45 protein-coding genes and 1 pseudogene (1 of these 46 running past the window's edge) are annotated in these 57,671 nt (G+C 68.7%); 26 read left to right on the top strand and 20 right to left on the bottom strand.

All coding sequences use genetic code 11. The features are described 5' to 3' along the window. Positions 1-196: 196 nt before the first annotated feature. Entirely contained in the window at positions 197-646 is a 450-nt protein-coding gene (locus tag ACAM49_RS07135) for a hypothetical protein (RefSeq protein ID WP_369634645.1), read from the bottom strand. A gap of 256 nt (positions 647-902) precedes the next feature. Here ACAM49_RS07135 and ACAM49_RS07140 point away from each other — a divergent pair, with 256 nt between their 5' ends. The 3 genes and pseudogenes from ACAM49_RS07140 to ACAM49_RS07150 all read left to right on the top strand — a co-directional run. Continuing rightward, positions 903-2,264 carry an XRE family transcriptional regulator gene (locus ACAM49_RS07140; protein ID WP_369634646.1) on the top strand — a complete coding sequence of 454 codons (1,362 nt, stop codon included), beginning with the start codon at positions 903-905 and terminating at the stop codon, positions 2,262-2,264. Positions 2,265-2,310: 46 nt separating this feature from the next. After that, positions 2,311-3,570, top strand: a complete 1,260-nt coding sequence (locus ACAM49_RS07145; RefSeq protein WP_369634699.1) for a pyridoxal phosphate-dependent aminotransferase — start codon at positions 2,311-2,313, stop codon at positions 3,568-3,570. A gap of 429 nt (positions 3,571-3,999) precedes the next feature. Further along, positions 4,000-5,244, top strand: a pseudogene (locus tag ACAM49_RS07150) (YibE/F family protein); the annotation flags it as partial. A gap of 633 nt (positions 5,245-5,877) precedes the next feature. On the opposite strand, the gene ACAM49_RS07155 reads toward ACAM49_RS07150, so the two are convergent. From ACAM49_RS07155 to ACAM49_RS07165, 3 genes are all read right to left on the bottom strand, one after another. Then, the gene (locus tag ACAM49_RS07155; protein WP_369634647.1) at positions 5,878-6,693 is read right to left on the bottom strand and encodes a lytic polysaccharide monooxygenase; all 816 of its coding nucleotides are present in this window, start codon (positions 6,691-6,693) and stop codon (positions 5,878-5,880) included. A gap of 285 nt (positions 6,694-6,978) precedes the next feature. After that, positions 6,979-7,740, bottom strand: a complete 762-nt coding sequence (locus ACAM49_RS07160; RefSeq protein ID WP_369634648.1) for a copper homeostasis protein CutC — start codon at positions 7,738-7,740, stop codon at positions 6,979-6,981. 202 nt (positions 7,741-7,942) lie between these two features. Continuing rightward, positions 7,943-11,155, bottom strand: coding sequence for a heterodisulfide reductase-related iron-sulfur binding cluster (locus tag ACAM49_RS07165; protein ID WP_369634649.1), 3,213 nt, complete (start codon positions 11,153-11,155; stop codon positions 7,943-7,945). A 375-nt stretch (positions 11,156-11,530) separates the two neighbouring features. Here ACAM49_RS07165 and ACAM49_RS07170 point away from each other — a divergent pair, with 375 nt between their 5' ends. Next, the gene (locus tag ACAM49_RS07170; protein ID WP_369634650.1) at positions 11,531-12,325 is read left to right on the top strand and encodes a hypothetical protein; all 795 of its coding nucleotides are present in this window, start codon (positions 11,531-11,533) and stop codon (positions 12,323-12,325) included. A 79-nt stretch (positions 12,326-12,404) separates the two neighbouring features. Here ACAM49_RS07170 and ACAM49_RS07175 read toward each other — a convergent pair whose 3' ends face one another. The 6 genes from ACAM49_RS07175 to ACAM49_RS07200 all read right to left on the bottom strand — a co-directional run bounded on the left by ACAM49_RS07175 (position 12,405) and on the right by ACAM49_RS07200 (position 22,122). Next, positions 12,405-13,241 (bottom strand): NRDE family protein, encoded by an 837-nt coding sequence (locus tag ACAM49_RS07175; RefSeq protein WP_369634651.1) that lies wholly within the window; start codon positions 13,239-13,241, stop codon positions 12,405-12,407. Between the two features lie 160 nt (positions 13,242-13,401). Continuing rightward, positions 13,402-14,742 carry a S1 family peptidase gene (locus tag ACAM49_RS07180; RefSeq protein WP_369634652.1) on the bottom strand — a complete coding sequence of 447 codons (1,341 nt, stop codon included), beginning with the start codon at positions 14,740-14,742 and terminating at the stop codon, positions 13,402-13,404. A gap of 118 nt (positions 14,743-14,860) precedes the next feature. Beyond that, positions 14,861-16,207 carry a S1 family peptidase gene (locus ACAM49_RS07185; protein WP_369634653.1) on the bottom strand — a complete coding sequence of 449 codons (1,347 nt, stop codon included), beginning with the start codon at positions 16,205-16,207 and terminating at the stop codon, positions 14,861-14,863. 117 nt (positions 16,208-16,324) lie between these two features. Continuing rightward, on the bottom strand, positions 16,325-17,446 hold the full coding sequence (locus ACAM49_RS07190; RefSeq protein ID WP_369634654.1) for a hypothetical protein: 1,122 nt from the start codon (positions 17,444-17,446) through the stop codon (positions 16,325-16,327). Positions 17,447-17,489: 43 nt separating this feature from the next. Further along, positions 17,490-20,312 (bottom strand): LuxR C-terminal-related transcriptional regulator, encoded by a 2,823-nt coding sequence (locus ACAM49_RS07195; RefSeq protein WP_369634655.1) that lies wholly within the window; start codon positions 20,310-20,312, stop codon positions 17,490-17,492. Positions 20,313-20,334: 22 nt separating this feature from the next. Next, entirely contained in the window at positions 20,335-22,122 is a 1,788-nt protein-coding gene (locus ACAM49_RS07200; RefSeq protein ID WP_369634656.1) for an Hsp70 family protein, read from the bottom strand. Positions 22,123-22,438: 316 nt separating this feature from the next. Here ACAM49_RS07200 and ACAM49_RS07205 point away from each other — a divergent pair, with 316 nt between their 5' ends. The 3 genes from ACAM49_RS07205 to ACAM49_RS07215 all read left to right on the top strand — a co-directional run bounded on the left by ACAM49_RS07205 (position 22,439) and on the right by ACAM49_RS07215 (position 27,272). Continuing rightward, complete coding sequence (locus ACAM49_RS07205; RefSeq protein WP_369634657.1) at positions 22,439-23,653, top strand: IniB N-terminal domain-containing protein; 1,215 nt, start codon at positions 22,439-22,441, stop codon at positions 23,651-23,653. 123 nt (positions 23,654-23,776) lie between these two features. After that, positions 23,777-25,588: a dynamin family protein gene (locus tag ACAM49_RS07210; protein ID WP_369634700.1), complete on the top strand. Its 1,812-nt coding sequence runs from the start codon at positions 23,777-23,779 to the stop codon at positions 25,586-25,588. Between the two features lie 142 nt (positions 25,589-25,730). Then, the gene (locus ACAM49_RS07215; RefSeq protein ID WP_369634701.1) at positions 25,731-27,272 is read left to right on the top strand and encodes a dynamin family protein; all 1,542 of its coding nucleotides are present in this window, start codon (positions 25,731-25,733) and stop codon (positions 27,270-27,272) included. A gap of 1 nt (position 27,273) precedes the next feature. Here ACAM49_RS07215 and ACAM49_RS07220 read toward each other — a convergent pair whose 3' ends face one another. Together ACAM49_RS07220 and ACAM49_RS07225 are read right to left on the bottom strand one after the other, a co-directional pair. Continuing rightward, positions 27,274-28,434, bottom strand: coding sequence for a zinc-binding dehydrogenase (locus ACAM49_RS07220; protein ID WP_369634658.1), 1,161 nt, complete (start codon positions 28,432-28,434; stop codon positions 27,274-27,276). Positions 28,435-28,539: 105 nt separating this feature from the next. After that, positions 28,540-30,228, bottom strand: coding sequence for an MFS transporter (locus tag ACAM49_RS07225; RefSeq protein WP_369634659.1), 1,689 nt, complete (start codon positions 30,226-30,228; stop codon positions 28,540-28,542). Positions 30,229-30,347: 119 nt separating this feature from the next. Here ACAM49_RS07225 and ACAM49_RS07230 point away from each other — a divergent pair, with 119 nt between their 5' ends. The 3 genes from ACAM49_RS07230 to ACAM49_RS07240 all read left to right on the top strand — a co-directional run bounded on the left by ACAM49_RS07230 (position 30,348) and on the right by ACAM49_RS07240 (position 32,694). Further along, positions 30,348-30,863, top strand: a complete 516-nt coding sequence (locus ACAM49_RS07230) for a MarR family winged helix-turn-helix transcriptional regulator (RefSeq protein WP_369634660.1) — start codon at positions 30,348-30,350, stop codon at positions 30,861-30,863. A gap of 69 nt (positions 30,864-30,932) precedes the next feature. Then, positions 30,933-31,805 carry a haloalkane dehalogenase gene (locus ACAM49_RS07235; protein ID WP_369634661.1) on the top strand — a complete coding sequence of 291 codons (873 nt, stop codon included), beginning with the start codon at positions 30,933-30,935 and terminating at the stop codon, positions 31,803-31,805. 43 nt (positions 31,806-31,848) lie between these two features. After that, the gene (locus ACAM49_RS07240; protein ID WP_369634662.1) at positions 31,849-32,694 is read left to right on the top strand and encodes an RNA polymerase sigma factor; all 846 of its coding nucleotides are present in this window, start codon (positions 31,849-31,851) and stop codon (positions 32,692-32,694) included. Here ACAM49_RS07240 and ACAM49_RS07245 read toward each other — a convergent pair. After that, entirely contained in the window at positions 32,683-33,156 is a 474-nt protein-coding gene (locus ACAM49_RS07245; RefSeq protein WP_369634663.1) for a winged helix-turn-helix transcriptional regulator, read from the bottom strand. The two genes, ACAM49_RS07240 and ACAM49_RS07245, sit on opposite strands and share 12 nt — an antisense overlap. A gap of 120 nt (positions 33,157-33,276) precedes the next feature. On the opposite strand from ACAM49_RS07245, the gene ACAM49_RS07250 reads away from it, so the two are divergent. Beyond that, positions 33,277-33,756 (top strand): SRPBCC domain-containing protein, encoded by a 480-nt coding sequence (locus tag ACAM49_RS07250; RefSeq protein WP_369634664.1) that lies wholly within the window; start codon positions 33,277-33,279, stop codon positions 33,754-33,756. Between the two features lie 4 nt (positions 33,757-33,760). Here ACAM49_RS07250 and ACAM49_RS07255 read toward each other — a convergent pair whose 3' ends face one another. After that, entirely contained in the window at positions 33,761-34,654 is an 894-nt protein-coding gene (locus tag ACAM49_RS07255) for an LLM class flavin-dependent oxidoreductase (protein ID WP_369634665.1), read from the bottom strand. Positions 34,655-34,836: 182 nt separating this feature from the next. On the opposite strand from ACAM49_RS07255, the gene ACAM49_RS07260 reads away from it, so the two are divergent. The 8 genes from ACAM49_RS07260 to ACAM49_RS07295 all read left to right on the top strand — a co-directional run bounded on the left by ACAM49_RS07260 (position 34,837) and on the right by ACAM49_RS07295 (position 43,405). Then, positions 34,837-35,493 carry an endonuclease gene (locus ACAM49_RS07260; protein ID WP_369634666.1) on the top strand — a complete coding sequence of 219 codons (657 nt, stop codon included), beginning with the start codon at positions 34,837-34,839 and terminating at the stop codon, positions 35,491-35,493. Positions 35,494-35,569: 76 nt separating this feature from the next. After that, positions 35,570-36,640: a DUF1707 domain-containing protein gene (locus tag ACAM49_RS07265; RefSeq protein WP_369634667.1), complete on the top strand. Its 1,071-nt coding sequence runs from the start codon at positions 35,570-35,572 to the stop codon at positions 36,638-36,640. 5 nt (positions 36,641-36,645) lie between these two features. After that, on the top strand, positions 36,646-37,416 hold the full coding sequence (locus tag ACAM49_RS07270; protein ID WP_369634668.1) for a DUF1707 domain-containing protein: 771 nt from the start codon (positions 36,646-36,648) through the stop codon (positions 37,414-37,416). Positions 37,417-37,627: 211 nt separating this feature from the next. Beyond that, complete coding sequence (gene dnaK, locus ACAM49_RS07275; protein WP_369634669.1) at positions 37,628-39,466, top strand: molecular chaperone DnaK; 1,839 nt, start codon at positions 37,628-37,630, stop codon at positions 39,464-39,466. After that, positions 39,463-40,095: a nucleotide exchange factor GrpE gene (gene grpE / locus ACAM49_RS07280; protein WP_369634670.1), complete on the top strand. Its 633-nt coding sequence runs from the start codon at positions 39,463-39,465 to the stop codon at positions 40,093-40,095. Before dnaK ends, grpE begins: the two co-directional genes overlap by 4 nt. A gap of 54 nt (positions 40,096-40,149) precedes the next feature. After that, on the top strand, positions 40,150-41,328 hold the full coding sequence (gene dnaJ / locus ACAM49_RS07285) for a molecular chaperone DnaJ (protein ID WP_369634671.1): 1,179 nt from the start codon (positions 40,150-40,152) through the stop codon (positions 41,326-41,328). After that, entirely contained in the window at positions 41,328-41,726 is a 399-nt protein-coding gene (locus ACAM49_RS07290) for a helix-turn-helix transcriptional regulator (protein WP_369634672.1), read from the top strand. The genes dnaJ and ACAM49_RS07290 overlap by 1 nt, the downstream gene beginning before the upstream one ends. Positions 41,727-42,235: 509 nt before the next feature. Continuing rightward, complete coding sequence (locus ACAM49_RS07295) at positions 42,236-43,405, top strand: globin domain-containing protein (protein WP_369634673.1); 1,170 nt, start codon at positions 42,236-42,238, stop codon at positions 43,403-43,405. 3 nt (positions 43,406-43,408) lie between these two features. Here the strand turns inward: ACAM49_RS07295 and ACAM49_RS07300 are convergent, their stop codons facing one another. The 3 genes from ACAM49_RS07300 to ACAM49_RS07310 form a co-directional block, all read right to left on the bottom strand. After that, a complete protein-coding gene (locus ACAM49_RS07300) occupies positions 43,409-44,203 on the bottom strand; it encodes an FAD-binding oxidoreductase (protein ID WP_369634674.1) in 795 nt (264 codons plus the stop codon). 37 nt (positions 44,204-44,240) lie between these two features. Beyond that, positions 44,241-45,401, bottom strand: coding sequence for an FAD-binding oxidoreductase (locus tag ACAM49_RS07305; RefSeq protein WP_040814018.1), 1,161 nt, complete (start codon positions 45,399-45,401; stop codon positions 44,241-44,243). Between the two features lie 157 nt (positions 45,402-45,558). Further along, positions 45,559-46,536 carry an NADP-dependent oxidoreductase gene (locus ACAM49_RS07310; protein WP_369634675.1) on the bottom strand — a complete coding sequence of 326 codons (978 nt, stop codon included), beginning with the start codon at positions 46,534-46,536 and terminating at the stop codon, positions 45,559-45,561. A gap of 192 nt (positions 46,537-46,728) precedes the next feature. On the opposite strand from ACAM49_RS07310, the gene clpB reads away from it, so the two are divergent. The 7 genes from clpB to ACAM49_RS07345 all read left to right on the top strand — a co-directional run bounded on the left by clpB (position 46,729) and on the right by ACAM49_RS07345 (position 54,823). Continuing rightward, complete coding sequence (gene clpB / locus ACAM49_RS07315; protein WP_369634676.1) at positions 46,729-49,284, top strand: ATP-dependent chaperone ClpB; 2,556 nt, start codon at positions 46,729-46,731, stop codon at positions 49,282-49,284. 133 nt (positions 49,285-49,417) lie between these two features. Next, positions 49,418-50,278, top strand: coding sequence for a DUF5666 domain-containing protein (locus ACAM49_RS07320; protein ID WP_369634677.1), 861 nt, complete (start codon positions 49,418-49,420; stop codon positions 50,276-50,278). Between the two features lie 59 nt (positions 50,279-50,337). Continuing rightward, positions 50,338-51,432: a hypothetical protein gene (locus ACAM49_RS07325; protein WP_369634678.1), complete on the top strand. Its 1,095-nt coding sequence runs from the start codon at positions 50,338-50,340 to the stop codon at positions 51,430-51,432. 133 nt (positions 51,433-51,565) lie between these two features. Then, positions 51,566-52,378 (top strand): SDR family NAD(P)-dependent oxidoreductase, encoded by an 813-nt coding sequence (locus ACAM49_RS07330; protein ID WP_369634679.1) that lies wholly within the window; start codon positions 51,566-51,568, stop codon positions 52,376-52,378. Between the two features lie 8 nt (positions 52,379-52,386). Next, positions 52,387-52,932 (top strand): orotate phosphoribosyltransferase, encoded by a 546-nt coding sequence (gene pyrE / locus ACAM49_RS07335; protein WP_369634680.1) that lies wholly within the window; start codon positions 52,387-52,389, stop codon positions 52,930-52,932. A 146-nt stretch (positions 52,933-53,078) separates the two neighbouring features. Continuing rightward, entirely contained in the window at positions 53,079-54,137 is a 1,059-nt protein-coding gene (locus ACAM49_RS07340; protein WP_369634681.1) for a beta-ketoacyl-ACP synthase 3, read from the top strand. Then, a complete protein-coding gene (locus tag ACAM49_RS07345) occupies positions 54,137-54,823 on the top strand; it encodes a lysoplasmalogenase (protein WP_369634682.1) in 687 nt (228 codons plus the stop codon). The genes ACAM49_RS07340 and ACAM49_RS07345 overlap by 1 nt, the downstream gene beginning before the upstream one ends. 132 nt (positions 54,824-54,955) lie before the next feature. Here ACAM49_RS07345 and ACAM49_RS07350 read toward each other — a convergent pair whose 3' ends face one another. From ACAM49_RS07350 to ACAM49_RS07360, 3 genes are all read right to left on the bottom strand, one after another. Then, positions 54,956-55,450, bottom strand: coding sequence for a hypothetical protein (locus ACAM49_RS07350; RefSeq protein WP_369634683.1), 495 nt, complete (start codon positions 55,448-55,450; stop codon positions 54,956-54,958). A 109-nt stretch (positions 55,451-55,559) separates the two neighbouring features. After that, on the bottom strand, positions 55,560-56,651 hold the full coding sequence (locus tag ACAM49_RS07355) for a phosphotransferase enzyme family protein (RefSeq protein WP_369634684.1): 1,092 nt from the start codon (positions 56,649-56,651) through the stop codon (positions 55,560-55,562). After that, positions 56,648-57,671, bottom strand: partial view of a cytosine permease gene (locus tag ACAM49_RS07360; protein ID WP_369634685.1) — the 3' portion only. Its footprint extends 299 nt past the window's final position; 1,024 of the gene's 1,323 nt are visible here — the last part of the coding sequence; the start codon falls outside the window, past its right edge — the gene reads right to left on this strand; the stop codon is at positions 56,648-56,650. The genes ACAM49_RS07355 and ACAM49_RS07360 overlap by 4 nt, the downstream gene beginning before the upstream one ends.

Here is a 57,671-nt window from a genome sequence, read left to right on the forward strand (position 1 = left end):
AGAGCACTGACGCAAGGCAATTGGGATTCGGCCCCGGGGGTCCGGGGGCTTGCCCCCGAGAGTTTCTGGGGGTTCGGGGGCGAAGCCCCTGAGAGTTTCGAGAGTTGAACCAACCGAGTCCGCCCCGTCGACTGCCAAGAGGGGGCGGACTCGGTGGGGCCGGCGCGCTCGGCGCCGGTGCGAGGACCGGCTGCGTTCAGTCCTCGCTTCCGGTTCCCACCGCCAGAGCTGTCGTGATGATCGCCGACAGGGGTGGGAGTTTGGTGTCGCGCGCGGGCGGTGTCACCCAGTGACACCCCTCGCGGGTCCAGCGACCCAGGCCGGTGGGCAGCATGACCGCGCTGCCGACCGCCGGAATGCCGATGTCGAGGGTGTCGAGCACCTCCATGATCTGTGCGCCGGGGCGCGAATCCGGTTCGGCCAGCAGGCTCCAGCGGATCTGCCGGGCCAGCATGGGCGCGCCCTTGTGTCGCTGTTGCAGTGCGCTGCGGACCTTTTCGGCTCGAGCGACCGGCAGGTGCACCACCGCGATCTGCGCGGTGACGGGAAGCATGACGAATCCGCCGCGTTCGGTGACCGGCAGCCCGAACTCGTGCCGGTAGTAGGAAACCCAGTCTTCGACTGTTCTGAGCTTGTCCGCGTTCACATCCCCGCCTCCTTCCCCTGACCACAAGGGTCGCCTGCCGGTGGCCGTTGTGAACACGCCCGCACACCCGCCTTCCACTGCCTTTCCGCCGCCACTATTACCGATACGTATAACGCCTGGTACCTAAAAGGTTTCGGATGTGGTCGCGGCCTGTTTCCGCTCGTACCCTGGGTATCGGAGTTCGTTCGGAAGGGATGGCACCGTGGTCCGGCACTGGTCAGGCAAAGAGGCCCGGGCCCTCCGCGATGCCAAGCGCATGAGTATCCGGGAGTTCGCCGCACACCTGGGTGTGCACGAGCGACTGGTCTCGAAATGGGAGGCCGGGGGCGATCGGGTGCATCCCCGTCCCATCAATCAGGCCGCTCTCGATACTTCCCTTGCCCGGTCCGACGATGTTGTGCGGGCACGGTTCGCGGCCTTGATCGACCAGCCCTCGAGCGACCGCCCCGCCGTTCCCGGTTTCGATGTGCGCCAAGGCGGTTCCGAGCTATGGAGCGGGATGCCCGCGCAGGCCAGTTATTCCAGCGACGCGGAACTGCTGGCACTCGTCGATACGGGTGCGATGAGGGGCGATGCGTTAGCGGCGATTTCGGAGAGGGATCTGATCATGGCGGCTGCCCATGAAGCAAGCGAGCACGCCGGCAGGGCGGAGAGCACCAATGTGGGTGCGACCATGTTGGAACAGCTCGACGCCGACGTCACTCGGATTGCCAACGAGTACGTCCACATGCCGCCGGTGCCGATGATGGTGGAGATGCTGCGGGTGCGCCGGCGGGTGTACCGGTTGCTCGAAGGCCATCAGCGTCCCGCCGATACGTCGCATCTGTACCTTTTGGCGGGCACTTTGTCCGGTCTGCTGGCGAATGCCAGCACCGATCTCGGCTATTTCGACGCCGCCGGCGAACAGGCCAGGGCCGCTTGGGCTTACGCCGAACTGTGCGAGCACAATCCGCTGCGCGCCTGGACCCGCGGCATGCAGGCCCTCATCGAATACCGCGCCGAGCGGCCCCGCCGCGCGGTGCTGCTGGCCCAGAGCGGGCACCGCTACGCCGAATCCGCGACCTCGCGGGTGCGGCTGCTGAACATCGAGGCCCGCATCTGGTCGCGGCTGGGCAGCACCCACGACACCGAACGCTGCATCCGCGCCGCCGACGACGCCCGCGACGGCGAATCCAGCGACACCCTGCACGACGAGGTCGGCGGCGTGTTCGGGTTCAACCAGCCCAAGAGCCACTACTACGCCGGCGCGACCTACATCCACCTCGGACAGGCCGAGCCCGCGCTGGAGGCCACCAACCGCGCCATCGACCTCTACGTGAACGGGCCGACCGACAAGCGCTCCTACGGCGCGGAATCGCTGGCCCGCGTGGACAACGCCGCCGCGCACCTGATCAACGGCAGCCTCGACGGGGCCGCCGCCGCGCTCGAGCCGGTGCTCGAACTCGACGAGGACAAGCGCATCGCCCAACTCGAGGAGCGCCTGTCCGCCGTGCGGCAGCGACTGGCCAGCCCGGAGTTCCGGGACGCGGGCGAGGCGCAGGACCTGGACGAAAGGATCGAGGAGTTCTGCGGCAGCACCGCGGCCAGGAGTGTGCTGCCCCCGGATACCGCTCGGTAGCTCCCGTGTCGGACGCAAAAAAAGCTGGTTGCGTCCGAATGGCACCATTGTTCGGGTGAGCCCACAGAGTCACCTACCGCATCGGTCCCCGCGCGTCCTGGAGCAGTCCACCAAACTCCAGAACGTTCTCTATGAGATCCGGGGGCCGGTACACGCACACGCGGCGCGGTTGGAGTCCGAGGGGCACCGGATCCTGAAGCTGAACATCGGCAATCCCGCGCCGTTCGGGTTCGACGCGCCCGACGTCATCATGCGCGACATGATCGCGGCGCTGCCGTACGCGCAGGGGTACAGCGAGTCGAAGGGCATCCTCCCGGCGCGGCGGGCCATCTTCACCCGCTACGAATTGGTGCCGGGCTTCCCGGAATTCGATGTGGACGACGTCTACCTGGGCAACGGCGTCTCCGAGCTGATCACCATCACCATGCAGGCGCTGCTCGACAACGGCGACGAGGTGCTGATTCCGGCGCCGGACTATCCGCTGTGGACGGCCATGACCTCGCTCGCTGGCGGCACCCCGGTGCACTACCTGTGCGACGAGTCCAACGGCTGGCAGCCGGACATCGCCGATATGGAATCCAAGATCACCGACAAGACCAAGGCGATTGTCGTGATCAACCCCAACAACCCCACCGGCGCGGTGTACTCGGCCGAGGTGCTGCAGCAGGTGGTGGATCTGGCCCGCAAGCATCAGCTGCTGCTGCTGGCCGACGAGATCTACGACAAGATCCTCTACGACGACGCCAAGCACATCTCGCTGGCCACGCTCGCGCCGGATCTGCTGTGCCTGACCTTCAACGGCCTGTCCAAGGCCTACCGGGTCGCGGGCTACCGCTCGGGCTGGCTGGTCATCACCGGGCCCAAGGAACACGCGGGCGGCTTCCTCGAGGGCATCGATCTGCTCGCCTCCACCCGGCTGTGCCCGAATGTGCCCGCGCAGCACGCGATTCAGGTCGCGCTCGGCGGGCATCAGAGCATCGACGATCTGGTGCTGCCCGGCGGGCGGCTGCTGGAGCAGCGGGATGTGGCCTGGGAGAAGCTCAATACGATTCCGGGCGTCTCGTGCGTGAAGCCGACCGGCGCGCTGTACGCGTTCCCGCGGCTGGATCCGGAAGTCCATGAGATCCACGATGATTCGAAGCTGGTGCTGGATCTGCTGCTGCAGGAGAAGATCCTGATGGTGCAGGGGACCGGGTTCAACTGGCCGCATCACGATCATCTGCGCATCGTCACGCTGCCCTGGGCGCGCGACTTGTCGGTCGCCATCGAGCGATTCGGCAACTTCCTCGCCAGCTATCGGCAGTAGTTCCGGCTGAAAATACTCGATCGCGGGGTACATGCGGGGTACGCTGGAGTACCGGCGCGCGCTCCGATGTACCCCGTTTGACCTGCGCGAATCCGCTTCTGTCCGTTACTGGACACCTCCTAATGATGCCCATGGCGCAGGTGGGACCCTGGCTAAAACAGACCGCAGGTACGAAAAAGTTCGGTTTTTAGAGACTTAGCTAGCGCAAAGAACCGTCTTTTGTGTACAGTGGTCCTCGGCACCTAGAGTGCCCCGGCCGGACCGCCTACCCCCCCTGGGCCGTCCGGCCCTGCATTGGCTGGCCTACCCCCCCTGGGCCACCTATGCCGGGCGGCGGAGACATCCCCCTGCTCTCCGCCGCCCCTCCCGCAAAATTCAGCGGAACAACCTCTCAGCATGTCAGAAATGATTTTCGTTTAGGCTCGCTGCGTGAGCGATCACCACCATCACCATCACGACCATTCCGGACCCATTGCGATCGGAACGAATGCCGCCCGAGTCGTCGTCGGGTTACTTGCCGTAATCGGAATTGCCGTGATTGCGGGGCTGGTCTGGTTGTGGCCGAGTGCGCAGCATGTGGATATTCCATTGCCAATGCAGAACGGCGGCGGCGGGGCTGTCAGCTCCGAGGCCGGGACTGTCGTCAAGCAGGATCTCGGGCCTTGTGGGGATGCGTCCAATGGCAAGGTGTTCGTGGTCGAGCCGGAGTTGTTGCCGGCGGCGCAGCAGCAGTGCGCGCGCAGTGTGGTGGCGATCAATTCCGGTGCGGACAAGGGGAGTTGGACGCTCTTCGTGAATTCGCCTACGCCGGATCAGCCGAAATTGAGTGTGGGGGACAAGATTCGGATCGTGCCGCAGAAGGCGCCGAAGACCGCGCAGGATCCGAATCCGGCGACCATCTACTCGTTCGACGATTACGCGCGCGGGCTGCCGCTGACCATCATCGTGATCGTCTTCGCGGTGGTGATCATCGCGGTGGCGCGGTGGCGCGGACTGCGGGCATTGATCGGGCTCGTCATCGCGTTCGGGGTGCTGGTGATGTTCCTGCTGCCCGCGCTGCTGGACGGCAAGCCCGCCATTCCGGTGGCGCTGGTCGCGGGCGCGGTGATCCTCTACTCGGTGCTGTATCTGGCACACGGGGTGAACCTGCGCACCAGTTCCGCTCTGCTGGGCACCCTGACCTCGATGGTGGTGGCGGCGGTGCTGTCCTGGGTGTCGCTGAAGATCACCCACCTGACCGGGCTGTCCGAAGAACAGAACACGAATGTCGCCGCCTACATCCAGCATGTGAGCATCACCGGACTGCTGCTGGCCGGATTCATCATCGGCTCGCTTGGTGTGCTCAACGACGTCACCATCACGCAGGCCTCGGCGGCCTTCGAACTGGCGGCCCTGGACGAAAAGGCCACCCGGCGCGGCATTTTCGCCGCCGCCATGCGGGTCGGCCGCGACCACATCGCCAGCACCGTCTACACCCTGGTGCTCGCCTACGCCGGTGGCGCGCTGCCGCTGCTGCTGCTGTTCAGCGTGGCCGGGCGGCCGATCAGCGATGTGCTGACCGGCGACGCGGTCGGCATCGAGATCGCGCGATCCGCGGTCGGCGGTATCGCGCTGGCGCTGTCGGTGCCGCTGACCACCGCCATCGCGGTGCTGCTGGCCCGGCCGCTGGGCGCCAAACCGGCCGCCGCGCCCGCGGGTGCGGGCGCCAAGCGGACGCGAAGTGGTGCGGCACAGCGGAATACGCCGCGTCGCGCGGGGCAGGCGGCCGGATCGCGCACCGGCTCGCAGCCACTGGCGACCCGGACGGGATCGCAACCCGCGGTGCGACGCACCGGAACCCCGCGCACCGGTGAGCAATCGGCAGTGCCCCGCACCGGATCTCAGCCGGTCGTCCGGCGCGGAGACGAGGGTGGTCCCCGCACCGGCGAATATCCGGCGGCGCCGCGCGTCGGCGGTGGTGAACCGCCGACCGTGCCGAGAACCAGTGTGGTGCAGTCGAATCCGGAGCCCGGGCATACGACCTCCTCCTGGTTCAACCGCGATGAGCCGTGGAGTGAGCCGGAGCGGCCGGAGCCGCGGAATCTGGGATGGCCGGAAGGCGCGGGCCAGAACTGGCCGGAATCGCCGGACGAGGGGTGGCCGGAACCGCCGCGCGGCGGGCGGCACTCGCGGCCCTAGCGCGAAAGCCGTTGCGAGGGGCGTGTTCCCGGGGGAACACGCCCCTCTCCGTCAGGTGCGGGGCGTCGCAGCCCGATTCGGCGGTTTCGGGTTCGCTGCCCGCACCTGACGGGTCTCGGTGGCAGACGGTCAGTGGATCATCTGCCAGAGTGCCGGGGCGGCAACGGGCGTCCAGCCGGGGTCGTAGACCGTGTGCGCCTGCAGGCAGCGGTAGCGCATGCCGTCGTAGGTGACGATGTCACCGATGTCGTAGTGCGCGCCCACCTTCCACGCATCGGCGGCGGGCTGGCCGGGCGTGGTTGTCGGATGCTGGTGACCGGTGGTGGTCGGCGGCGTGGTCGTTGCGGGCGGTGTCGTCGTGACCGGTGGCGTGGTGGTCGGCGGCTTTGTCGTGGTGGGCGCGGCTGTCGTGGTGCTGGGCGGCGTTGTGGTGGTTGTGGTTCCGCCGCCACCACCGATCTGCAGGTCGATACAGGAGTAGAAGGCGTTGACGGTGTCGCCGATGTTCCAGACGGCCAGCAGCTTCTGGCGGCCGCTGAAGCGGCTGAGATCGACTGTGTGACTGACGCCTTCGGCCGGGGCGGGATTATTGCCGCCGTCGAAGGTCGCGACCTTGGTGTCGCCGATGTAATACTCCCAGTTCTGGGTGCGGTGCAGGGCGGAGAAGGTCCACGTGAAAGTCACCGAGCTGCCTACGGATTGGACCTTCCAGGGCTTGGAGTCGTCGTCGAGTTCCGGGAAGCGTGCGTTGCCGCCGCTGCATTTGTTCGAGCCCTTCGGCGCTTCCACGCTCTGTGGCTCGTATTTGATATCGCCGCAGGATAGGAGTCCCTGGGCGCATTGCGCCTGTCTGCTCAAGGGTGCTGATACGTAGCCGTGGGCTTGGGCCTGGGTCGCGGGCAGGATTGCGACGATAACCGGTGCGATGCCGATGGCCCCGAGCATGGACAGACTTCTTCTTACGAGCACGTGAAACCCCTTGGGAGAGTGGGGCAGCGGGGGCCGGCATGCTGTCCCATGACGGATCTAGGATGTGATCCAGACCACTTTGTTGCAGAACTGTGCTCTAAAAAATATGACTCGGTAACGCTTCGGTCAAGGGCCCTGGCCTAGTTGGCCGAATTGTGTCATCGCCCAGCAAACTTGATCATGGGCACGGCAAACTTAACTCAGCGGTAGCGGGAAAATTGAAGGGACAGCACCGCATTTGCGGAAAAAGTCCGGGAGGGTTCAGAGCGCCGTCCGCGCCGCATCGCACAATGCGGCCACGCCGTCGGCGTCGGTGGCGAAATGGTCGAAGCCGCTGGGCACTCCGAATTCGGCGAACGAGACGTCGGAATCGGGCTGCGGGCGGCCCGGCACCGGAATGCGCACGGCCGCATGCAGATCCCGCGTCCCGGTCAACTCGATCACCCGGCGGGCATTGTCGGCGCGCAGACCGCCGCATGCCATCACGTCGATGCGGCCGTCGGCGAGGTTGACCAGCCGCGCGATCAGGGACGCGCCGTCCAGCACCGACAGCTGCCGTCCCGAGGTGAGCAGCCGGGTGAAGCCCAGCTCCAGTAATTGGTCGAAACCCGCGTAGGGGTCGGCGCAGACATCAAAGGCGCGGTGGAAGGTGACCTCGAGATCGTCGGCCGCGGCCAGCAGTTCGGTATTCGCCGCCGGATCGATGTGCCCGTCCTCGTCGAGCACGCCGATCACCACGCCATGCGCCCCGGCCGCGCGCGCCCGCTCGATATCGGTGCGCATGAGCGCCACCTCCTCGGCCGAATAGCGGAAGTCGCCCGGCCGCGGGCGGATCAGCACGTGAACCTGGGTGTGCCCCGCCGCCTCCACCGCCGCCTCGATCAGCGCCGGACCCGGCGTGAGACCCCCGACCGTGAGGCCCGAACACAATTCCACCCGGGTGGCCCCCGCCTGTTCGGCGATCCGGACCCCGCCCAGAGACTCCACCCCGATCTCGACCCGAACCGCCCGCGCAACCGTCATACCCTGCAGTATGGCGAACTCCCGCCGGGATTGTTGCCCGAGGTTAACCGCTACGGCCGCGACGGCGGCCGCAACGCTCGGGGAATCGCCAGGTCGGAGGGGGTAATCCGGCCCGCTCGAGAATTCGAAAAGGGCGGCGCCACCCGCAGGTGGCACCGCCCTTTTCAATCCGGTTCGGCTGCCCGAGGTTTCGGGCCCGGACCTAGTTCTTCTTGCCCGGCGCCTTCATGCCCGACTTGAAGCCGAGCCCACCCGGCTTGGCGGCGGGCGGCTTGGCCGCACCATTGCCTTCGGAGGTGCCGTTGGCCTCAGACGCACCGGCGCTCTCCGAGGCGGCCGGTTCGGCCGGAGCCGCGGCGGGCTCGGCCGGAGCCGGTGCGGCCGGAGTCTCCGGAGCTGAATCGGCCGGAGCGGCAGGCGCTTCCGGAGCCGGAGCGGCGGCGGGGGCGGCCGCACCCGGAGCCTTCGGGCCGGGGCGCTTCAGGCCGGACTTCATGGCCAGACCCTTGGCCGCGATGGTCGGCTTGGCCTCGGTGGCCGGAGCCGATGCGGCCGGAGCCTCGGTCGCGGGAGCCTCGGCGGCCGCCGGAGCGGCAGCCTCGGCCGGAGCGGCCTCGGCGGCGGGCTTGGCGCCCGGAGCCTTGGCGGCGCCCTTCATCTGGAGGCCCTTGCCGCCGGGAGCCTTGAGGCCGCCCTTCATGCCCAGCCCGCCCGGCTTGGCGACCGGGGTCGCGGGCTCTGCGGCGGATGCGGCCTCGGCCGGTGCGGCTGCGGCGGGAGCCGCGGCGGCGGAAGCGGATTCGTCGGCCTTGGCACCGGGAGCCTTGGCGGCGCCCTTCATCTGCAGGCCCTTGCCGCCGGGAGCCTTGAGGCCGCCCTTCATGCCGAGCCCGCCCGGCTTGGCGGCCGGGGTCGCGGGAGCCTCGGCGGCGGGCGCCTCGGCGGCCGGGGCAGCCTCGGCCGGAGCCGCGGCCTTCGCGCCCGGCGGCTTGAGCCCGCCCTTCATGCCCAGGCCCTTACCGCCGGGAGCCTTGGCGGCACCCTTCATCCCCAGACCGCCACCGGCAGGAGCCGCCTTCGGGGCTTGGGCGGGCGCCTCGGCCACGGCGGCTTCGGCCTTGACCGGTTCGGGTTCGGAAACCGGTTCGGGCTCTTCGACCTTCGGGGTCTGGATGACCTTCAGGTTCTCGGTCAGGGTCGCGGCATCCACGCGGTCGATGGACTGCAGCATCAGCTGCGCGACATCGACGACCTCGACGCCCTGGCCGACCTCGCCGCCGTCCTTACGGGCGGTGACACCGTCGGTGAGCATGACCCGGCAGAACGGGCAACCGGTCGCGATCATCGACGGCTCGTTGCCGCCCTTGAGGGTGTCGAGGGCTTCGTCGACGCGGTCGATGTTGATGCGCTTGCCGAGCTGCTCTTCCATCCACATGCGCGCGCCACCGGCACCACAGCACATGGAACGCTCACCGTGACGCGGCATCTCGACCAGCGTCGAGCCCGACGCCTCCATCAGTTCCCGGGGCGCGTTGTAGATCTTGTTGTGGCGGCCCAGGTAGCAGGGGTCGTGGTAGGTGACGTTCTGCGCCACCGGCGACACCGGCACCAACTGCTTACCGCGCACGAGGCGGTTGAGCAGCTGGGTGTGGTGGACCACCTCGTAGGTGCCGCCGACCTGCGGGTATTCGTTGTTCAACGCGTTGAAGCAGTGCGCGCAGGTGACGACGATCTTTTTCTTCGCCTGCTCGACACCCTCGAACACGTTGTTGAGGACTTCGATGTTCTGCATGGCCAGCTGCTGGAACAGGAATTCGTTGCCCGCGCGGCGGGCCGAGTCGCCGGTGCAGGTTTCTTCCTGACCCAGCACCATGAACTTCACCCCGGCGGTGGCGAGGAGTTCGGCGACGGCCTTGGTGGTCTTCTTGGCGCGGTCTTCGTACGCACCGGCGCAACCGACCCAGAACAGGTACTCATACCCGTCGAAGCTGTCGGCGTCGCGGCCGTAGACGGGGACCTCGAAGTCGACCTCGGAGATCCAGTTGAGGCGGTCTTTGGCGTTCTGGCCCCAGGGGTTTCCCTTGTTCTCCAGGTTCTTGAACAGTCCGGCGAGTTCGGAGGGGAACTCCGACTCGATCAAGACTTGGTAGCGGCGCATGTCGATGATGTGGTCGACGTGCTCGATATCGACCGGGCACTGCTCCACACACGCACCACACGTGGTGCACGACCACAGGACCTCGGGGTCGATGATGCCGTTGACATCCTCACCACCGACCAGCGGACGCTCCGCCTCGGCCCGCGCGGCCTCCGAGATCTTCGCCAGCGCACGCTCGTTCGGCTTGCCCTCGGCATCGACGAGACCGATCTCGTCGCCGCCCATATCCTTACGCCCACCGGCCAGCAGGTACGGCGCCTTCGCGTACCCGTGGTCGCGCAGCGACATGATCAGCAGCTTCGGCGACAGCGGCTTACCGGTGTTCCAGGCCGGGCACTGCGACTGGCAGCGACCACATTCGGTGCAGGTGGTGACGTCGAGGATGTCCTTCCAGGAGAAGTCCTCGAACTTGCCCACACCGAAGGTGTCGTTGTCCGGATCGGCGGTCTCCATCTCGATCGGCTTGCCGCCCGACATCATCGGCTTGGCCGCACCGAGGGCGACGGTGCCGTCGTCCTCACGCTTGAAGTAGATGTTCGGGAACGCCGCGAACCGGTGCCAGGCCACACCCCAGGTGACATTGCGGCCGACCAGGAGCAGGAACAGCGCGCCGGAGCACAGCTTGATGAACGCGAAGATCGACACCATGGCGATCGACTCGGGCAGCAGCTTGGCGACCTGCTCGGTGAAGAAGTCGCTCCAGGTGTGGGATTCGCCGTAGGTGGCGATCTTGCCGGCCTTCACCATGACCATGCCCAGGCCCTCGACGAGGACGATGGATTCGATCACATACGCGGGCGCGAACCTGGAGCCGCTGAACCGGGACAGCCGCGCGGGCACGCGCGGGTGGTTCAGCTGGCGGATGGCGATCAGCACCAGGATGCCGACCACCGTTCCGATGCCCAGGATTTCGTCGACCAGGTGGTAGATGCCCCAGGAACCGATGATGGGCCAATGGAATTCGGGGTCGAAGATCTGGCCGTACGCCTCGAACCACAGGATGAACCCGAGCAGGAAGCCGATCATGACGAGCCAGTGCGCCCAGCCGACCGTGCGGAATTTGTTCATGCGCGTGTGCGCGAGGAACTCCACCATCATGGTCTTGAAGCGGGGGAAGAACGGCCGCCAGCGATCGGGCGCGGACTGCCCGACCATGACGGTGCGCGCGATGTTCCGCACGCCTCCGATGAACGATGCCCAACAGAAGACTGTGAACACCGCCCCAATCGTGCCCAGCGTCACTGTCAGGGCATTCATGTCGCGACCTCTCTTACGGTTCTACGAGCCAGTGGCGAGGCAGCCTGGTTCCGCCTCGGGTTGCACGTATCCTAATGGACGGTAAGTTACTCGCCGGTAACTTAGCTGTCCAGGGTTTCCCACACCGTAAATCCCGGCAATTCGCGGCTGTAACCAAGGGCAGGCTTACTTCGAAACGCCTTGTCCTGCCAAAAGAAACGAATCTCGCAAATCGTAGATCGATCGACTAGGCTCACGCTGTCCGACAGCTGTGTGCGTATTCACATGCTCGGGGAGGACAAGTCCTAGCGCGTGGCTGGCCCGAGGGAAGCCGGGTCTCGCGTGGCGAAGAGGCACACAGCGGATTACCTGATGACGGATTGGAACCAACCGAATATGAAGCTTCGCAGCACCACTGCGGCGGCTGCCCTGGTCATCGGCGCAATGACCGTGGGGATGACGACCGCTCACGCCGACGACGCGGCCGTGCCCGCGCCGGCCAAGCCGGCGGGGATCGACTACTCCAGCAAGCTGGTCGATGCCAAGTTCGTCGACGGCAAGATGGTGCAGGACAAGACCATCGTGTCGACCCTGAAGAACGGCGTCTTCGAGCTCAGTGAGAAGGACGGTGCTACTCCGGAAGATCCGAAGCAGACCATCGTCAACGTCAAGGATCTGCAGGGCGCAACCGTCGTCTCCTTCCCGCTCAACTACTCCGTGGCCGGAACCAAGATTCCGGTCAAGGCCGAGCTGAAGGCCGACAACACCGTTCTCAATGTGGTGCCGGAGAAGCCCGCCGACTTCGACGCCGCCAAGCTGGGCACCTTCAACAACCCGGTGATGGTGCTCAAGGATGTCGCGTCGCCGGTCGAGGACCAGCGCGCGATGAACAACTTCACCACCGAGTTCGGCCTCGCCACCGCCATCGGCGGTTTCGTGGGCACCGCGGTCGGCGTCGTTGTCGGTGGCGCGATCGGCATCGCGCTCGGCGCGATCGAGTGCCTGACCGTCGTGGGCTGCCTCGCCTCCATCCCGACCTTCGTCGCGCTGGCCGGCATCGGCGGCATCCTCGGCACGATCGCGTTCGGCGCGCCCGCGCTGGGTGTCGCCGGCATGGACCTGATCAACACGCTGCAGGCGGCTCCGGGCACCAGCAAGTGGAGCGACGCGAACATGAACGGCCCCAAGTAGTTCCGAATGATCGCCGGGAGTGATTCCGGCGAACATCGCGGCGGACCCGCCCTGGAAACAGGGCGGGTCCGTTCGCGTTTCAGGCCGCGAGGTCGAGGCGTCCGGTGAAGGTCTCGGTGCCCTGCGCCCGGCCGAGACGGCCGTAGGTGCGTTCGGTCATCGTGTAGCCGCCGTCCTCGCGCACCAGTAGCACGGTGCTGCAGCGGGTTCCGTGGATCGGATGGCGGACGAAGCGCGCCGAGGCGGCGCGCTCGGTGAGCCGGTCCAGGCCGGTGGCGGGTAGTTCGGAGTCGGCAGCGCGGGTGCGGTCGGCCAGCACCCGCAGGTAGCCCGCGACATCGCCGGGATTCGCGGTGGCCACCGCGTGCAGGGCGCGCACGCCCTCGCGCACCTTCGGCCAGACCGCGTCGGTGGAATCGGCGGAGACGGTCCCGTCCGGATCGAGGGAGCCGACGAGCGCGTTGTTGGACAGGCCGTGGAAGCCCGGCGGCAGTTCGCGCGGGGCCCGATCGCTCCGATTGCTGTGCCACCACAGCGTTTCCAGGTCCGAGACCAGCATGTTGTAGCCGTTGTAGTCGTCGGCCGCCGCGGCCACCCCGCGCGCGAACTTCTCCGGAACCGTATCGCCGCTCAGGAAATCCAGCATGAGCGCGCCGCGCGAGCGGACGTCGGTGCGGAACTCGTCCGGCAGGCGCACATTGGTGACCGTCGCGAATCTGCGGCGATCGGGCAGGAATCCGAGCCAGGTCCCGGGCACCGGACCGGCCGCGCCGCGATCCCGGCCCGCCAGCAATCCGGGCACCTCGTCCCAGCGGCGCAGCGATTCCGTTGGGCGGGTGAAGAACTCCTCGCGATTGGCGGCCACGATCAATCGGTACTCCGGATGCGTCCGCCAGCCGAGCAACACCAAACACATGTCTCCAGCATGCCGGAGAGCAGGCGGTCCGGCCTATGCCCGATCACTCCCGTCCCATGCCTCCCTGCCGCCACATCGCTGCCACAAGGGGTCCCGGGTACCCCAACATGCGAAAAGGCCGGTAGCTGTTGAGCTACCGGCCTTTTCGAGGATGCTGGGACTAGCTGGTGCGGACCCGCAGACCCGGGTTGTCGGAGAGCACGGTGCTCACCGGCTGCGCGAACAGCTGCGGGGTGTTGCCGGTGATGAGGCCGATCAGGTTGGGGATCTCGCAGATCGGGTAGTCGGCGACCGATGACGCGCTGGAGATGCCCAGGGCCAGGGTGCCGGTCACCAGCGGGCCGCCCGAATCACCGGGCAGGGCGCAGATATTGGCGGAGAAGGACTGGGTGAGCAGGCGGTCGCCGACCTGGACGGTCTGGTCGACGGCGTTCACCACGCCGCAGCTGAAGCCGGTGCGCGCACCGGACTTGCAGACCGGGGCGCCGACCACGGGCACGGCCACGCCGGTGATGCTGATCGGGCCCGCGCCGGGGACGCTTACCAGCGGGTTGGAGAAGGCGTCGCGGAACTGGTCGTTGATGCCGACGATCGAGTAGTCCTGGTTGCCGAGGATCGACTTCTGGAACTGGCCGACCTCCGGGCCGCGGCTGTCGCCGACGAGCTGGTACACGCTCGGCGAGTTGGCGCCGCCGGTGGCCGCGATGTTCGGGTTGCAGTGTCCCGCCGTGATGTTCACGACGTTGCCGTTGCCGTCGGTGCCGTTGAAGCCGAGCGAGCAGCGCAGCGACATGCGGCCCGCCACCGAGGCGTAGGCCTCACCGGCGGCGATCGCGCGCGGCCCGGAGCCGGCGATCGGGGTGGCCTGCGGGACGTCCTGGCCCTCGCCGCCGACCGGCGGTGCGGCCATCACGATCACGCGGGCCGGGTCCACGAAGCCCGGCAGCGGCAGATCGGGCTTGTCCACCCGCACCGCGATGCTGTTGTTCAGGGTGTCGATGGCCACGCCCCGAATGGCCTTCGACACGGACTCCGGCTGATCCTTGAGCCACTGCTGGAAGGCGTTCTTCTCACCGCGCAGCGTGGTCTCGCTCTTGCTCACGTCCTTGGCGGTGAAGCCCGCGTCCTGCACGGCCTTGCGGGCCTGGTCGACACCCTCGCCGGGGGCCAGCGCCACGATCGCCTTGCCGGTCTCGTCCAGCCACGCGCCGCCGAAGACCTGCGGGAACTGCCGCTGCGCGGTGGTGGCGAAGGTGGCCACCTTCTGCGCGACGTCGGCGCGGTTCAGGTAGTCCTGCGGGGAGATCTTGAGATCGCGGGTGATGGCGGTGATCAGCGCGGCCGGAAGATCCGGGGTGGGGTTGGCGGGCTCCGCGTGCGCACTCGCTGCCAGGGGTCCGGCGACGAGCACAGTGGTGGCCGCGATCGCCGCAGTACGGACAAGGGACCGCGGGTTTCGACCCGCGGCAGGCATGGAGAAGCGCATACGTGGCAGGAGCATGGCCCCGACTATATGGTGTCGCGACCGTTATGCCTACTTATTGCGAGGTGACGTTTCGGTATTCGCGGGGCAAACAGCGAGCGTGTCGGATTATGGCGCAATGAGAAGGATGTCCGTTTTACGCGATGGAGCGCGTCCGCACCTGAATTCCGCTGCCGATACCGCCGCCGGAATTGGCGTCGATCTCGCTCAGAATCGCGCGCACCGGGATGCCCAGCGACGCCGTTCCACCGTACTGCGCCAACTGGGTATTGGCCTCGTTGCAGTTCGGCGCGTCGGCCGCGTTCGAACCGCTGGTGATGCCCAGCGCCAGCGTGCCGGTCACGATCGCGCCGCCGCTGTCACCGCCCAGGGTGCAGGCGCTGGAGGCGAAGCCGCGCACCGTCTTCGACACGCCCTCGGCGGTGTAGAGCTGGGTCTCGACCCGGTCGGCCACCACGAAACCGCAAGTGAAGGTGGAGGATTGGCCCGACTTGCAGACCGGCGCGCCGGTGATCGGATCGGCCACCCCGGTGATGGCGAGCGTGGTGCCGTTGGCGCCGCGCACCACCGGCTGATCCATGCCCGCGCGCACCGCGTCGTCGTTCAGCTTGATGACCGAGTAATCGAGTCCACTGCGGCCGCCCAGGTTCGAGGAGACGAAGCTGCCCGCCTTCGGGCTCGACACCAGGTTTTTCACATTCGGAATGTAGACATCGGCGCCGATGCCCTTGTCGACATTCGGATTGCAATGCCCGGCACTGATGTTCAGCGGGTTACCGGCGGAATCCACGCTGTTGAAACCGAACGAGCAGACATCCACGCTGTGCAGCGCGGCATCGCTGAGCGGAGTCGGCGCGGTGATGTAGGTGTCGCCGCCCATCGGACGCCGTTCCACCGGGCCGCCGGAATCCGGCGACAGCATCACCTTGATATTGGCGATCAGCGTCGGCAGGTTGAGCAAATGGCCCGCCGGGGTGTTCGCGACGCTGAGCACCAGCTGGCTGTTGAGGAAGTCGATGGCGACCGAGTTGATGGCGCTGGACAGATCCCGCGGCAGCGCGGTGATCCACATGTTCAGCTGATCGGCCGAGTTCTCCAGATTGTCGGCGCTGATCGGGGCCAGCCGGGTCTGGTAGCCGTCGGCGGCGGCGATCTTGGCGGCGTCGAGCGAGGTGACGGCCATGACCGGCTTGCCGTCGGTGCCCAGCCAGGCGCCCGCGAAGTCGTCGGGGCGCTGGGAGCGGAATCCGGTGGCGTAGTCCCGCAATTGCTGGGCCTTCTCGGAGCGCTCCAGGTATTCGGCGGGCGTCATCTTCAGATCGCGCTGGATGGCCGTGACGAGCTCGGCCGGAAGTTTCTCGGCGGCAAGCTGATCCGGGGTGTCCGCGGTGGCGGTGCTGAGCAAGGGACCGATCAGGACGGTCGAGGCGAATGCGACGGTGGCAGCTCGAACCGTGGCGCGGCGCGCCATGAACTTGCGCATGGAGTCCCTTCGTAGTGCACCAGCAGACCGACAGTTCCGGGGCCGGATCCGGTTACCTTCCGGAAGGTCGGTCAGCGCACCACTTTAGGGCACAAACCACGGATGGTCGCTACGAAATCAGCGCGGAAGCTGTCCCCAGGGATCCTGCACCACCGGAGGTTGCGGGATTTCGAACGTCGGCACCGGCGGGTACTGGTAGATCGGCGGGTACGGGCGTGTCGTGGTGGGCGGCGTGGTGCGCGGGGTGGTCGTCGGCGCCTCGGTGGTGGTGGGCGGCGGCGTGGTGGTGGGCGGGGCCTCGGTGGTCGCCGGGGCGTCCACCACATCGGCGGGCGGCGCGGCCGCGGTCGGATGCTCCGATCCGGTGGGCGGCAGCAGCGGCGGGGCCACACCCGCGGTGGCGTTCGGCTCGGAACGCACCTCGCCGCGCGGCGGGCCGGGCGTGGAATCGTCCTGGCGCAACACCGCGGCGACCCCGATGCCACCCAGCAGCAAACCGATCACGGCGGCGACGGCGGCGATGATGTAGGGACCCCGGTTCGCCTTCGGCGGGTGCGCCGCGGGCACCGCGGGAATGCCGCGGGTGACGGGCGGCTCGGCGGTGGTGACGGCCGGGACCGCCTCCGAATAGGCCTGGGCCAGTTCCGAACCCTTGAGGGCGGGCAGCACGTCGGTGACGTCGGCGGCATTGGCGGCGGACGCGGTGGCATCGGGCGGGGTCAGCCCGGCCGGAGTGGACAGCACCGCCGCCAGCGCCGCGCGGGCGGCTTGATAGGCGAGGGTCTTGCCGGTGTCCGCGTCCGCCGGGGGTAGGTCGCGCTCGGCGACCAGCACCACCGACTTCAGGCCCAGATAGTCGAGGGCCTCGCGCAGCGAGCGGACATGGGTCTCGGGCCAGCCGGTCGGATGGGTCAGGTAGAACTCGGCCGGGCCGTTGAGGTGCTCGGCGGCCTGGCCGATGAGGCAGAAGACGGCGGTGGCCATCAGATCCTCGGCGCGGTACGCCTCGCCGTCGTCCACCGGCAGCCCGGCCGGATCGCCCACCGCGGCCACGAAGCCGCGGATCGAGTGCGTATAGCCCTCGGGCGCTTCGCCGCCCAGCACGGCGTCGCCGTCCTCCGACATGTGCAGCACGGACTCGCGCACCGTGTAGTGCACCGGGAGTGTGGCGTCGTCGCCGGTCACCACGGCGACGACGGATTCGTCGTCCGCGATGCGCAGGCCCACCCCAGTGGCCATCCTCGTTACCTCACTCGGTGCGTCAGGGATCTCTCGCGCCGGGTCAGACGAGGAGTGATCCGTGACCCATGGCGCGAAGCATTGACAATAACTCCGAACGCGAGCCCGCACCGATTCGACGTCTCATCCGGGCCACGTGATGTTCCACGGTTTTGGCCGAGATATAGAGCCGGGCCCCGATCTCGCGATACGTCAAGCCCAGCAGCACCAGTTCGGCGACCTCGCGCTCGCGTTCGCTGAGCACCGTATCGGTGATCGGCTCCGGACGCGGTTGCGGGGCCGACGGCGCCGGGGCGCGCACCGGCGACTCGTGCGGCCGGGCCTGGGCGCGCAGCGTGCGGGCCAGCTTGAGCAGGGCCGTCGCGGTGGCCGAATCCCCGGCCGCCAGCGCGGCCTCACTGGCCAGCCGGGCCGCGTCCCAGCGCAGGCCGAGCCCGGACAGCCGGGCCACCGCGCCCTCCACCCGCTCCCGCGTCACCTGACCGCGCAGCACCAGCACCCAGGTGCGGCCCGCGTCGGCCAGCGCCGCGGCCTGCGGATCGCCCGCCGCCGCGGCCGTCTTGAGCCGAAGGGCATGCGGCAGCAGCGCTTCCGGGCTCTCCTGCGCGATGGCGGCCTGGATCGCGTACCAGTGGAAGGCATTCGACCAGGCGGGCGGCTGGCCGAGGCGGCGCAGCAGCTCGTCGGCGGCGGTCACCAGCGCGGTCAGCCGGGCCTCGTCGCGCAGCCGGATGCCGGCCAGCCACAGCTCGCCGATGGGCAACAGGGTCAGCAGATCCGCGCCGACCTCGTCGAACAGGGGCGCGGCCTGCTGCCAGGCCAGCGCCAGGGCCGCGTGGTCGCCGCCGCGCCGGGCCAGCCCGACCAGCACGCCGTGCGCGAGCAGGCGATCGCGCGGATCCAGTTGCGCGAGCGGGACATCCGCCATCAGCGTTGCCGCCGAATGCTCGTCGCCGCCCAGCATGGCCACCCACGCGCCCAGCACCAGGCGCTGGGGATCGCGGGCGGGTCCGCGCAGGGCGTCGGCCGCCCGGCGCGGATCACCCATGCTCAGGCACAGCAGCACCGCGATGGACACCGCCGAGCACGGCAGGAACCGGTCGCCGCCGTCATCGGCGGGGGCCGGGCCGGAGTGCGCGGCCTGGATCAGGGCCGACGCCGCCGCGACCGCCGCACCGCGATGCGCCAGTGCGGGACTCGCGAAACGCCGCGCCGCCAGTGTCGTCGGCGGGCGCGGGACGGCCTGCAGCTCCGCGGTGAATCCCGTTGTCGCCGAGGGAGATTTGAAGGCCCGGGCGTTCCCCGCCGAGGGTTGCGTCGGTGCGCCGATCGGGCGCCCGGGACCGCCCTGGACTGGGTCGGCGCCGCCCTGGCGGACCTGGCCGATACCGTCCTGACGGACTCGATCGGAACCCACGCGCGGGTCGCCGCCGCGGCCCGCGCCGTACCGGGCGGGGGTTTCGCCGGATCCGATGGAGTCGAGGATGGCGTTGGCGATCAGGGCGGCGCGCGAGGTGGCCTCGGTGGGCGGCCATTGCGCGGAGTTCACCGAGAGTGTCTGCGCGCCTTGGACATCGCCGGAGAGATAGAGGACGGTGGCGGCGACGGCCCAGTCCGGGCCCACGCGGGTGGGACCCAGCCAGGTGTAGAGCTGCGCGGCGCGATCGGCGAGACCGCGGCGGGTCCAGACGCCCGCGCAGATGCGCACCGCGGCGGCCAGGTCGGCCAGCGGGATGTCCGGATCGGCCAGGGTGGGTTCGGCCAGGCGCAGCGCGGTGTCGCCGTCCCCGGCCCGCGCCGCGGCATCGGCCCAGCGCACCGCCAGGGCGTCCGGATCGGCGCCGGCGGCGGCCGCGGCCGCGTAGTGACGGACGGCCTCCTCGCCCGCCTTCTCCGCTGCGGCGCACAGGAATTCGGCCAGCCGCTCGTCGCGGACGCCGGATTCGGCGAGCAGCAGCGCGGTGTGGGCGCGCAGCAGCCCGGCGTCCAGGCGCGCGTGCAGCAGGCGGCGGGCCACGCTCAGGAAGCGGCGGTCCCCGACCAGGGTGCGCAGCGGCGGGACGGCCGGGGCGAGCAGCAGATCGGCGTCGGTGACCAGGGCGCTGCCGCGGGCCCGGTCCACCAGATCCTGGGCGGCCGCGGGCGCGAGATCCAGGACCTCGGCGAGCTCGCCGGTGTCCAGGCCCGCGCCGATGGCCGCCACCACCAGCGCGTCCAGCAGGTCCGGGTCGGCGTCGTCGAGGCGGGCGCGCGCCCACGCCGTGACCGCCTGATCGACCGCGGAAACGCCCGCGTCCAGACGGGTCGCGCAGGCCGCGGTCAGGGCCGCCACCACGCCGCCGTGGATGCCGCCGGTCTGGCGGTGGATGTGCTGGGCCAGGCCGCGCGGCACCATCATGCCCAATTCCCGTGCGAACGGGGCGATCTCGGTCGCGCCCAGGGCGCGCAGATCGATGACGCGGCCGCGGCGTGCCACCAGATCGGTGAGCCCCCGCAGTCGCATGTCGTGCGGGCGCGGGCGCAGCGCGATCACCACCGGGAATTCCCCGGAATCCACCGCCGCGCAAAGCATGTCGAACTCGGCCGGGCCGAGCGCGTGGGCATCGTCCACGACCAGCGCCATGCGGCCGCGCTGCGGATGACCGTCGGCGCGCGGCGCGGCGGGCGGCCGCAGCGCGTGCACCGGGCTGTCGGTGTGTGCGATGCCGCGGGCCCGCAGCCGGGCCCGGACGGCGCCCAGGAGGGTGGACTTACCGGTGCCGGAACGGCCCCGGATGAGATACAGCGCGGCGGCCGCATCGTCGGAATCGAGTTCCCGGAATATCTCTCGCGCGCCCGGGAGCGAATCGAGCGCGACTGGGGTCATGCCTGTCACGAAGAACCAACTCTCAGCCGCCGGTGTGCGGAACGATCTGCGGCGCCGGAATGGCGTTGCCGAGACCATCGACGGCGTTGTTCAGGGCTCCGGGGAGCGAGGGGGCAGCGGGCGCCGGCACCTGCGTCGGTGGCTGCGGCGGCTGGGGAGCCGGGGTCTGCGGCTGGGGAGCCGGGGCGGGCGGCTGGGTCTGCGGTGACTGCGGTGTCGCCGGATTCTGCTGTGGCGCCGGGGCTTCGGCCTGGCCGCCGGACTGATCGGCGGCCGCCGGGGCGGGGGCGGCGACGGTGCCGGCCGTATTGCCGGGCCGATCCGCGCCCGGCTGCGCGGGCTTGGTGGCGACGATCGGGCTGCCCGCCACGGGTGTCGGCTGGCCGGGGGCGGCGCCGTCACCGTTCGGGGCGGGTGCGTTCAACGCCGCCGCGGAGGTCGAAGGGGATTGCGGGCCGGCCGGATTCGCGGGCGTCGTGGACTGGCCGCCGGTGCCCATGGCCAGGGTTCCGGTGGCGATGGCGGCCACCGCGATGGCGGCCGCGCCGATCACCGCGACGCGCTTCCAATGACGGAAGCCGCCGGACTCCTCGACCGGTAGCTCCGGCAGGGATGGGATATGTCGGGGCGCAATGGATTCCGCCGTGGTCCCCGGAGTGCCGGACGGCGTTGCCGCCGCGGTGTCGAGCGATCCGGCGGGGGTGTCGGCCGGAATCCGTTGCGGGAGACCGGCGGCCGTGCGTGGCGTCGGCAGCGCCGGACCGCCGCCGGCCTCGGCGTGGGCGACGCCGCCGATCGCGATGGCCGGATGCGCCTCGGTGTCGAGGGTGTCGGCGAGCAGGTCGGCGGCCAGCAGGGCCGCGCCGTGCGCGCTCAGGTGGGCCGGATCGGCGGCGGCCGCGACCGGGACGCCGAATTCGGTGGACAGCATTTCGGTTACCAGCGGTATGCTCGCGCCGCCGCCGGTGAGCAGGAAGCCGTCCAGATCGGCGGCGGCCACGCCCGCGCGGCGCAGGGCCTCGCGAATCAGGTCGATGGAGCCGAGCAAGGGTCCGCGCAGCAGATCCTCGATATCGTCACGAACAAGTCGAACGTCCATTTGGCTGAATCCGGGCAAACGCACGGGGACCACCGTGGCGGTATTTGTGGAGAGCGTTTCCTTCGCAATTTTGCAGCGCTGGCGGAGCGCCGCCAATTCTTGTTCCACCAATGGGTCGAAAGGATCGAAATCCTTATCGCCGACCGCATGGGCCAGCACGTAACGCATTGTCAGCAGATCGAATTCGGAGCCCGCCACGGCGGTGGTACGTACCGGTTCGCCGAGCAGTCCCGACATGGCTCCGGTGCGCGCCACCGAAACGGTCAGACCGGTCGCGCCCAGGTCGTACACCGCCATCGCGCCGTCGTGGCTGGACTCGTGCACCTCCTGCAGCCAGCGCATGGCGGCCGTGGGCTCCGGAACCAGGGCCACGGCGTCCAGCCCGGCCTCGGCCAGCGCCGTGCGTTGCGTCTCGACGGTGTGCTGTGACCACCACGCCGGATAGCAGGCGACCGCGGCCTGCGCCGGTCCCGCCTGATCCATCGCCCGGCCGATGGCCGCGGCCACCAGATCCGCGGCGCGAACAGCGGTTCCGTCGCCGGTGCGAATGTCCACGGGATCCCCGACCCGGGACAGGAAACTATCCGGAACCTCCGGCTCCGCGCCCATCATGCTGGGCCCCGTATGCGCTCTGTGCTGTCCCCCCGAAGTCGTCACGGCAACGGTATTCGACGACCCGACGGTGATGCCGAGCGCCAGCCCCTGACTCATTCGAGTTCCCCTGTCATTACCAAACACGCGGTGGGTGAAGCGCGTGCTGCCCGAAAGCTCTTGTGTCCGATATGTGCGAAAACCTCGGTTCGGGCCTGCCTGCCCACCGAGCCTGTCGGTAGCTGGGGGACTGTCGTTACCGATTCCCCGAGAGGTATGGGGAAATTCCCCTAATGTCCACCTTCCCCCGTAACTGAGAGTTGCCGGAGTTGGGGGAGTTCACCCCGTTATGCGTAACGCGTCGGCTTCCTAACGTGAAAGGCACATCGAGCAGTGCGGGTCAACGGGGCCCGCCCATCCAGGGAGTTGATTCGCCATGAGCCCCAACGCAATTCTCGAGTTCATCCTCAACCTGCTGCGCGACCACGAGGCCGCCGTCAGCTATTGCACCAATCCCGGTGCGGCGCTGGTCGCCGCCGGACTGGACAACGTGACCCCGGAGGACATCGCGGCCGTCGCGCCCATGGTGGCCGAGTCCGCGCTGGTTGCGGGAGGTTCGCAGCTTTCCGCCATCATCGCGGCGGGCGGGGCGGGCCTCGGCGCCGACGCCGGGCTGGGCGGCTCCGCCGGGCTGGCAGCCGACACCGGCCTCGGGGTCGGCGCCGGGGTGAACGGCGGGGTCGGCGCCAACGGATCGGTCGCACTCGGCGACACCGTGGGCGTCAACCTCGGCACCACCGCCGCCACCGGAGTGGTCCTCAACGGCGGCACCGGCCTGGACCTGGGCCTGTCCACCGGCCTCGGCGCGGCCGTCGACCTGGGCGCGGGCCTGACCACCGGCCTGGAGACCGGCCTGGAGGGCGCGATCGGCGCGGCCACCCAGGGCGGCGCGGACATCACCACCGGCCTGACCGCCGCCCTCGCTCCGACCGGAAACATCGAAACCGGCCTCGGCGCAAACCTTTCCGCCGCGGTCGATGCCGCCAACGCGGTGGGCGCGGACCTGCAGACCGGAATCAACGGTGGCGCGCACGTCGGTACCGATCTCGGCGCGCAGCTCGGAAACGGGCTGGAGACAGGCATTTCGGGCGTGGGGAATGTCGCGACCCAGATCGGGACCGGCCTCGACACCGGCCTGCACGCGGGCGCGGATCTCGGCGGTCAGGTCGGAAGTGGTTTGGAGACTGGTATTTCCGGTGTGGGGAACGTTGGAACCCAGGTGGGAGCCGGGCTCGACACCGGCCTGCACAGCGGTGTGGATACCGGGCTCACCGGGGTCGGCAATGCTGTGGCCGCTGTTGGGACCGGGCTGGATGCCGGGGTTTCCGGTGCGGGACAGGGTGTCGGTGGCGTGCAGGTGGGCAGTGGCCTCGACGGCGGGGTGCACGGGGGGACCGCGGTGGATGCCGGGCTGCACGGGGTCGGGGTCAATCCTTGGGCCGGAGTGGATGTTTCGAAGGCATTCGGGGGCGGGGTGCACGCGGCGACCGGGCCGGACGCGTCGCTGTTCGCGGATGGCGGGGCGCACACCGGAGCGCAGCTCGGGACGCATGTCGGCGGGGACATCGTCGGCGACATGCTGCACTCGTAGGACGAGGGGTCGCTCACCGCGGTTCCGCCGCGGTGAGCGAGGTCCCTCCGGAACAGATACGGCTGGAATAGGTTCGGTGAGTTGGCTGTGACGAGCACGGTGGCGGCGAATCCGCTGTTGACGATGGTGTCGGAGACCATCGCGGTGGCGCGGGCGGCGCACCGCGGGGATCTGGTCGCCAGGCTGGAGACGGTGGCGGGCAAGGTGCGGGATCCGCGGCGGCGGATCCTGGTGGCCGGGTTGGGGAATCAGGGCAAGAGCCGATTCGTCAACGCGCTCGTCAATCTGGACGTGTGCCCGGTGGCCGACGATGCGGCCACCGCGGTCACCACGGTGCTGTCCTACGGAGCCGAACCGCGCGCCACCCTGGTCGCCGCGGGCGCGGACGGCGGTGAGAACCCCCGGGAGCCGGTGCCTTTCGAGGCGATTCCCCGGGTCACCGGCCGCAGCCCGCAGGGGCGGCCGGTGCTCCGGCTGGAGCTCGAGGCGCCGAGTCAATTGCTCGCCGATGGCATCGTCATCGTCGATACACCCGGGCTGGGCGCACACGGAACCACCGGAGCCGCAACGGTTCTCGGCCAGGCCCCGGGCGCGGACGCGGTGTTGGTGCTGACCGACGCTTCCACCGAGCTCACCGAGACCGAGGTGGATTTCCTGCGTCAGGTGCGTGCCCTGTGCCCGGCGGTCGCGGTGCTGGTCACCAAGATCGACCTGTACCCGCACTGGCGGCAGGTGTTCGAGGCCAATCGGAAGCATCTGCGCGCCAATGAACTCGAGCTGCCGATGCTGCCGGTCTCGGCTGTCCTGCGCGCCCACGCCATGCTGCTGCGGGACGAGGGCCTGGGCCGGGAATCCGGGTTCGGGCTGGTGTTCCAGTTCCTGCGCGAGCAGGTGGTGGCCCGTGATCAGGCGGCCCTGCAGCGCGCGGTCGCCCTCGACATCAGTTCCGCCGCGGAACATCTGGCGCTGGCGCTGGGCAGTGAGCTGGTGGCGCTGCGCGATCCGGCGCGGGGCGCGGCCGCGATCCGGGAACTGCATGCCGCCCGCGCCGAGGCCGAGCAGCTGCATCGTCACACCGCCGCCTGGCAGCAGACCCTCGGCGACGGCATCACCGACCTGGCCGGGGACATCGACCACGATCTGCGCGACCGCCTGCGCGGTATCGCCCGCACCGCCGAGGACTGGATCGACGAGCACGATCCCGGCCGCCACTGGGACAGCATGGACGAATGGCTCACGGCCACCGTGGGTTCCGCCGTCGGCGACAACCTGGTGTGGACCGGCACCCGCGCGGTGCGGCTGGCCGAGCGGGTCGCCACCCATTTCACCGAGCTGGGCGCGGTCGACCTCCCCGAGGTCCGTGACACCCTCGACGGCGCTTCCCGCACCGCCTCCTGCACGCTGGCCGATCTGGAACCCGATCTGGGCCTGAGCCACAAGCTGCTGGTGGGCGTGCGCGGGTCCTACGGCGGCGTGATCATGGCGGGGATGGCGGGCACCATGGCCGGGATGGCGCTGATCAACCCGCTCTCGCTGGGCGCGGGAGTCCTGCTGGGCGGCAAGGCCTTCAGCGATGACAAGAAGGCCCGCCTGGCCAAGCGCCGCGCCGACGCCAAGCTGGCGGTGCGCCGCTATCTCGACGACATCGCCTTCCACGCGGGCAAGGAGACCAAGGACCGCCTGCACCGCATTCACCGCCTGCTGCGCGACCACTTCACCGCCATCGCCGACCGCACCCTGCGCTCCCTCGACGAATCCCTGCGCGCCGCCCAGGAGGCCGCCAACCTCGAATCGGCCCGCCGCACCGAACGCGCCGCCGAACTGGACCGCCGCCTCCGCGTGGTGGCCGAACTCCGCCATCACGCCAACGCCCTCCTCGGCCCCGAGCCTCCCGCTCCCGGTGCGCTGCCCCAACTCCCGCCCGCCGCCGGGTGACGGGCCTGAGAACTGGGAATCGGCTGTGAGGGCGGCGCGGATCTGATAACGATTCGGCGCGTCCGGGCGAATGCCAGGCGATGCGTGGAGGTGCGGAGTGAGCGGTGTCGGCTACGGCGTGGTGCCGGAGACGCGCGGGCTGGTGGCGGCGGCGCGGCGGGCGCTGGGGGAGCGGCCGCGGGTGCGCGGGGAGCTGGAGGAATGCGCGCGGCGGCTGGACGAGCCGTTGCGGGTGGCATTGGCGGGGCAGCTCAAGGCGGGTAAGTCGACTCTGCTGAACGCGCTGGTGGGGCAGGACATCGCGCCCACGGACGCGACCGAGTGCACGCGACTGGTCACCTGGTATCGGAACGGCACCGCACCGCGGGTGACCGCGTACAGCGCGGACGGGGCCCGCGCCGATGTGGTGGTGCGGCGCGGGCGCGGCGCCGAGGGGTTGCCGGGCGCGCATGGGCTCACCTTCGATCTGTCGGCGCTGCGCTGGGATGCGCCGACGCCGCGCGAGGTGGATCGGCTGGCGGTGGAATGGCCGTCGGCGGAACTGACCCAGACCACCATCATCGATACGCCCGGCATCTCGTCGCTGTCGAAGGAGGTGTCGGCCCGCACCTCGCGGCTGCTCACGCCCGGCGGTACGGGACCGGCGCTGCCGCCCGCCGACGCCGTCCTCTATCTGCTGCGCCGCCTCGATGCCGCCGATGTCGACTTCCTCGAGCGCATCGGGGCCGGTTCCGGTGGGAGCGGCGTTGCGCCGCAGAGCTTCTCGGGTCCGCTCGGGGTGATCGGCGTGGTGTCGCGGGCCGACGAGATCGGGGCCGGGCGCATCGACGCCCTGCACTCGGCGCGCGATGTGGCCGCCCGCTTCGCGGCCGAACTGGAGCGAACCGGCCTGTGCCAGTCCGTGATTCCGGTGGCGGGCCTGCTCGCCTTCGCCGCCGCCACGCTGCGGCAGCGCGAATACGACGCCTTCGAGGCGCTGGCCGGGATCCCGGTGGACGAGCTGACCGCCGCCCTGCTGTCCGCCGACCGCTTCGCCCATCCGGACCTGCCGCTCCCGGTGCCCGCGGAACTGCGCGCCCACCTGGCCGCCCGCTTCGGACTCTTCGGCATCCGCCTGGCCGTCACCCTGATCCGCCTGGGCGTGCGCGGCGCCCAGGCGCTGGCCGCCGAACTCACCGAGCGCAGCGGGCTCGAGGAACTGCGCACCGTCCTCGACGTCCAATTCGCCCAGCGCGCGGACGAATTGAAGGCGCATTCGGCGCTCACCGCCCTGGCCCGGATCCTCACCGCCAATCCGGGTTCCGCCGCCGACGCGCTGCTCCCCCGCGTGCGCACCCTGCTCGCGGACGTCCACGGCTTCGCCGAACTCCGCCTGCTGGCCCACCTGCGCACCGACGAATTACCCCTCCCCGCCGACGATCTCGCCGAACTGCACCGCCTGATCGGCGGCACGGGCGTCGCGCCCACCCTGCGCCTGGGACTGTCCGCGCACACCGATATCGCCACCCAGCGCGAGGTGGCGCTGGCCGCCGTCCAGAAGTGGCGGGCCCGGGCGCGGCACCCGCTGGCCGATCAGTTCTTCGCCAATGCCTGTCTCACGGCGGCGCGCAGCGCGGAGGGTCTCCTGGACATCCTCCACGAGCCCCCGACCACCCCGTTTCCCGCGCTGCGGCCGAACGCCTAGCTCACGGCGTCACTCGGTCACTGCGCGGATCGACGAGGATCTTCGCGTGGTGGTCGGGTGAGGCGAGGGTGGTGAAGGCGGCGTCGATGCCGTCGAGGCCGACCGTGCCGGTGATCAATGGCGACGGGTCCACCTTGCCGTCGGCGATGATGTGGAGCGTGTCGCGGAATTCGCCCGGGTCGTAGCCGAGGACGAAGCGGATTTCGATCTCCTTGTTGATGGCGGTGGCGGGGTGGAAGGCGTCCTGTTGCATGCAGACGCCGACCACGACCACGCGGGTCATCGGCGGTGCGGCGGTGAGGATCTGATCGATGATGCCGGGGACGCCTACGCATTCGAAGACGACCGGTCCGGCGGGGCCGCGGTTGAGGGTGTGGGCCGCGCGGAAGAGGTACCACCACGGAATATTGGGGATTCGGCGCAGGCGTTCCATCGCGTCGAAGCCGAGATTGAGGAAGTCGGCCGCACCGGTGATGCGCGGCTTCTTCGGCGTTGCCTCCCAGGGTGATTCGGTCCCGGGATCGACCACGACGTCGGCCCCGCACTGCCCCGCCAGTTCGCGGCGGCGCGGTGAGAAGTCGCTGGCGACCACGGTGCGCACGCCCGCCGCCTTCAGCATGGAGATGACCGCGAGGCCGATCGGCCCGCAGCCGATGACAAAGGCCGTCTGCCCCTTGGTGATACGGCTCTTGCGGACCGCGTGCCAGGCCACCGCCATGGGTTCGGTGAGCGCGGCGTGGTCGGGCGAGAGTCCGTTGGGGACCTCGAAGGTCATGGCTTCCTGGACCAGCACCTGTTCGGCGTAGCCGCCGGGCGCGTGGACGGACAGGCCCGTCAGTTCCGGCTGGCGGCCGGTGCGCAGGATGGGCAGCGCCACCACGGGCGTGCCGGGCTTCCAGCGGCGCCGGGTGCCGGGGCCGTATTCGGTGATCTCCCCGGTGAATTCGTGTCCCATCACCACCCGCTGATCCGAGCGCATGAAGCGGTCGTAGCCGGTGGCGGCGGCCAGTTCGGCCATCTCGTCGCAGTGCACGCGCGCGTGCAGGTCGGATCCGCAGATGCCGCAGCGGGTCACGCTGATCAGTACTTGTCCCGGCCCGGGTACGGGGGTCGGCAGGTCCTCGACCTGGAATTCGCCCTTGCTGACCACGGCCGCGCGCATGACTGTCTCCCATCGAAAGTCGCTGTCGGTCCGAATTCTTCACCGATGCGGACCGCGGGTCCGGTGATTTCACCGAACCCGCGGCCATTCGCCGGACGTCGGGAGTCAGACGGCGACGAGTTCCTCATCGTCTTCCGCGGCCTCGTGCTGCTCGAGCTTCGTATCGCCCGGCAGCGCCAGGAATCCGACGCAGACCAGCGCCATCAGCCCGATGCCCCACAGCATCGTGTAGTCGAAGGTATGCGCGAAGTTGACGGCATTCGCCTCCTCGCCCGCGCGCGTGAGGGTCTGTCCGACACCGGCATTCATGGCCGGGGCGGACTGGCAGCTGGCCGGGACCACCGTCGGATCGACCTCCGCGGACCGGTCCTGCACGCAGGCCTTGAAACCGGCCAGGATCTCATCCTGCGCCGGACCGGGCACCCCGGCCGCCGACAACTCGGTCCGGGTCTGCGCCGCGACCGAATCCACACCCCGCGCCGAATCATGATCCAGCTGCGCGAAGAACAGGATGCCGACCAGCGCCACGCCGAGCGCCATGCCCAGCTGCTGCCCGGTATTGAGCAGCCCGGACGCCGCCCCGGCCTCGCGGTCGGGAATCTGACCGAGCAGCATGTCGATGGTCGGCGCGACCACGATGCCGAACCCGATGCCGGTCACGATGAGCGGCAGCACCATTTGCCAAGAGGCGAAATCGGATTCGTAGTGCGCGGCCATCGCGCCGTACAGCCCGAACCCGCCCGCGGTGATCAGCCCGCCCGCCAGCAGCACCCACTTGCCGAACTTCGGCGCCAGCACGCTCACCGACACGCCCGCGCCGATGCCCGCGCCGACCGCGAAGAACACCGAGGTGAGCCCGGCCCGCATGGGCGACCAGCCCAGTCCGGCCTGCATGAACAGCGTCCAGATCAGGAAGAACCCACCGAAGCCGATCCAGAACAGCAGCCAGCTGGCCAGGCCCACGGTGAACGGCTTGGACCGGAACAGCTCCAGATCGATCAGCGGCGACCCGACGGTCCGGGCCCGCCACCGCTCGTACACGCCGAACACCGCGAACACCACGGCCGACGCGCCGATCATGACGAAGGTCCAAGCGGGCCAATCCAATCGGCGTCCCTCGTTGAGCGGGTACACCAGCAGCAGCACCGCGGACACGGCCAGCACCATGCCGACGATGTCCAGCCGCGGCGCGTGCGCGGAACGCGAGTCCCGCATCACCACGGCCGCCGCGGCCAGCGCCGCGATGCCGACCGGCACGTTCACCAGGAAGATGGGCCGCCAGTCCAGATCGAACAGATTCCATTGCACGAGCAGCCCGCCCAGCGACAGGCCCACCGCGGAAGCCGACCCGCCGACGCCGCTGTAGACCGCGATCGCCTTGGCGCGCTCCTCCTTCGGGAAGGTGACGCGAATGATGGCCAGGATCTGCGGCACCATGAGCCCGGCCATGGCGCCCTGCAGGAAGCGGGAGCCGATGAGCAGCGCCGGTGAGGTGGCCAGGCCACAGGCGAGTGAGGCGAGGGTGAATCCGGCCACGCCGACCAGGAACAGCCGCTTGCGGCCGTAGATGTCGCCGAGCCGGCCGCCGGTGATCAGCACCGCCGCGAAGGACAGCACGTAGGCGGCGATGATCCATTCGATTTCGGAGTAGGCCGCGCCCAGATCTTGCTGGATGCTCGGCACGGCCACATTGACGATGGTGACGTCGAGCAGGTCCATGAATCCGGCGGCCAGCACGACGGCGAAGGCGATCCAGCGGCGTGGATCGAGGGTTGGGGTTCTGTCGGTATCCACTTCGAACTCTCTTCGATTCGGACGGAGGTGGAGGGCCCGGTTCAAACTATGCACCTGAAGTGATTATCAATCAAGTGGGCAATCATAAATAGGGCGTTGCCGTGCGTTAAAGTAGGCGGATGACGGACGCCGAACCAGCCCGCACCCCGCTCTTCGAAAGTGCCGCATTCCTGTTGGGGCAGTTGGGATCTCACTCCGCATACCGCTTCGATCAGCTGCTCGAACCGCTGGGCATCAAGCCGCCGCAGTACGGGACATTGCGGCTGCTGGAGGCCAATGACGGCCGGACCCAGCAGCAGTTGTGCGATGCGCTCGGGATCCATCGCAATGTGATGGTCAGCCTGATCGACGCCCTCGAACAGCGCGGCCTGGTCGAGCGGCGCCGGCATCCGGTCGACCGCCGCGCCCATGCCGTGCACCTGCTGCCCGCCGGGCACGAGACCATCGCCCGCGCGGCCGAACTCGCCGACCAGCTCAACGCCGAACTACTGGCTCCGCTCGATCCGGAGGACCGGTCGGCAATGCTCGCCGGGCTGCAGCGGATGGCCATCGGCAATGGCCTGACGCCGGGCGTGCACCCGGGGCTGACGGTCGAGCCGGGGACCATGCCGATATATGACCCACATCACATCTAGGCCCGGTCACAACCCGCCGGGGCGTGTGTCCAACCAGGTGTAGGCAACTTCAGCTGGAAGGACACTCCGATGGCCACCATCGACGTTCTGGACTCGTTCATCAACTACTCCGACACCGGCAGCGGGGACATTCCGGTCGTCTTCCTGCACGGCAACCCCACCTCGTCCTACCTGTGGCGCAATGTGATTCCGCACGTGAGCGGCGAGAACCGGGTCCTGGCACCGGATCTCATCGGCATGGGCGCCTCCGGCAAGCCGGACAGCGACTACCGCTTCGTCGACCACGCCCGCTACCTGGACGCCTGGTTCGACGCCCTGGGCCTGGACGATGTGGTGATCGTGGGCCACGACTGGGGCGGCGCGCTCGGCATGGACTTCGCCGCCCGGCACCCGGGCCGGGTGCGCGGCATCGCCGTGGTCGAGACGTTCCTGCGCCCGCTGCACTGGTCGGATCTGCCGCCGCAGGGCGAGCAGCTGTTCCGCCGGTTCTGGTCGCCGGAGGGCGAGCAGATGGTGCTCGAGGACAATCTGTTCATCGAATTCAACCTGCCCACCGCCATTCCCAGCCTGACCCCGGAGGCGCACGACGCGTACCGCGCGCCCTACCCGACCCCGGAGTCGCGCAAGCCCATGCTGGCGTGGCCGCGGGCCTTCCCGATCCTCGACGAGCCCGGCGACACCGTGGCCATCGTCGAGAACTACGACCGCTGGATGGCCGAGAGCCCCGAGGTGCCCAAGCTGGTCATGCACGTCGACCAGGGTGTGGGCCTGGGGGCGCCGGAGGTGATCGAGTGGGCGGCCGAGACCTTCGCGTCGGCCGAGACCGTGAACATCGGACCGGCCGGGCACCACTGCCCGGAGGAGCAGCCCGACAATATCGGCCGCGCCGTCGCGGACTGGATTCGGCGGCACGCCTTGACCACCGCCGCAGCCGTGGCCTGATCCGACCCTGTCCGGAGCGCCCGGCGATCCCTAAGCTGGCGGCATGGACGCCGGGCCGGACATCGAGGAACGCGAACTGATCGCACGGGCGCTGGCGGGCGATCGCGCCGCCGTCTCGGATGTGGTTCGGCTGCTGCAGGATCCGATCTATCGGCTGGCGCTGCGCATGGTGTGGCGCCCGGCCGATGCCGAGGACGCCACCCAGGAGATCCTGCTGCGGGTGGTCGGCAATCTCGAAAGCTTCAGGGGCGAGGCGAAACTCACCACCTGGGCCTACCGGATCGGCGTCAACTACCTGCTGAATCTCAAGCGGCAGACGCCCCAGGAGGCGGCGCAGCTCAGCCTCGACCAGTACGGCGAGGGACTGAAAGACGGTCTGGCCGAAGAGGATTACCGCGGACCGGAATCCACCCTGCTGGTCCACGAGGTGCGGCTGAACTGCAGCCAGGCCATGCTGCAGTGCCTCAGCCGCGACGAACGGGTCGCCTACGTGCTCTCCGAGGTGTTCGGGGTGAGCTCCGAGGAGGCCGCCTGGATCGTCGACGCCACCCCCGCCGCGTATCGGAAACGGTTGGAGCGGGCCAAGAAACGGCTCGGCAACTTCCTCAACGCGGCCTGCGGACTGGCCAATCCGGAGGCGTTCTGCCGGTGTTCGCGGCGCGTGGACAAGGCCCTGGAACTGGGCCGGGTGGATCCGCGCCGACCGGCCTTCGCCCGGCATCCGATCACGCCGGGTGGGCGCGGGGTCGAGGAGGCCGAGCGGCAGATGGTGCGCTTGCACGATGCCGCGGCCGTGCTCGGCGCGCACCCGGATTACGCCGCGCCGCGGGCGAGAATGGAGGCCATCGCGGGCCTGCTGCGCTCGGGCCGGTTCCCGCTACTGGAGTGACGCGGTAGCGCCGTACTTCTTCTCGTAGGCCCAGGGCGCGATTTCCGCGCTCACCTCGGTCACGTCCGGGTGGTGGCCGTTCGAACAGTCCAGTCGCACACCGACTTCCCCGCCGCAGCCGGTGTGCCGGTAGGTGACCGGCGGCCCGTCCGGCGCGGCCCAGCGGTCGCCCCACGCGGTGAGCGCGAGAATGACCGGCTTCAGGTCCAGTCCCTTGGCGGTGAGCAGGTATTCGGTGTGGCCGGTGCCGGTGCGCTGTTCGAAGATGCCGGCCTCGACGAATTCGGCCAGCCGTTTGGTCAGGATGTTCGGCGCGATGCCCAGCGCGCGCTGGAACTCGGTGAACCGGGTCATCCCCGCGAACATGGCATTGCGCACGATGAGCAGGCTCCAGCGCTCGCCAACGAGCTCGAGCGTGCGGGCGGCCGAGCAGACCTCGCCCTCGTACATGCGTCCCAACATGACTCCAGATTGACCCAATCGCTTGTGTGAAGCAAGTAAGCGCGCTATCGTCATGCAAGTAGAAAGGCAGGCAAATACCTGCCAAACACTCCACTCCGATCCTGAGGAACGGGACCTGCCATGACCGATCAGAACTTCACCGTCAGCATCACCGTCGACCGCACGCCCGCCGAGGTCTTCGCCGCCGTCCTGGACGCCCGCGGGTGGTGGGGCCGGGACATCGTCGGCGGCACCGAGCGCGCGGGCGACCGGTTCGTCTACGAGGTGCCGGGTGTGCACCGCAGCGATATCGAACTCACCGAGGTGGTCCCGAACAGCCGCGTGGTGTGGCTGATCAAGGACAACTGGTTCTCCTTCGTCGAGGACAAGACCGAATGGGTGGGCAACGAAATCCGTTTCGATATCACCGAAACCGACGGGGGCACCGAACTCCGCTTCACTCAGATCGGGCTCGTCCCGTCCTATGAGTGCTACGACAAGTGCTCTCCGGCGTGGACCTTCTACATCGCCGAGAGCCTGCGCGACCTGGTCACCACCGGCAAGGGTCAGCCCAATGAACTGCCCGGCCAGAAAGAGGCCATCGAGGCCGCGAAGGCGTAGATATTCAGTCCTCGCCCAGCAGGTTTCGCGCGATCGGGACCACCTGTCGCGCGAAACGCTGCACCTGATCCACATCGAATCCCGGCGGCCAGTAGATGAAGGTATCGAACCCGGCATTGCGGGCCAGGCCGAAGATGATTTCCGCCCATTCGTCCGGTGAGCCGTGAATCGGGTCGGAGCCACGGGGATTCGGGTGCAGCGGCCGGTCGCTCACCACGCCCGGCAGGGCGGCCAGCCGGGTGATGGTGCGCGGATCGCGGCCCACCGACCGCGCCACCGCGTCGATCCGGGCATTGGCGTCGGGCCACTGCTCCCACGGCATCCAATTCGGCAGGGGCGCAACCCATCCGTCGGCCGCCGACCCGATCAGATCGAGCGCGTGCGGGCCCATCGCGCCCAGCCAGATGCCGATCGGATGGACCGGCGCGGGCCCGCCCTCGATGCCCTGCACGGTGTATTCGGTCCCCACCACCGAAACCATCTGCCCCGGACGCCATTCCGCGCGAATGACGGCGATTCCCTCGGCGAGCGCCATGAGCGCGGCGCGGCCCTTGCGCGCCGGGCCGCCCATGGCGATCACGCCGCTCTCGAAAGCGCCCGCACCCAAACCCAATTCGAACCGCCCGCCGCTGAGCAGGTCGAAGGTGGCGGCCTGCTTGGCGATCATGGCGGGCGTGCGCAGCGGCAGATTCGCCACGCCGGGATATACGCTGACCCGCCGGGTGGCCGCCAGGCACGCGCCGATCACCGCGAGGGCGTCCCCGAACTGGGCGTTGTAGGGGTGGTCCTGAATGGCGACCAGATCCAGGCCCTCGACGTCGGCGGCCACGGCCATATCGATGACATCCGGCAGCGCGGACGCGACGGGCGGGATCGAAATACCGAACCTTGCCTTCATCGAGCCTCCTCACCAGCGGAATCGACGATTTCGATCTTCATGGTCGAGCCCTGGGATACCCGGCATTTCGGACGTCCGCCCCGCATTCGGGCGTGTCTGAGAAGCCGCCCGGCGCGGGGCGATGGCCGCACGTTTGCGCCCGGCACACTCGGATATGCCCGAGAAGGGAAGGCAGGTGCCGCATGAACGCTCACACCGACGACCGCCACACGGTTCGCGCCCTGCTGGAGCGGGCCGGCACCAGCTACGCCGCCCAGGCCGGAATCCGCCTGTCCGACAAACCCGCACCCCTGTTCCAGCTGCTCGTGCTGGCCCAGCTGCTGGGTCACCGCATCTCCGCGGATATCTCGGTGGCCGCGGCCCGGGAACTGTTCGAAGCCGGATACACCACGCCGCGGCGGATGGCCGAGGCCGAATGGTCGGATCTGGTCCACACCCTCGGCCGCGGCCACTACGTCCGCTACGACGAATCCACCGCGACCCGGCTGATCGCCAACGCCTCGGAACTGCTCGAGCACCGGTCCGGCGATATGCGCGGGCTCGCAGCCGAATCCGGCCACGATCCCGCCCGTCTCGCGGCCCTGCTGCAGCGCTTCGAGGGCATCGGCCCGGTCGCGGCGGACATCTACCTCCGCGAGGTGCAGGACACCTGGACGTGGTTGCGGCCTTACTTCGACGACCGCGCCCGGCGCGGCGCGGCCGAACTCGACCTGCCCACCGATCCGGCCGCCCTGGACAGCCTCAACCTCACCGGCCGCGACGCCGAACTCGCCGCCGCCCTGGTGCGCGTCACCCTCGATCACGAGCTGCGTGACGAGATCCGCGCGGCGGCCCGCTGACCGGGCCTTTAGAAGCCGAACGGTCGGTCCTCGAGAAGTCGCGCGGCAGGCCCGGATTCGGTTTACGATCCGGGGCGTGAGCTCCCAATCGTCCGGATCGGCGCGGGATTCGGCCGCGTCCGGGCGCACGCGGGCGCGGGATATCGACCGAGTCAATGCCCGCGCACTGCTCGATGCCGCGTACGAGGAGGGCGAGCTCGGGACCGACGAGTACCACCAGCGCTCGGAGCGCGCGCAGCACGCGCAGACGCTGGGGGAACTGCAGCGGCTGATCGCGGACCTGCAGCCGAGCACCAAGACCGCCGATCTCACACCCGTACACAAGTGGTCGCGCCGCCCGGCCTCCGGCGGTTACCCGCCGCGCACCCGGGCCCGGGACAGCGACCGGCAGGCCACCTGCGTCCTGCTCGACGCCGCGCTCGCGGACGGGCAGCTGAGCGCCGCCGACCATCGCACGCTCACCGAATTGGCCGGTGAGGCAAGGACATTGGGTGATCTGACCCAGCTCACCGAGGATCTGCAGCGCCCGGCCGACGCGCGCCCGGATCCCGCGCCGCCGAAATCGCGGCGCGAGAACTGGTTCGCCGCCGGCGTCGCCGCGCTGAGCATCGCGGTGGCCGTCGGCACCTTCGTCGCCGTCGACCGGCCCGGCTCGCCGCCCGCCGGGCCACCCAAGGTGGATCTGGGACTGATCAAGCCGATGGTGCTGCCGCGGCCGAAACTGACCGCGGCGGAAGGCATCGCGTACTTCGTCTCGGCCTATCGCGCCAAGTTCGGCGACACCGTGGTCGACGAGGCCGACCTGTATCCCGACTACGCGGTGGTGACGCGCGGAGCGCAGACCAATCGCAAGGTCCGCTACACCTACCGCGGCGGCTTCGACCAGGGCAGCGAGCCCCAGACCCGGCCGCCGCAGACCCCGACCGCCGACCTGTCCGCACTGAACGCGCAGGCCATCGCGGCCCTGGCGGCGCAGGCCCCCGCCCTCACCAAGGTGGATCAGGGCACGGTCAGCTACCTCGATATCGAGGGCGCGAGCGCCGGTCCGATCGTCCGAATCTATGTGGGCAACAAGGCCAATGAGAACGGCTACCTCGAGTCGACCCTCGACGGCCGGATCCTGCGCACCGTGGCGTTCGGGGGATAGGCGAGATGGCTGACGCACGCTCCCAAGGGCTTCGGGCCCGCGACACCGATCGGGTGGACGCCTGCACCCTGCTCGACGCCGCCCACGCGGCGGGCGAGCTCACCGCGGCCGAACACACGCAGCGGACCTCGAAGGCCATGGCGGCCAAGACCTTCGGGGACCTCGATGCCGTGCTCGACGATCTGCAGATCCCGGCCAATCTGGTGAATTCGCCCGTGGTGCGGGCGAATCGGCGCGGCCCGTCGACCCGGATGCGGGTGGCCGCCGTCATCGTGCTGGCCGCGGCCGTGCTGGGCGCGTTCGCGGGCTGCGTCTCGCGAACGGTCGCACCGAAACCCGAGCTCCCGGACCCGACCACCGGCCCGGGGCTGGCCAGTTTCGTCGAGGCGTACCAGGACCACTTCGGCGACACCAAGGCCGACCAGGTGCTGCTCTATCCCGGGTACGTTCTGGTGCAGCGGCGCAAGGACAACTCCGCGAGCCGGGACGACTACATCCGCTACGACGGAACCTTCCATTCGAGTGGCGACGTCGCCCGCTCCGCGGGCCAGGACGCCGTCGATCTGACGAGCCTGGACGTTCACAAACTGGCCGAACTGCTCGCCGGTGCGCCGCAGACGCTGGGCCTCCAGAACGGCCGGATCAGCCATGTCGAGATCGCCCACGGGCCCGACGGCAATCCGGTGGTCAGCATCTACGTGGCGGACGAGGGCCGCAGCGGCTATCTGACCGTCACCGCCAAGGGCGAGCCGACGGCGATCTACCCGCCCAGCTGAGCCCCCGCGCGAACTTCGCTCGAAGATTTTTTGTGACCCGGGGAATAGATGACGTGCGCCTCTAGTTGAGCCAGTCAGCAAGGTTGAGCGAGTTGGACTCAAGTTCAGGTTGCGCGCCGTCGGATACGGGTGCAGGATTGAGCCGACCACGCTCAGTATTACTGAGACGAAGCGTTCACTGCGCTCAGATACGTCAACAAGGAGGAACACCATGGCTCGTGCGGTCGGTATCGACCTCGGGACCACGAACTCTGTCATCGCCGTTCTCGAAGGCGGCGAACCGGTCGTCGTGGCCAACTCGGAAGGATCGCGCACCACTCCGTCGATCGTCGCGTTCGCGAAGAACGGCGAGGTGCTCGTCGGTCAGCCCGCCAAGAACCAGGCGGTCACCAACGTCGACCGCACCATTCGGTCCGTCAAGCGCCACATGGGCGAGGACTGGACGGTCGAGATCGACGGTAAGAAGTACACCCCGCAGGAGATCTCCGCGCGCACGCTGATGAAGCTGAAGCGCGACGCCGAGGCCTACCTCGGTGAGGAGATCACCGACGCGGTCATCACCGTCCCCGCTTACTTCGAGGACGCGCAGCGCCAGGCCACCAAGGAGGCCGGGCAGATCGCGGGCCTGAACGTCCTGCGCATCGTCAACGAGCCCACCGCGGCCGCGCTGGCCTACGGCCTCGACAAGGGCGACAAGGAACAGACCATCCTGGTCTTCGACCTCGGTGGCGGCACCTTCGACGTCTCGCTGCTGGAGATCGGCGAGGGCGTCGTCGAGGTCCGCGCCACCTCCGGTGACAACCACCTCGGTGGTGACGACTGGGACGAGCGCATCGTGCAGTGGCTGGTCGACAAGTTCAAGGGCACCTCGGGCATCGACCTGACCAAGGACAAGATGGCCATGCAGCGTCTCCGTGAGGCTGCCGAGAAGGCCAAGATCGAGCTGTCGTCCTCGCAGTCGACCTCGATCAACCTGCCCTACATCACCGTCGACGCGGACAAGAACCCGCTGTTCCTCGACGAGCAGCTGACCCGCGCCGAGTTCCAGAAGATCACCTCCGATCTGCTGGACCGCACCCGCAAGCCGTTCGCCTCGGTCATCAAGGACGCCGGCATCTCCGTCGGCGATATCGATCACGTTGTGCTCGTCGGTGGTTCGACCCGTATGCCCGCCGTGTCCGACCTGGTCAAGGAACTGACCGGCGGCAAGGAGCCCAACAAGGGCGTGAACCCGGACGAGGTCGTCGCCATCGGCGCCGCCCTGCAGGCCGGTGTGCTCAAGGGTGAGGTCAAGGACGTCCTGCTGCTCGATGTCACCCCGCTGTCGCTGGGCATCGAGACCAAGGGCGGCGTGATGACCAAGCTCATCGAGCGCAACACCACCATCCCGACCAAGCGCTCGGAGACCTTCACCACGGCCGACGACAACCAGCCGTCCGTGCAGATCCAGGTCTTCCAGGGTGAGCGCGAGATCGCCTCGCACAACAAGCTGCTCGGATCGTTCGAGCTGACCGGCATCCCGCCGGCCCCGCGCGGCGTGCCGCAGATCGAGGTCACCTTCGACATCGACGCCAACGGCATCGTCCACGTGACGGCCAAGGACAAGGGCACCGGCAAGGAGAACACGATCAAGATCCAGGACGGCTCCGGCCTGTCCAAGGAGGAGATCGACCGCATGGTGAAGGACGCCGAGGCGCACGCGGCCGAGGACAAGGCGCGTCGCGAGGAGGCGGAGACCCGCAACCAGGCCGAGTCGCTGGTGCACCAGACCGAGAAGTTCATCAAGGACAACGAGGACAAGGTCCCGGCGGACGTCAAGACCAAGGTCGAGGCGGCCATCGCGGAGGCGAACGAGGCGCTCAAGGGCACCGATATCGCGGTCATCAAGTCCGCGGTGGAGAAGCTCGCCACCGAGTCGCAGGCGCTGGGCCAGGCCATCTACGAGGCCTCGGCCGCCGATCAGGCCGCCCAGGGCAACGGCGCCTCCGCGCCGCAGTCCGATGACACCGTCGTGGACGCCGAGGTCGTCGAGGAGCCTGAGAAGAAGTGACGAACCAGAACCCGGAACCAACCATCGATCCGGCTGAGTTCGAGGGGCGCTTCGCGCCTGCGGGTGAGGTCTTCGAGGCCGCGGCGGACGACGCCGCGGCCGCGGGGGCCGAAGGTTCCCCCGAGGCCGGCGAGGACGCCCTCGCCGATGCGATCACGGCCGAATTGGCCGAGCGCACAGCCGATCTGCAGCGTCTGACGGCGGAGTATGCCAACTACCGCCGCCGGGTCGAGCGCGACCGCAAGGCCGCCACCGACTCCGCCAAGGCGGCGGTGGTGAGCGAATTGCTGCCCGTGCTCGACGATCTGGATCGGGCCCGCGCCCACGGTGACCTCGACAACGGGCCGCTCAAGTCGGTCGCGGACAAGCTGGTCACCGCCCTGCAGAAGCAGGGTCTCGAGGAATTCGGTTCGGAGGGTGAGCCTTTCGACCCGACCCTGCACGAGGCCGTGCAGCACGAGGGCAGCGGCGCCGACCCGGTGCTGGGCATGGTGATGCGCAAGGGATACCGCTTCGGCGATCGCGTGCTGCGGCACGCGCTGGTCGGAGTCACCGACGGTGTGGCGGATCCGGCTGCGGGACAGCCGGATACGACGAACGCTGGCACCGATGCCGCTGGCACTGATTAACAACCTCACGACGCCCCCGGCGTCATCGACGAAACAGAAAGGAGGAGATGCCCGGTGAATCGAGAGTGGCTCGAGAAGGACTTCTACAAGGATCTGGGTGTTTCCTCCGGCGCCACCCAGGACGAGATCAAGAAGGCCTACCGCAAGCTGGCCCGAGACCTGCACCCGGACAAGAACCCCGGGGACAGCAAGGCCGAGGAGCGGTTCAAGGCCGTCAGCGAGGCGAATGCCGTGCTGTCGGATCCGGAGAAGCGCAAGGAGTACGACGAAGCACGCAAGCTGTTCGCCGGCGGCGGTTTCGGCCGCGGCGGCTTCTCGCCCGGTGGTGGCTACGGACAACCCGGCGGCGGATTCTCCGGCGAGTTCAATCTGGGTGACATCTTCGGCGCCGGCGCGGGAGCGGGCGGCGCCGACGGTGGCCTGGGCGATCTGCTCGGCGGCCTGTTCAATCGCGGTGGCACGCGGACCTCTTCGCGTCCCCGCCGCGGTTCGGATGTGGAGACCGAGACCACCCTGGGCTTCCGCGAGGCCGCCCAGGGCGTGACCGTCCCGCTGCGCATGACCAGCCCGGCGGCCTGCACCACCTGCCACGGCAGCGGTGCCAAGCCGGGCACCAGCCCGCGAGTCTGCCCGCACTGCAACGGAACCGGCGTGGTCAGCCGGAACCAGGGCGCGTTCGGCTTCTCGGAGCCGTGTGAGGACTGCCGGGGCACCGGGTCGATCATCGACGACCCGTGCGTCGACTGCCGCGGCTCGGGCATCCAGAACCGGACCCGCACCATCACCGTGCGCATTCCCCCGGGCGTGCGCGACGGGCAGCGGATCCGGCTGGCCGGCCAGGGCGAGGCGGGCCTGCGCGGCGCGCCTCCGGGCGACCTGTACGTCACCGTGCACGTCAGCCAGGACAAGGTCTTCGGCCGCAACGGCGACGACCTGACCCTGGTGCTGCCGGTCTCCTACGCCGAATTGGTACTGGGCACAACGGTTTCCGTGCCCACCCTGGACGGTCGCGTGGGCGTCAAGGTGCCGCCGGGCACCGCCGACGGCCGCACCCTGCGGGTGCGCGGGCGCGGTGTGCCCAAGCGCGACGGCGGCGCGGGTGACCTGCTGGTCATGGTGAAGGTCGCGGTACCGCAGAAGCTGGACGACAATGCCACCGAGGCGCTCCGGCGCTACGCGGAGGCCGAGAAGACCAGCGGGTTCGATCCACGTGCGGGATGGGCAGGTGCGTAATGAGTTCCGATCATCCGAAGAAGACCGAGGCCCAGTACTTCCTGATCTCGGTGGCCGCGCAGCTGGCGGGCATGCACGCCCAGACGCTGCGCACCTATGACCGACTGGGTCTCGTATCGCCGCAGCGCACCTCCGGGGGCGGGCGGCGCTACTCGAACCGGGATGTGGAGCTGCTCCGCGAGGTGCAGCGCCTGTCCCAGGACGAGGGCGTGAATCTGGCGGGCATCAAACGGATCATCGAACTCACCAATGAGGTGGAGGCGCTACAGCACCGGGTGAGCGAGTTGACCGCCGAGGTGGAAAGGCTGCGGGCCGGGTACCGGCCCACGCACCTGACACCTCAGCAGCCCAGCACCGCGCTCGTGGTGTGGCAGCCCAGAAACCGGCGTAAGTCGTAGCACGGCAAGCGAGTACGGAAGGCGGTGCCCCGATCGGGGCACCGCCTTCTGCTATTCGCCATGTTGCGATTGTTGCGGGCAATGTGCTGAGTTGCTGTAGGGGACTGTGGTTTTAGCGAAGTTCTTTGTGCCGGTTAATTACAAACAGACCGGTAGGTTATCAATTAATGCCGATCATGAGTTTTGTCCGTATGCTGCAGGGGAATTCGATGCATGCGCGGTTGCGGCGGGATCGCTACTTTCCTGAGTCTTGCAAAACGGATCAGCCAAGATCGGTGGATGAAACCCCGTGTCTCGCGGCGTGTTCCAGTTGAACAGTCTGTTTTCGGCTCAGATACCCCGCAACGTTCACGTTTTCGAGGATAAAAGGGCGTGTTATTGAAACGTCCCGTTCCGTTGCTGGCTAACCTCGCTTACACTTGCTGAGCAACGGCTGCTGTCGAGTGTCCCGCTGCACTTCACTCGCCGGTCACGCCTGTGTTCGATTGCGAAATGGGGTTGTGACACAAATGGATTCGCGGACCGTCGCATTGATAAGAACAACGTTCAAGGCGGTTGCTGCGGAGGATGGTGGCCCCGAGAGGCTCGCCCGATCGTTCTACGCCATCCTCTTCACCGAGTACCCCCAGGTTCGTGACTTCTTCCCCGCCGCCCTCGATGCCCAGCGCGACCGCTTGGTGAAGGCCATCGCCTACGTGGTGGACCGGCTCGAGGAACCCGACCGGCTGCTGCCCTTCCTGGCCCAGCTCGGGCGCGATCACCGCAAGTACGGTGTGGTCGCCGAACACTATGAGGCCGTGGGGAAATCGCTCAAGTGCGCGCTCGAGGCCTACGCCGGCACCGAGATCTGGACCGACGAGATCGCCCGCGCCTGGGACGAGGGCATCGGCGTCATCGCCGGCACCATGATCGGCGCGGCCGAGCAGGAGACCACCCCGCCGGTGTGGACCGGCACCGTCATCGAACACCGGGAAGTGCTGCGCAATCTGGCCGTGGTGCGGCTGCGGCTGGATCAGCCCATGCAGTACGCGGCCGGGCAGTACATGAGCGTGCAGATCCCGTCCCGCCCGCGCATGTGGCGCTACCTCTCGCCCGCCATTCCCGCGAATGCCAACGGCGAGTTGGAATTCCACATCCGCGGCGTCACCGGCGGCTGGGTCAGCCCGGCCATGGTGGGCCACACCCGGGTCGGCGAGCAGTGGCTGATCGGTTCGCCGCTGGGCGGTCTCGGCGTGCCCCGCAATACCCGCCGCAAGCTGCTCATGGTCGGCTGCGGCACCGGCATCGCCCCGCTGCGCGCGCAACTGATGGCCATGACCGCCCGTCGCTCCAACCCCAAGGTGGACCTCTTCGTCGGCGGCCACTACCCGTGCGACCTCTACGACCTCGAGGTGCTGAGCCAGCTGGCCTGCGCCAACAAGTGGCTCACCGTGCACCCGGTCACCGAATCCACCGAAAACCCGTGGTGGCATTTCGACAATTCCGATGAGTCCCAGGAACTTCCGGGCCTGCAGCCGCGCGTCGTCGGTCAGATCGGCAAGATCGTGGCGGGTTACGGCTCCTGGGACGACCGCGACGTCCAGATCGTCGGCGCGCCCTCCATGGTGCAGACCACCAAGTTCCGCCTCATGGCCGCGGGCACCCCGACCCATAACATCCGCCACGATCCGCTGTTCTGAGAATCAAAACCCTTCGTAGCGAATGGCTTCCGCCGGTGCTCCGATGGCGACCAGCTGGTCGATGGTGTTGCGGACCATGGCGGCGGCGCCGCAGACCAGGATCTGGTGGTGGTCCAGCGGCCCGAAGCGTTCGGGAATGTCGGCGATGGTGCCCGGCATCATCTCCTCCGGCCGGAAGCCGATATCGACGCGGCACTGCTCGTACCAGTCGTCGAGGCGGTCCGGATCCTGCTCGTCCTGCACCACGGGAATCACAGTGAGCCAGGGCAATTCACCGGCCAGCAGGAACAGCATGTCCGAGGCGTAGAGGTCGCGCGGGAAGCGGCCGCCCACGAACAGGTGGGTGCGCGGGGGCTGTTCCCGGCGCGAGAGATCCAGCAGCAGCGCGCGCAGCGGCGCGAGACCGACGCCGTCGGCGAGCATGACCACATCGGTGGCGTCGGGCTCCACCGCCAGCCAGCCCGCGGGCGCGCTGATCCGCCATTCGTCACCCGGATGCGAATCGGCCACGATGGCCCCGCTGCACCAGCCGCCGGGCACCGTGCGCACATGGAATTCCAGCTTGCCGTCCAGCGACGGCGGCAGCGCACAGTACATGCGCCGCACCAGGTTCGGATGCTGCGGCGTGCGCACCTCCACCGACTGGCCCGCCGCGAACGGCACGAACTCGCCGATCAACCGGACCACGGTGGTGTCCTCGCGCAGCCGGTGCGCGCCGACCACGGTCGCGGTCCACTCCGTCTGCTCCGCGTGCGCGCCGAGCGCGAGTTCGCCGGTCTCGTCCGGGTCGTGCGTCACCGATAACTCCTGATCATCGAATTCGAGCGGTCTTGCACTACACGGGGTCCGAGCTTATCGCCGACATGGGCGTGCCCACCGCGAGCAGCGCGCGCTTGGTGTCGGCGATCATCCGGGCCGACCCGGCGATCTGGATCTGCCGGTCCTCCCACGCGCCGAAGCTGGCCACCACCGCGCCCAGATTGCCGATCAGCCTGCGGTGCATGCCGAACGGCGTCTCCGCGGGCGGATAGGGATGCCACCACGGGTTGGTCTCGTTCTCGCAGACCGGGACCACGGTGAGCCACGGATTGGATTGCGAGAGCTGCCACATGTTCTCCACGTCGTAGAGATCGCACGGGTAGCGCCCGCCCATGAACAGGTGCACGCGCGGGTTGATGCCGCGCCGCCCCATCTCGATCAGCTGTGCGCGCAGCGGCGCGATGCCGGTGCCGGAGCCGATCATGAGCACATCCTTGCGGCGGCTCAGATCCACGTGCAGCCCGCCCAGCGGGGCCGCGATCATCCACCGGTCGCCGACCTGGGTCTCGTTCACGATGGCCGGGCTGACCCAGCCGGTGCGCACCTTGCGCACGTGGAATTCGATCTCGCCGTAGGGATTGGTGGGAATCGCCGGGGACAGGTAGCGCCACATCTTGGGTCGCTGCGGGATGGCGATGGGCACGTACTGCCCGGCCTGGTAAGGGATCGGGGTGTCGGTCTGCAGCCGGACGATGGCCAGATCGTCCACCACCCGCCGGTGCCCGACCACGGTCGCCTCCCAATAGGGTTGTGACTTATCGGAATTGGCCCCGATGGCCATGGACGCCGAGATCAGGATGGTGATGTCGCGCCAGCCCGCCTCCAGCGGCCGCGACCAGTTGGCCGCGCCGTTCCAGCTGCGGAAGGCCGAGAGCAGGGCGCGCCCGGCGATGTCGTAGTGCGCCGCCTCCACCCCGTACTTGCGGTGGTCGCGCGCCAGTTGCTCCAGGAAGCGCTGTGCGCGATCCCAGTCCTCCAAGTTGTCGAGCACGAATTGGATGGCCGTGACCAACCGCTTGGGCTGCATGTCCATGGCGGAGGGGAACAGTTCCCGCAGGGCGGGGATCTCCGCGAAAAGATGACCGTAGAACGCGCTGATCAGCCGTTCGGGCCCGTTCGGGGCCTCGACGACTGTCCGAAAGTTTGCGCGGACCAGCGCTGCCGAACGCGCATCCACGACGTCGAGCTTTCCTTCCTGTGCAACAAACCCCGGAACGCCTGCTGCCAGGCGAGCCTCCGCGTCAAGTATCCCTGAAAAGCCGGTGGTCGCACGGATATAGCCGAGGGCCGATCGATTTGTGTAACTCGAGGTTCAAGTGACGTGGGCTCGAGGCTCAGATCACCAGCACCGTCTTGCCGCGCGCCCCGGGCGCGCCGACCACGTCCGCGGCCTCGGCCAGCGGCGGCATATTGCTGATCGGGACCATCAGGTCGCCGTTCCCGACCAGGCGCAGCAGCTCCCGCAATTCGGCTGCGCCACCGGAGGATTCGAGATTGCCGCCCTGTACGCCGCGGGCCTTCAGATCGGCCTCGTCGGCGGACCAGATGGTGGAGTAGGCCCAGCCGCCCGATTTCACCAGGCTCGCGTTGTCGGCGAACACGGGCGGCGGGGAGACCAGATCGAAGAGCACGTCGATGCCGCCGGGATCGGTCATCCGCACCGAATCGGCGACCGACAGCTCCGAGCCCTCGGCGTGCGTGGGCGAGTCGGTGACGGTGACGCGGCCGTAGTTCACCACGTCGGTCGCGCCCAGCCGGATCATGCGATCGGTGTCGTCGGGCCGCGCGGTGGCGAGGGTGTGGGCCCCGGCCAGTGCCGCCAATTGGACCAGATACGAGCCGACGCCACCGGACGCGCCGACGATCAATACCTTCTGCCCGCCCTTGACCCCGGCCGCGTGCATGAGGTCCAGCGCCGTGATGCCCGCGGTCGGCAGGGCGGCCGCGCGAATCGCGGTGACCTCGTCGGGCAGTTTCGCGATGGCGCTCTCACGCGGCACCACGATGTATTCGGCGAAGGTGCCGTGCCCGATCGGCGGAATCAGGAACTTCCCGACCACCCGGTCGCCGATCTCGAAGTCGTTCACGCCCGCGCCCACCGCGCTGATCGAACCCGCGCCGTCCGTGCCGGGAATCAATGGAAAGTCATGGGGCAGTTTGCCGTCCAGGAAGCCGTCGATGATCCGCTTGTCGAACGGGTTGACCCCCGCCGCTTCCAGCTGGATCTGAACCTGGCCCCGGCCGACCTCGGGGACCGGCATATCGGCGGCCTCTGGCTTGCCACCGAATTCTCGGACGACGATCGCGCGCATTGCTGCTCCATTCATTCGGAGAACCGGCATGGATGAGCTGGGGTGATGCGTCAACGAATGGGGCCATCGTACGCGTAGCGTAGGAAACGCCCTTGGACTCTGGACCCGGTGACGAAAAGTCGTCAGACTTGAGCGGAACAGACTCAACTTCTACCGCGTTGTAGAGAGCAACGACTAGAAGGAAAGGTGACAGTGGACTCGTTCAATCCCACCACCAAGACCCAGGCGGCCCTGACCGCCGCACTGCAGGCGGCCTCCGCCGCCGGAAACCCGGAGATCCGTCCGGCGCACTTGCTGGTGGCGTTGCTGGATCAGACCGACGGCATCGCCGCCCCCTTGCTCAAGGCCGTCGCAGTCGACCCGGCGACGGTTCGGCGCGAGGCCCAGGACATCGTCGACCGGCTGCCCCGCGCCTCGGGCGCGACCACCACTCCCAATCTCGGGCGCGAGGCCCTGGCCGCGGTCACGGCCGCGCAGAAGCTGGCCACCGAGATGGGCGACGAGTACGTCTCCACCGAGCACATGATGGTCGGCCTGGCCGAGGGTGATTCGGATGTGCAGCAGCTGCTGCTGAAGTACGGCGCGACCGCCGACACCCTGCGCGAGGCGTTCACCGCCGTGCGCGGCAATACCCGTGTCACCAGCGCGGATCCGGAGGGTCAGTACCAGGCGCTGGAGAAGTACTCCACCGATCTGACCGCCGCCGCCCGCGAGGGCAAGCTGGACCCGGTCATCGGCCGCGATCACGAGATCCGCCGTGTCGTCCAGGTTTTGAGCCGGCGCACCAAGAACAACCCGGTGCTGATCGGCGAGCCCGGCGTCGGCAAGACCGCGATCGTGGAGGGCCTGGCCCAGCGCATCATCGCGGGCGACGTCCCGGAATCGCTGCGCGGCAAGAAGCTCATCTCGCTCGACCTGGGCGCGATGGTGGCCGGCGCCAAGTACCGCGGTGAGTTCGAGGAGCGGTTGAAGGCCGTGCTGGAGGAGATCAAATCCTCTGCGGGGCAGATCATCACGTTCATCGACGAGCTGCACACCATCGTGGGCGCGGGCGCGACCGGCGAATCCGCCATGGACGCGGGCAACATGATCAAGCCCATGCTGGCCCGCGGCGAGCTGCGCTTGGTCGGCGCGACCACGCTCGACGAGTACCGCCAGCACATCGAGAAGGACGCGGCCCTGGAACGCCGCTTCCAGCAGGTGCTGGTCGGCGAGCCGTCGGTGGAGGACACCGTCGGCATCCTGCGCGGGCTCAAGGAGCGCTACGAGAACCACCATCACGTGCGCATCACCGACTCGGCGCTGGTGGCCGCGGCGGCGCTGTCCGACCGCTACATCACCTCCCGGTTCCTGCCGGACAAGGCCATCGACCTGGTCGACGAGGCCGCGTCCCGGCTGCGCATGGAAATCGATTCCCGCCCCGTGGAAATCGATGAGATCGAACGCGTGGTGCGCCGCCTCGAGATCGAGGAGGTGGCACTGGCCAAGGAGACCGACGAGGCCTCCAAGGCGCGGCTGGAGAAGCTGCGCTCCGAACTCGCCGACGACCGCGAGAAGCTCAACCAGTTGATGACCCGCTGGCAGAACGAGAAGCAGGCCATCGACGCGGTGAGCGCGCTCAAGGAACAGCTGGAGACGCTGAAGGGCGAATCCGAGCGGGCCGAACGCGACGGCGACTACAACAAGGCCGCCGAACTGCGCTACGGGCGAATCCCCAAGCTGGAGAAGGAGCTCGCCGAGGCCGAGGGCAAGGCGAAGACCGCCGCCGACGGCGCCGTCATGCTCAAGGAGGAGGTCGGGCCGGACGATATCGCCGAGGTGGTGTCGTCGTGGACCGGTGTCCCCGTGGGCAAGATGATGGAGGGCGAGACCCAGAAGCTGCTGCGCATGGAGGACGAGCTGGGCCACCGGGTCGTCGGGCAGAAGGATGCCGTGCAAGCGGTTTCGGATGCCGTGCGCCGCGCGCGGGCCGGGGTCGCCGACCCGAATCGGCCGACCGGTTCCTTCATGTTCGTCGGACCGACCGGTGTCGGTAAGACCGAGCTCGCGAAGGCGTTGGCGGACTTCCTGTTCGACGACGAGCGCGCCATGATCCGCATCGACATGAGCGAGTACTCCGAGAAGCACTCGGTGGCCCGCCTGGTCGGTGCGCCCCCGGGCTATGTCGGGTACGACCAGGGCGGCCAGCTCACCGAGGCGGTGCGGCGACGCCCGTACACGGTGGTGCTCTTCGACGAGATCGAGAAGGCCCACCCGGATGTCTTCGACATCCTGCTGCAGGTGCTCGACGAGGGCCGTCTGACCGACAGCCAGGGCCGCACGGTCGATTTCCGCAACACCATCCTCATCCTGACCTCGAATCTGGGTGCGGGCGGTGACAAGGAGACGGTCATGAACGCGGTGCGCCGCGCCTTCAAACCGGAGTTCCTGAACCGGCTCGACGACGTGGTCATGTTCCACTCCCTCGACGAGGAACAGCTCGAGCACATCGTGGACATCCAGCTGCAGCAGCTGCAGAAGCGGCTCGCCCAGCGGCGGCTCACCCTGGAGGTGTCCGACTCGGCCCGCTTCTGGCTGGCCGTGCGCGGTTACGACCCGGCCTACGGCGCGCGTCCGCTGCGCCGCCTGATCCAGCAGGCCATCGGCGATTCGCTCGCCAAGGAGCTGCTGGCCGGGGAGGTCCAGGACGGCGACACCGTGAAGGTGAACGTCACCCCCGACGGCGACACCCTCATCGTCGGGCGCTGAGTCACCGTAGGAGGCTGACCAGCTCGAACACCGGCCCCCGTGCGTGCTCCGGCGCGCGCGGGGGCCTTGCTGTTTGGGAACCGTCCGGTCGAGTTCGCGGCTCTGCCGCGGTCGGCCGCCTACCCTGGAGGCCATGACTAATCCGAGCGATCCGTGGTCGCGGCGGCCGGAACCGGGCCTGGGGAGTGGGCCGACCGAGCAGTCCGGGCCGGGTGGTCACGGCTCGGACAGCGGCTCCGCCTACGGGCCCACCGAGGCCGTACCCGCCGGTCAGCCCGATTACTTCGGACAGCCCGTCGGGCAGGACGCCACCCGGATCCTGCCGCCCGCCGATACGCACTGGGGCAGCTACGAGAGCGGCGGTGGATACGAACCGACCGTCTCTTTTCCGGACCAGCCGGGGTATCAGCCGACGAGTAGCTATGGCGCTCCGGCTTATCCGGGCCCCGGCGGCCCCGGAGGTCCCGGAACGCCCGGCGGATATCAGCCCGCGGGCTTCCCGCAGAACCCGCCGCCGCCTCCGCCCAAGCGCAATACGACCCTGTGGGTGGCGCTGGCCATCGCGGCCGTGATCGTGGTCGCCATTGTCGGCGTGCTGGTGGGAACCCTGCTGGGGAACAAGGATTCGTCGGACTCGGCCTCCGCGCCGAGCAACGTCAAGACCTCCTCCTACCCGCTGCCGGGCAACACCTCCGCGGTGCCGCTACCCAGCGGGGTGCCGACCATTCCGGGTCTCGGCGACCTGGACGAGCTCGGTGCCAATATGGGCACCATCGCGAACAATGACGGCTCGACGCTCACCCTCACGAGCCTCACCGGCGACAAGGTGACGGTGAAGACCGACGACAAGACACAGGTCATCTCCTTGGGCAGCACCAAGGTCGCTGATCTGGCTGTCGGGGAAGTCGTTATGGTGCAAGGCGATAAGAATGCCGACGGATCCATTCAAGCGAAGCTGATCTTCAGCACTTCGCTGCCGAGCGGAACCCGATGAGTCACAAAGGTGCAGGCGTGCCGGGCATTACGTGGTCCAGGTGGATAGGGTAGGCGGCGATGACGGCAATATGGTTCGGGCTGGCGGCGATCGCGCTCGTGGGTGCGATCGTGCTGCTCTATTTCGATCGGCTGCAGCGGCAGCGCACGGGGCACGTGCGACAGGTCTGGGCGAAATCCCAGGGCTACACCTATGTTTCGGTGGAGCCCGCGCTCGCCTCCACCTGGCGGCGCGGCGCGCTGGCCAAGCTCGGCTACCTGTCCGCGGTGGATGTGGTGTCGGGCAATCGCAAGGGCGAGAAGTTCGTGCTCTTCGATCTCGAGGACTCCGCGACGCTGGTCGCGGTGCGCCGCCAGATCGGCTCGGACATCGATATCGACCTGCGGCTGAAAACCGCGGCGCCGCCCAAGGATCACGATCTGGAGCTGCTCGGCGCCATCGGTGACCGGGTGGTCTTCGCCACCAACCCGGATATCGCGCGGCATGCGGTGGACCAGCGCATGGTCGCGTTCATCGAATCGCTGCCCGACACCGTGCAGCAGCTGTGGTCCGAGGGCAACTGGACCCTGGGCATGCTGCCGGTCGGCTCGGTCGCCAAGGACTGGGAGATGGCCATCGACGCGGTGCTGCGGCTCTCGGGCCTGCTGCACGTGCTGCCGCCGGTCATCAATGCCGAGCGCGGCCGCGACGAACTGCCCGAACCCGGCCGCTCGCGCCCGGTCCCCGAGGACGACGACTACGACGGCCACGACGAGTACGGCGACTACGGCGACGAGGAACCGCCCCGCCCGCGCCTCCGCGAGGAGGCCGACGACTACGACTCCCCGCTGGTCAGCGATATCGCGGGTGCGAGCGAATCCGACGGCGAGCCCGAAAACTGGCGTCCCGCACTGAAAGTCGTGCCGGACCCGCGCAACCGGGTGCGCCGCAACTGGCCGCCCGCGCCGGAGGGCGAGCCGGAGTGGGACGAGGAGCGCGACGGTCCGCGCGGCCCCGAGGACGAAGACCGTTGGGACGAGCCAGAACCCGATGATCGCGATGATCCGGACCGCGAGCCCGAGGAGGGCTGGCGCAAGGATCAGGGCCGCAGCGCCCCGCCCGGCGGCCCCTTCCACCCGGGCTTCCGCCCTTATCAGGGCCCAGCCCCGAGGTGACTCGCCGCGGCGCGCCGCAGCCACGTCGCATCTGCGGGAATTCGCAGCGTGTGGGACGGTCAGGGACCACAATGGGGGCCGCAGTTCCGGTCATCGCCGACCGCGCCCCCGTCGTGCGAGTGATAGGCCGTCGATGACCGAGAGTTCCCCTGCAGCGCGCCTGCCCGGCGCGCATCGTCCGGTGGCCCTGGTCACCGGGCCCACCTCCGGCATCGGCAAGGCGTACGCCCTCCGGCTCGCCTCGCTCGGTTACGACCTGGTGCTGGTGGCGCGGGATGAGGACCGATTGGCCGCCCTCGCACACGATGTGCGGGTGCGGTTCGGTGCGCGAGCCCAGGTGCTGCCCGCCGATCTGACCCGCGCCGCGGATCGCGATCGGGTGGCCGCCCGGGTGGCGGAAGGCGTCGAATTCCTGGTCAACAACGCGGGATTCGGCATGACGGGCGAATTCTGGACCGTGGATCCGGACGCCCTGCAGCAGCAACTGGATGTGAACGTCACCGCCGTCGTGCAGCTGACCCGGGCGGCGCTGCCGCCCATGGTGCACGCCGCCAAGGGCACGGTGGTGAATGTGGCCAGTACCGCGGGCCTGATCCCGGGAAGGGGCTCGACCTATTCGGCCTCCAAGGCGTACGTCGTATCCTTTTCGGAAGGGCTGGCGGGCGCGCTGGTCGGGACCGGAGTCCGGGTGCAGGCCTTGTGCCCGGGATTCGTCCGCACCGAATTCCATGAGCGAGCCGGAATAGATATGGCTGCGCTGCCGCGACCACTGTGGTTGAGCGTGGACGAGGTGGTGGCCGGTTCGCTGCGAGATCTGGAGAAAGACCGGGTGGTCAGCGTGCCCGGACTGCAGTACAAGGCGATCGTCGCGGTCGCCGAACTGATCCCACGATCCCTGGCGGCCCGCCTCAACCGGGGCCTGTTCAACGCACGCGGAAGGACATGAACACAGCAATGCAGGTAACGACGACCGACCGGGACAGACTCGCGGCTCTGGTGCGCGACCTCGCCGTCGTACACGGCCGGGTCACCCTGTCCTCGGGCAAGGAAGCCGACTACTACGTGGACCTGCGCCGGGCCACCCTGCACCACGAGGCCGCGCCGCTGATCGGCAAGCTGCTGCGCGAGCTGGTGGCGGACTGGGACTTCGACTCGGTGGGCGGGCTCACCATGGGCGCGGACCCGGTGGCGGCGGCGGTCATGCACGCGCCGGGCCGTCCGATCAATGCCTTCGTGGTCCGCAAGGCGGCCAAGACCCACGGCATGCAGCGGCAGATCGAGGGCCCCGACATCGTGGGCAAGCGGGTGCTGGTGGTCGAGGACACCACCACGACCGGCAACTCCCCGCTCACCGCGGTGCGCGCGCTGCGGGACGCGGGCGCGATCGTGGTCGGCGTGGCCACGGTGGTGGATCGGGAGACCGGGGCCGACGGCATCATCGCGGCCGAGGGCCTCGAATACCGTTCGATCCTGGGTTTGAAGGATCTCGCGCTGGGCTGACCGAAGGGTCCGGCGCTTGCTCGAGGACAAATGTCCTTACCTACTGGTTAACCTGACTTTGCTCTGGGCTGAATCCTTGCTCTGGGTTAGCCTGATGCTGGTCTTTTGTCCGACAAAGGTGTTGTGAAGGGTCGTGTGAGTCACCTGTGGTGAGCATTGCAATCAACAAGGGTCATCAAAATGTTGCGATGCTCGGCATCGGCGCTTACCGGCCCCAGCGCCTGGTCAGCAACGCCGAGGTGTGCGAGGTCCTGGATTCCACCCCGGAGTGGATCTTCGAGCGCACCGGCATTCACAACCGGCGCTGGATCTCCGGCGACGAGACGCTGCGCACCATGGCGGTGGCGGCTGCCAACCGGGCGCTGAACAACACCGGAATCGATCGCGCCAAGATCGGCGCGCTCATCTTCTGCACCTCCAGCTGGCTCAAGCTGACCCCGCACGGCGCCCCGAGCGTCGCCGCCGATCTCGGCATCAACGGCATCCCGGCCTTCGACCTGACCTCGGGCTGCGGCGGTTTCGGCTACGGCCTGGGCGTCGCCACCGACATGATCCGCTCCGGCTCGGCCGAATACATCCTGGTCATCGGCGCGGAAACGATGACCGTCGGCCTGGATCCGAAGGACCGCGGCACCGCCATGATCTTCGGCGACGGCGCCGGCGCGGTCGTGGTCGGGCCCAGCGAGGAGAACGGCATCTCGCCGACCGTGTGGGGCTCCGACGGCGAGAACGCCGAGGCCATCGCGCAGGACGTCGACTTCCTGGAGTTCATGAACAAGGCACAGCGCCTGCAGGGCACCGACCCGGCCGTCGAGCCGGTGGGCCGGATGTCGCTGCACATGGAGGGCCCCAAGGTCTTCCGCTGGGCCGCGGTCACCCTGCCGCGCGCGCTGTCGAGCGCCATCGAGGTGTCCGGCGTGGCCAAGGAGGACATCGAGGTGTTCATCCCGCACCAGGCCAATGCCCGCATCAACGAGCTCATGAAGAAGAACCTCGGGCTCGCCGACGACATCCCGATGGCCAATGACATCGAGAACACCGGCAACACCTCCGCCGCCTCGATCCCGCTGGCCATGGAGGAGATGCTGGTCACCGGCAAGGCCAAGGGCGGCCAGCTGGCGCTGCTGCTCGGCTTCGGCGCGGGCCTGTCCTACGCGGGACAGGTCGCGGTGCTGCCGCCGGCTCCGGCCGAACCCAGCTTCTGATGGCCCGCCCGTTCCGCGCCGCGTTCGTCGGCGCGGCGGCGGTGACCGTGTTCGGCGCGGTCACCGGCCGGGAGAAACTGCAGTGGGTCGCGAAGCCCTTGCTGATGCCGCTGCTGGCCGCCGATGTGGCGGTGAACGGACAGTACCTGGATCGCACCGATCGCACGGTGCTGCTCGGCTCGCTGGCCGCGGCCACCGTCGGCGATGTGCTGCTCATCGAGCCCGATGACGATCGCCGATTGATCGCGGGCGCTTCGTCTTTCGCGGTCATGCAGACTGGATACTCGTGGCTGTGGTTCCGGCGCGGCGGACGCCCGCGCGCCCAGATCGCGGTACCGCGGCTGGCGGCGTGGCTCGGGGCCGCGACGCTGATGCGGTTCAAGGCTCCGGCGGTTGCCGTGCCGCTCACCGCCTATGGCGCGACCCTCGGCACGGCGGCCACGCTGGCGTCGGATCCGGATCTGGCCCGGGACGCGAAAAACGTGGCGGGCGTGAACATTCCGAATGCGGACCCGCGCAGCCGATTGGGTGTGGGCGCGCTGCTGTTCACGCTGTCCGACGGATTGATCGTGCTGCGCAGGATTTTCGCGCGTGGCGAGAAGTCGCGGCGGATCAGCGAGGGCGTCATTCTCGGGACTTACGCCGTCGCGCAATACCTGCTGGCGGATCCCCGCGCGCATCGGTAATCCGAATAGGTCATCGAATAGGCAACCGTATCGGTCATCGAATCGGTCGTCGTCGAATCGGTTGCCGAATTCGAATGCAAAAGAACCCCATCCCGATTCGGGATGGGGTTCTCACGTCTTATCCCCGAGAGATCAGGGCAGCACCTGCGGCACCGCGTCCGGCGCGACCGCGCCGACGATCAGGCCGATGAGCGCGCCCTCGAGGGCGCCGCTGACGGCGCAGGCCGGAATCGCGAAAATGCCGACCAGGGTGACCGCGCAGAACACGCTCTCGATGATCGCACCGGCGGCCGCACCCGTGGCGACGGCATTGGCGATCGGGTCGTGGTTCTTGGCGTTCGGATCGGTCGCGATGTCTTGCGGCTGCGAGATCTCGGCCGCGACCGGGGCGATCTCGGTGGCATCGGCCTGCGGCGCGACCGGGGCGACGGCGGCCTCGGCAACAGGGGCGACCTGCGGCGCGAGGACTTCCTGCGCGATCGGCGCGGCGACGGCCTGCACGATGGCGGCGGGGGCCTCGGGCGCGGTGGCGGAAGCCGTTCCGGCGCTGGCGAACATCGAGGCGACGGCCAGCGGCAGCGCCGCGACAAGAGCCTTGCGACCGAAATTACGAATGGTGTTACGCATGATTGTCCTGGTTCTCCCGACCCCCGGCTGCACGAACTCAGATGGCGTGCAGAACGATTCACGTTGCCAAAGGCAACGGATCAAGTTCTATCCGAAAGTGGCCGGGGAATCAAATTGCCGAGAGAAGTTCCCGGCCTTCGGTGGAATCCGTCCACCACGCGGTATGCCCGAGAAAGTACTCGGCATAGGCGATCTCGGCGTTCTTCGCATTGCCGCCGGGTATGACGCCGAGGAAGTAGTCGATCTCGGAGAGTTCGTACTCGCAATGCACCAGGGGGAGAAGTGCCGGGAGGGCGCGGCGTTCGGCGGCCGTCAAATTCCGTACCGATTGGTATGCCTCGAGTAGGTCGCGGACCTGATCGAATCGCACGTGCGCGGGACCGCCGTCGCGGATCGAAATCCAGTCCACGGCACAGCGTTCGATGGCGGTGGCGATGTCGTGGACGGCGGTGGTGCGGTCGCACAGGCCGAAGTCGATGACGTCGGACACCCGGTGGTCGCGCCAGAGCAGGTTGGTGCCGTGCCAATCATTGTGGGTCCACAGCGGTTCCAGATCGGCGAGCAGCGGGTACAGGCGCTCATGGGCCGGGAGCTGGACGCGGGTCATATCGGCGCGCCAGTCGCGCTCGGCCAGGAACGCGCCGAGCACGGGCCGTTCGACGGCCCGATCCGCCACGGCCGCAAGCGGATCGGCGGAGGAGAAGATGGTGAAGCTCGCGAGTAGCGGACGGGGCGGACGCCGCGGCGCGTCGTAGCCCGCGGCGGCCAGGTGCAAGCGGGCCAGCATGCGCCCGGCGGCGGCCGCGTCATCGAGGGACTGATAGGGCGACCAGGAGAACACGCCCGCGTACTCGTCGCGGCCGGACCCGAGTTCCTGTACCTCGTAGGCGAATTCGCCGCGATCGAGGGTGATCGGCACCTCTGGTACCGGAATCCCGTGCGAGCGCAGGTGATCCATGAACCGGTGTTCCTCGCCGAGCGCGGCGGCGTCGCGCAGCGTGCGCGGCAGCCGTTTGACGATGACCTCGCGCCCGTCCGGCAGCCGCACCCGCGCGGTCGCCGAGAGCGGGCGCGGGCTGCGCCAGGTGATGACCGCGTCCGCACCCAGCACCGCGTCCACCTCGGTGGAAGTCAGTGCGGGCCAATCGGGTTCGACCAGCGGGTCGAGCCCCATCCCGTAGACGCGGTCGTCGCCGGTCATGCCCGCCGGAAACGCACCAGGAGCGCTGTCACGGCCGCTGCCGCCAGGAAGGAGTAGAGCGAGGCCGAGGACCACCAGCCGGGGTGAATGTGCAGCGCGTCCTGCGCCTCGGTCCAGAAATCGGACCACCAGGTAATCGAACCGGGATTGAACAGCTGGTAGATGACGAAGCCGATGGCCCACGGCAGCAACATGAGTGGCCGGGTGGGCGCGCTCTCGGTCAGGTTCCAGCCGCGCCGCCCCTGCCCGAAGAAGTAGTCGACGATGAGCACCGCGCACAGCGGCACGAAGACCGAACCGATCAGGACCAGGAAGTTGGCGTAGTTGCTGAAGTCGCGCACGGGCAATGCCAGCAGCGTCACGATCAGGCCGACCAGTCCGGCCAGGATCCGGCGATCCACCCGCGGCAACAGGTTCTGGATGGACATGGCCGTCGAATAGATATTGGCGAAGGACTGATCCGATTCGCGCAGCACCAGCACCGCGAAGAAGACCCAGCCCGCGGCCACGCCGAGGAAGGTGTCGAAGATGTTGTCCGCATTGCCCGCCTGCAGGATCGCGAGAATGCCGAGCCCGTAGCACCAGACCTGGGCGACGGAGTAACCGATGACGGTGGCGCTCGCGGCGGTCTTCGCCGAGCGCGAGTGCCGGGTGTAGTCGGCGGCCAGCGGGACGAAGGAGATGGACACCGCCAGGGTGGAGTCCACCGCGGGCCAGAAACCGCTCCAGCTGGTGCCCGTGGGCAGCGGAATCGGTTGCCGCAGCAGCTGAATGGTGAAATAGACGAGCGCGATGCCGACCGCCACCGACACGTACTTGCGCAATGCGCGCACCGCGGCCAATGGCCAGATGGCCATGACCGTGGACAGCACGCCCGCCGCGACGATGACGATCCAGTGCGGCACCCGGTCGTGGGTGAGCGCGGAGACGCCGAGGGTGATCACCGTGAGCTCGTACACGCCCCAGCCGATGCACTGCACGATATTGGCGACGGTCGGCACATAGGACAGCCGCGTGCCG

Source organism: Nocardia sp. JMUB6875 (genome assembly GCF_041154655.1).
Lineage (GTDB): Bacteria > Actinomycetota > Actinomycetes > Mycobacteriales > Mycobacteriaceae > Nocardia.

Excerpts from the sequence above, each read along its gene's own strand:
- ACAM49_RS07245 (WP_369634663.1), bottom strand. The coding sequence starts at position 33,156 with ATGTTGGGACGCATGTACGAGGGCGAGGTCTGCTCGGCCGCCCGCACG.
- ACAM49_RS07250 (WP_369634664.1), top strand. The coding sequence starts at position 33,277 with ATGACCGATCAGAACTTCACCGTCAGCATCACCGTCGACCGCACGCCC.
- ACAM49_RS07185 (WP_369634653.1), bottom strand. The coding sequence starts at position 16,207 with ATGCGCAAGTTCATGGCGCGCCGCGCCACGGTTCGAGCTGCCACCGTC.
- ACAM49_RS07195 (WP_369634655.1), bottom strand. The coding sequence starts at position 20,312 with ATGACCCCAGTCGCGCTCGATTCGCTCCCGGGCGCGCGAGAGATATTC.
- ACAM49_RS07200 (WP_369634656.1), bottom strand. The coding sequence starts at position 22,122 with ATGAGTCAGGGGCTGGCGCTCGGCATCACCGTCGGGTCGTCGAATACC.
- ACAM49_RS07320 (WP_369634677.1), top strand. The coding sequence starts at position 49,418 with ATGACTAATCCGAGCGATCCGTGGTCGCGGCGGCCGGAACCGGGCCTG.
- ACAM49_RS07260 (WP_369634666.1), top strand. The coding sequence starts at position 34,837 with ATGAACGCTCACACCGACGACCGCCACACGGTTCGCGCCCTGCTGGAG.
- ACAM49_RS07155 (WP_369634647.1), bottom strand. The coding sequence starts at position 6,693 with ATGCTCGGGGCCATCGGCATCGCACCGGTTATCGTCGCAATCCTGCCC.
- dnaK (WP_369634669.1), top strand. The coding sequence starts at position 37,628 with ATGGCTCGTGCGGTCGGTATCGACCTCGGGACCACGAACTCTGTCATC.
- ACAM49_RS07165 (WP_369634649.1), bottom strand. The coding sequence starts at position 11,155 with ATGAATGCCCTGACAGTGACGCTGGGCACGATTGGGGCGGTGTTCACA.
- ACAM49_RS07160 (WP_369634648.1), bottom strand. The coding sequence starts at position 7,740 with ATGACGGTTGCGCGGGCGGTTCGGGTCGAGATCGGGGTGGAGTCTCTG.
- ACAM49_RS07310 (WP_369634675.1), bottom strand. The coding sequence starts at position 46,536 with ATGCGCGCGATCGTCGTCCGAGAATTCGGTGGCAAGCCAGAGGCCGCC.
- ACAM49_RS07355 (WP_369634684.1), bottom strand. The coding sequence starts at position 56,651 with ATGACCGGCGACGACCGCGTCTACGGGATGGGGCTCGACCCGCTGGTC.
- ACAM49_RS07220 (WP_369634658.1), bottom strand. The coding sequence starts at position 28,434 with ATGCGCGCGGCCGTGGTCAGCAAGGGCGAATTCCAGGTCGAGGACCTG.
- ACAM49_RS07330 (WP_369634679.1), top strand. The coding sequence starts at position 51,566 with ATGACCGAGAGTTCCCCTGCAGCGCGCCTGCCCGGCGCGCATCGTCCG.
- ACAM49_RS07210 (WP_369634700.1), top strand. The coding sequence starts at position 23,777 with ATGGTGTCGGAGACCATCGCGGTGGCGCGGGCGGCGCACCGCGGGGAT.
- ACAM49_RS07345 (WP_369634682.1), top strand. The coding sequence starts at position 54,137 with ATGGCCCGCCCGTTCCGCGCCGCGTTCGTCGGCGCGGCGGCGGTGACC.
- ACAM49_RS07190 (WP_369634654.1), bottom strand. The coding sequence starts at position 17,446 with ATGGCCACTGGGGTGGGCCTGCGCATCGCGGACGACGAATCCGTCGTC.
- ACAM49_RS07205 (WP_369634657.1), top strand. The coding sequence starts at position 22,439 with ATGAGCCCCAACGCAATTCTCGAGTTCATCCTCAACCTGCTGCGCGAC.
- ACAM49_RS07255 (WP_369634665.1), bottom strand. The coding sequence starts at position 34,654 with ATGAAGGCAAGGTTCGGTATTTCGATCCCGCCCGTCGCGTCCGCGCTG.
- ACAM49_RS07230 (WP_369634660.1), top strand. The coding sequence starts at position 30,348 with ATGACGGACGCCGAACCAGCCCGCACCCCGCTCTTCGAAAGTGCCGCA.
- ACAM49_RS07170 (WP_369634650.1), top strand. The coding sequence starts at position 11,531 with ATGAAGCTTCGCAGCACCACTGCGGCGGCTGCCCTGGTCATCGGCGCA.
- ACAM49_RS07175 (WP_369634651.1), bottom strand. The coding sequence starts at position 13,241 with ATGTGTTTGGTGTTGCTCGGCTGGCGGACGCATCCGGAGTACCGATTG.
- ACAM49_RS07270 (WP_369634668.1), top strand. The coding sequence starts at position 36,646 with ATGGCTGACGCACGCTCCCAAGGGCTTCGGGCCCGCGACACCGATCGG.
- ACAM49_RS07325 (WP_369634678.1), top strand. The coding sequence starts at position 50,338 with ATGACGGCAATATGGTTCGGGCTGGCGGCGATCGCGCTCGTGGGTGCG.
- ACAM49_RS07180 (WP_369634652.1), bottom strand. The coding sequence starts at position 14,742 with ATGCTCCTGCCACGTATGCGCTTCTCCATGCCTGCCGCGGGTCGAAAC.
- ACAM49_RS07350 (WP_369634683.1), bottom strand. The coding sequence starts at position 55,450 with ATGCGTAACACCATTCGTAATTTCGGTCGCAAGGCTCTTGTCGCGGCG.
- ACAM49_RS07240 (WP_369634662.1), top strand. The coding sequence starts at position 31,849 with ATGGACGCCGGGCCGGACATCGAGGAACGCGAACTGATCGCACGGGCG.
- ACAM49_RS07290 (WP_369634672.1), top strand. The coding sequence starts at position 41,328 with ATGAGTTCCGATCATCCGAAGAAGACCGAGGCCCAGTACTTCCTGATC.
- ACAM49_RS07235 (WP_369634661.1), top strand. The coding sequence starts at position 30,933 with ATGGCCACCATCGACGTTCTGGACTCGTTCATCAACTACTCCGACACC.
- ACAM49_RS07295 (WP_369634673.1), top strand. The coding sequence starts at position 42,236 with ATGGATTCGCGGACCGTCGCATTGATAAGAACAACGTTCAAGGCGGTT.
- pyrE (WP_369634680.1), top strand. The coding sequence starts at position 52,387 with ATGCAGGTAACGACGACCGACCGGGACAGACTCGCGGCTCTGGTGCGC.
- ACAM49_RS07140 (WP_369634646.1), top strand. The coding sequence starts at position 903 with ATGAGTATCCGGGAGTTCGCCGCACACCTGGGTGTGCACGAGCGACTG.